The 54,405-nt window shown below is 69.8% G+C and carries 56 protein-coding genes, 1 tRNA gene and 2 pseudogenes (1 of these 59 running past the window's edge); 30 read left to right on the top strand and 29 right to left on the bottom strand.

From position 1 onward, the window contains the following. Nucleotides 1-154, bottom strand: partial view of a response regulator gene (locus ACIRR9_RS04835; protein ID WP_403747567.1) — the beginning only. It extends 545 nt beyond the left edge of the window; only the first 154 of its 699 coding nucleotides appear in the window; the start codon lies at nucleotides 152-154; the stop codon falls past the left edge of the window. Continuing rightward, a complete protein-coding gene (locus ACIRR9_RS04830) occupies nucleotides 151-1,326 on the bottom strand; it encodes a sensor histidine kinase (RefSeq protein ID WP_403747564.1) in 1,176 nt (391 codons plus the stop codon). The genes ACIRR9_RS04835 and ACIRR9_RS04830 overlap by 4 nt, the downstream gene beginning before the upstream one ends. 329 nt (nucleotides 1,327-1,655) lie before the next feature. On the opposite strand from ACIRR9_RS04830, the gene ACIRR9_RS04825 reads away from it, so the two are divergent. Next, nucleotides 1,656-2,354: an SDR family oxidoreductase gene (locus ACIRR9_RS04825; protein WP_403747561.1), complete on the top strand. Its 699-nt coding sequence runs from the start codon at nucleotides 1,656-1,658 to the stop codon at nucleotides 2,352-2,354. 92 nt (nucleotides 2,355-2,446) lie between these two features. On the opposite strand, the gene ACIRR9_RS04820 is transcribed toward ACIRR9_RS04825, so the two are convergent. After that, nucleotides 2,447-4,108, bottom strand: a complete 1,662-nt coding sequence (locus ACIRR9_RS04820; protein WP_403747558.1) for an epoxide hydrolase family protein — start codon at nucleotides 4,106-4,108, stop codon at nucleotides 2,447-2,449. Between the two features lie 777 nt (nucleotides 4,109-4,885). On the opposite strand from ACIRR9_RS04820, the gene ACIRR9_RS04815 reads away from it, so the two are divergent. The 5 genes from ACIRR9_RS04815 to ACIRR9_RS04795 all read left to right on the top strand — a co-directional run bounded on the left by ACIRR9_RS04815 (nucleotide 4,886) and on the right by ACIRR9_RS04795 (nucleotide 8,181). Continuing rightward, nucleotides 4,886-5,758, top strand: coding sequence for a helix-turn-helix transcriptional regulator (locus tag ACIRR9_RS04815; protein WP_403747557.1), 873 nt, complete (start codon nucleotides 4,886-4,888; stop codon nucleotides 5,756-5,758). A 52-nt stretch (nucleotides 5,759-5,810) separates the two neighbouring features. Further along, on the top strand, nucleotides 5,811-5,936 hold the full coding sequence (locus ACIRR9_RS04810; RefSeq protein WP_403748197.1) for a hypothetical protein: 126 nt from the start codon (nucleotides 5,811-5,813) through the stop codon (nucleotides 5,934-5,936). A gap of 381 nt (nucleotides 5,937-6,317) precedes the next feature. Then, entirely contained in the window at nucleotides 6,318-7,019 is a 702-nt protein-coding gene (locus tag ACIRR9_RS04805) for an SDR family oxidoreductase (RefSeq protein ID WP_403747554.1), read from the top strand. 18 nt (nucleotides 7,020-7,037) lie between these two features. After that, complete coding sequence (locus tag ACIRR9_RS04800; protein WP_359206582.1) at nucleotides 7,038-7,409, top strand: DUF1330 domain-containing protein; 372 nt, start codon at nucleotides 7,038-7,040, stop codon at nucleotides 7,407-7,409. 247 nt (nucleotides 7,410-7,656) lie between these two features. Continuing rightward, on the top strand, nucleotides 7,657-8,181 hold the full coding sequence (locus ACIRR9_RS04795; RefSeq protein ID WP_403747551.1) for a TetR/AcrR family transcriptional regulator: 525 nt from the start codon (nucleotides 7,657-7,659) through the stop codon (nucleotides 8,179-8,181). 24 nt (nucleotides 8,182-8,205) lie between these two features. On the opposite strand, the gene ACIRR9_RS04790 is transcribed toward ACIRR9_RS04795, so the two are convergent. The 4 genes from ACIRR9_RS04790 to ACIRR9_RS04775 form a co-directional block, all read right to left on the bottom strand. Next, entirely contained in the window at nucleotides 8,206-8,775 is a 570-nt protein-coding gene (locus ACIRR9_RS04790; RefSeq protein WP_403747549.1) for a TetR/AcrR family transcriptional regulator, read from the bottom strand. 287 nt (nucleotides 8,776-9,062) lie between these two features. Then, nucleotides 9,063-10,193, bottom strand: a complete 1,131-nt coding sequence (locus tag ACIRR9_RS04785) for a 4Fe-4S binding protein (RefSeq protein WP_403747547.1) — start codon at nucleotides 10,191-10,193, stop codon at nucleotides 9,063-9,065. Nucleotides 10,194-10,462: 269 nt separating this feature from the next. Then, nucleotides 10,463-11,032, bottom strand: a complete 570-nt coding sequence (locus ACIRR9_RS04780; protein WP_403747545.1) for a TetR/AcrR family transcriptional regulator — start codon at nucleotides 11,030-11,032, stop codon at nucleotides 10,463-10,465. A 147-nt stretch (nucleotides 11,033-11,179) separates the two neighbouring features. Then, nucleotides 11,180-12,679 carry an MFS transporter gene (locus tag ACIRR9_RS04775; protein WP_403747544.1) on the bottom strand — a complete coding sequence of 500 codons (1,500 nt, stop codon included), beginning with the start codon at nucleotides 12,677-12,679 and terminating at the stop codon, nucleotides 11,180-11,182. Between the two features lie 458 nt (nucleotides 12,680-13,137). Here ACIRR9_RS04775 and ACIRR9_RS04770 point away from each other — a divergent pair, with 458 nt between their 5' ends. The 4 genes from ACIRR9_RS04770 to ACIRR9_RS04755 all read left to right on the top strand — a co-directional run bounded on the left by ACIRR9_RS04770 (nucleotide 13,138) and on the right by ACIRR9_RS04755 (nucleotide 15,806). Then, on the top strand, nucleotides 13,138-14,016 hold the full coding sequence (locus ACIRR9_RS04770) for an alpha/beta fold hydrolase (protein WP_403747541.1): 879 nt from the start codon (nucleotides 13,138-13,140) through the stop codon (nucleotides 14,014-14,016). Between the two features lie 149 nt (nucleotides 14,017-14,165). Next, nucleotides 14,166-14,762, top strand: a complete 597-nt coding sequence (locus ACIRR9_RS04765) for a TetR/AcrR family transcriptional regulator (protein WP_403747539.1) — start codon at nucleotides 14,166-14,168, stop codon at nucleotides 14,760-14,762. A 139-nt stretch (nucleotides 14,763-14,901) separates the two neighbouring features. Further along, nucleotides 14,902-15,636, top strand: a complete 735-nt coding sequence (locus tag ACIRR9_RS04760) for an NADPH-dependent F420 reductase (RefSeq protein WP_403747537.1) — start codon at nucleotides 14,902-14,904, stop codon at nucleotides 15,634-15,636. Nucleotides 15,637-15,656: 20 nt separating this feature from the next. Continuing rightward, nucleotides 15,657-15,806 (top strand): hypothetical protein, encoded by a 150-nt coding sequence (locus ACIRR9_RS04755; protein WP_403748194.1) that lies wholly within the window; start codon nucleotides 15,657-15,659, stop codon nucleotides 15,804-15,806. 54 nt (nucleotides 15,807-15,860) lie between these two features. Here ACIRR9_RS04755 and ACIRR9_RS04750 read toward each other — a convergent pair. Next, a pseudogene (locus ACIRR9_RS04750) lies at nucleotides 15,861-16,199 on the bottom strand (ASCH domain-containing protein); the annotation flags it as partial. Between the two features lie 463 nt (nucleotides 16,200-16,662). Between ACIRR9_RS04750 and ACIRR9_RS04745 the strand changes: the two are divergent. Beyond that, entirely contained in the window at nucleotides 16,663-19,734 is a 3,072-nt protein-coding gene (locus ACIRR9_RS04745; RefSeq protein ID WP_403747536.1) for an FG-GAP-like repeat-containing protein, read from the top strand. A 706-nt stretch (nucleotides 19,735-20,440) separates the two neighbouring features. Here the strand turns inward: ACIRR9_RS04745 and ACIRR9_RS04740 are convergent. The 9 genes from ACIRR9_RS04740 to ACIRR9_RS04700 all read right to left on the bottom strand — a co-directional run bounded on the left by ACIRR9_RS04740 (nucleotide 20,441) and on the right by ACIRR9_RS04700 (nucleotide 25,863). After that, a complete protein-coding gene (locus ACIRR9_RS04740) occupies nucleotides 20,441-20,728 on the bottom strand; it encodes an SCO5918 family protein (RefSeq protein ID WP_403747534.1) in 288 nt (95 codons plus the stop codon). A gap of 80 nt (nucleotides 20,729-20,808) precedes the next feature. Beyond that, nucleotides 20,809-21,147, bottom strand: a complete 339-nt coding sequence (locus ACIRR9_RS04735) for a hypothetical protein (protein ID WP_403748163.1) — start codon at nucleotides 21,145-21,147, stop codon at nucleotides 20,809-20,811. Nucleotides 21,148-21,323: 176 nt separating this feature from the next. Further along, nucleotides 21,324-22,859, bottom strand: a complete 1,536-nt coding sequence (locus ACIRR9_RS04730) for a DEAD/DEAH box helicase (protein ID WP_403747533.1) — start codon at nucleotides 22,857-22,859, stop codon at nucleotides 21,324-21,326. A gap of 264 nt (nucleotides 22,860-23,123) precedes the next feature. Beyond that, entirely contained in the window at nucleotides 23,124-23,330 is a 207-nt protein-coding gene (locus ACIRR9_RS04725; RefSeq protein ID WP_403747531.1) for a cold-shock protein, read from the bottom strand. A gap of 239 nt (nucleotides 23,331-23,569) precedes the next feature. Beyond that, the gene (locus ACIRR9_RS04720) at nucleotides 23,570-23,905 is read right to left on the bottom strand and encodes a MerR family transcriptional regulator (protein WP_403747530.1); all 336 of its coding nucleotides are present in this window, start codon (nucleotides 23,903-23,905) and stop codon (nucleotides 23,570-23,572) included. A gap of 283 nt (nucleotides 23,906-24,188) precedes the next feature. Beyond that, nucleotides 24,189-24,452 carry a hypothetical protein gene (locus ACIRR9_RS04715; RefSeq protein ID WP_403747527.1) on the bottom strand — a complete coding sequence of 88 codons (264 nt, stop codon included), beginning with the start codon at nucleotides 24,450-24,452 and terminating at the stop codon, nucleotides 24,189-24,191. Between the two features lie 123 nt (nucleotides 24,453-24,575). Continuing rightward, complete coding sequence (locus tag ACIRR9_RS04710; protein WP_403747526.1) at nucleotides 24,576-25,004, bottom strand: DUF5994 family protein; 429 nt, start codon at nucleotides 25,002-25,004, stop codon at nucleotides 24,576-24,578. A 171-nt stretch (nucleotides 25,005-25,175) separates the two neighbouring features. Next, nucleotides 25,176-25,502: a hypothetical protein gene (locus ACIRR9_RS04705; RefSeq protein WP_403747523.1), complete on the bottom strand. Its 327-nt coding sequence runs from the start codon at nucleotides 25,500-25,502 to the stop codon at nucleotides 25,176-25,178. Nucleotides 25,503-25,602: 100 nt separating this feature from the next. Beyond that, nucleotides 25,603-25,863: a hypothetical protein gene (locus ACIRR9_RS04700; protein WP_403747520.1), complete on the bottom strand. Its 261-nt coding sequence runs from the start codon at nucleotides 25,861-25,863 to the stop codon at nucleotides 25,603-25,605. Between the two features lie 356 nt (nucleotides 25,864-26,219). Between ACIRR9_RS04700 and ACIRR9_RS04695 the strand changes: the two genes are divergently transcribed. Further along, nucleotides 26,220-26,912, top strand: coding sequence for a hypothetical protein (locus ACIRR9_RS04695; RefSeq protein ID WP_403747519.1), 693 nt, complete (start codon nucleotides 26,220-26,222; stop codon nucleotides 26,910-26,912). A gap of 36 nt (nucleotides 26,913-26,948) precedes the next feature. Here the strand turns inward: ACIRR9_RS04695 and ACIRR9_RS04690 are convergent. The 3 genes and pseudogenes from ACIRR9_RS04690 to ACIRR9_RS04680 form a co-directional block, all read right to left on the bottom strand. Next, a pseudogene (locus tag ACIRR9_RS04690) lies at nucleotides 26,949-27,465 on the bottom strand (PP2C family protein-serine/threonine phosphatase); the annotation flags it as partial. Continuing rightward, nucleotides 27,379-28,083, bottom strand: coding sequence for a PAS domain-containing protein (locus ACIRR9_RS04685; protein WP_403747517.1), 705 nt, complete (start codon nucleotides 28,081-28,083; stop codon nucleotides 27,379-27,381). The pseudogene ACIRR9_RS04690 and the gene ACIRR9_RS04685, both read right to left, overlap by 87 nt. Nucleotides 28,084-28,724: 641 nt before the next feature. Next, a tRNA-Gly gene (locus tag ACIRR9_RS04680) sits at nucleotides 28,725-28,795 on the bottom strand. 525 nt (nucleotides 28,796-29,320) lie between these two features. Here ACIRR9_RS04680 and dcd point away from each other — a divergent pair. The 3 genes from dcd (at nucleotide 29,321) to ACIRR9_RS04665 (ending at nucleotide 30,717) form a co-directional block, all read left to right on the top strand. Then, nucleotides 29,321-29,896 carry a dCTP deaminase gene (gene dcd / locus ACIRR9_RS04675; protein WP_351956638.1) on the top strand — a complete coding sequence of 192 codons (576 nt, stop codon included), beginning with the start codon at nucleotides 29,321-29,323 and terminating at the stop codon, nucleotides 29,894-29,896. Between the two features lie 10 nt (nucleotides 29,897-29,906). After that, nucleotides 29,907-30,425 (top strand): phosphoribosyltransferase, encoded by a 519-nt coding sequence (locus ACIRR9_RS04670; RefSeq protein WP_403747515.1) that lies wholly within the window; start codon nucleotides 29,907-29,909, stop codon nucleotides 30,423-30,425. A 160-nt stretch (nucleotides 30,426-30,585) separates the two neighbouring features. Then, nucleotides 30,586-30,717 carry a hypothetical protein gene (locus ACIRR9_RS04665; RefSeq protein ID WP_403747513.1) on the top strand — a complete coding sequence of 44 codons (132 nt, stop codon included), beginning with the start codon at nucleotides 30,586-30,588 and terminating at the stop codon, nucleotides 30,715-30,717. An 872-nt stretch (nucleotides 30,718-31,589) separates the two neighbouring features. Here ACIRR9_RS04665 and ACIRR9_RS04660 read toward each other — a convergent pair. Further along, complete coding sequence (locus ACIRR9_RS04660) at nucleotides 31,590-32,348, bottom strand: GntR family transcriptional regulator (RefSeq protein WP_362559178.1); 759 nt, start codon at nucleotides 32,346-32,348, stop codon at nucleotides 31,590-31,592. A 189-nt stretch (nucleotides 32,349-32,537) separates the two neighbouring features. On the opposite strand from ACIRR9_RS04660, the gene ACIRR9_RS04655 reads away from it, so the two are divergent. The 12 genes from ACIRR9_RS04655 to ACIRR9_RS04600 all read left to right on the top strand — a co-directional run bounded on the left by ACIRR9_RS04655 (nucleotide 32,538) and on the right by ACIRR9_RS04600 (nucleotide 40,403). Next, complete coding sequence (locus ACIRR9_RS04655; RefSeq protein WP_362559180.1) at nucleotides 32,538-32,873, top strand: hypothetical protein; 336 nt, start codon at nucleotides 32,538-32,540, stop codon at nucleotides 32,871-32,873. Between the two features lie 2 nt (nucleotides 32,874-32,875). Next, nucleotides 32,876-34,213, top strand: a complete 1,338-nt coding sequence (locus ACIRR9_RS04650; protein ID WP_403747510.1) for an FtsK/SpoIIIE domain-containing protein — start codon at nucleotides 32,876-32,878, stop codon at nucleotides 34,211-34,213. Nucleotides 34,214-34,297: 84 nt separating this feature from the next. Continuing rightward, a complete protein-coding gene (locus tag ACIRR9_RS04645) occupies nucleotides 34,298-34,465 on the top strand; it encodes a hypothetical protein (protein WP_403747508.1) in 168 nt (55 codons plus the stop codon). 38 nt (nucleotides 34,466-34,503) lie between these two features. After that, complete coding sequence (locus ACIRR9_RS04640; protein ID WP_403747505.1) at nucleotides 34,504-35,148, top strand: DUF2637 domain-containing protein; 645 nt, start codon at nucleotides 34,504-34,506, stop codon at nucleotides 35,146-35,148. Nucleotides 35,149-35,167: 19 nt separating this feature from the next. Then, the gene (locus ACIRR9_RS04635; RefSeq protein WP_403747503.1) at nucleotides 35,168-35,350 is read left to right on the top strand and encodes a mobile element transfer protein; all 183 of its coding nucleotides are present in this window, start codon (nucleotides 35,168-35,170) and stop codon (nucleotides 35,348-35,350) included. 20 nt (nucleotides 35,351-35,370) lie between these two features. Beyond that, nucleotides 35,371-35,694 carry a SpdD protein gene (locus ACIRR9_RS04630; RefSeq protein WP_403747500.1) on the top strand — a complete coding sequence of 108 codons (324 nt, stop codon included), beginning with the start codon at nucleotides 35,371-35,373 and terminating at the stop codon, nucleotides 35,692-35,694. Nucleotides 35,695-35,785: 91 nt separating this feature from the next. Then, the gene (locus ACIRR9_RS04625) at nucleotides 35,786-35,968 is read left to right on the top strand and encodes a hypothetical protein (RefSeq protein ID WP_393810824.1); all 183 of its coding nucleotides are present in this window, start codon (nucleotides 35,786-35,788) and stop codon (nucleotides 35,966-35,968) included. 5 nt (nucleotides 35,969-35,973) lie between these two features. After that, nucleotides 35,974-36,216 (top strand): hypothetical protein, encoded by a 243-nt coding sequence (locus ACIRR9_RS04620; protein ID WP_403747497.1) that lies wholly within the window; start codon nucleotides 35,974-35,976, stop codon nucleotides 36,214-36,216. Next, nucleotides 36,209-36,400 carry a hypothetical protein gene (locus tag ACIRR9_RS04615; protein WP_403747495.1) on the top strand — a complete coding sequence of 64 codons (192 nt, stop codon included), beginning with the start codon at nucleotides 36,209-36,211 and terminating at the stop codon, nucleotides 36,398-36,400. The genes ACIRR9_RS04620 and ACIRR9_RS04615 overlap by 8 nt, the downstream gene beginning before the upstream one ends. A gap of 5 nt (nucleotides 36,401-36,405) precedes the next feature. Then, nucleotides 36,406-37,461 carry a DNA cytosine methyltransferase gene (locus ACIRR9_RS04610; protein ID WP_403747492.1) on the top strand — a complete coding sequence of 352 codons (1,056 nt, stop codon included), beginning with the start codon at nucleotides 36,406-36,408 and terminating at the stop codon, nucleotides 37,459-37,461. Beyond that, complete coding sequence (repSA, locus tag ACIRR9_RS04605; protein ID WP_403747490.1) at nucleotides 37,458-38,858, top strand: replication initiator protein RepSA; 1,401 nt, start codon at nucleotides 37,458-37,460, stop codon at nucleotides 38,856-38,858. The genes ACIRR9_RS04610 and repSA overlap by 4 nt, the downstream gene beginning before the upstream one ends. 123 nt (nucleotides 38,859-38,981) lie before the next feature. After that, nucleotides 38,982-40,403: a recombinase family protein gene (locus ACIRR9_RS04600; RefSeq protein ID WP_403747487.1), complete on the top strand. Its 1,422-nt coding sequence runs from the start codon at nucleotides 38,982-38,984 to the stop codon at nucleotides 40,401-40,403. 259 nt (nucleotides 40,404-40,662) lie between these two features. Here the strand turns inward: ACIRR9_RS04600 and ACIRR9_RS04595 are convergent, their stop codons facing one another. Further along, nucleotides 40,663-41,610 carry a YIP1 family protein gene (locus ACIRR9_RS04595; protein ID WP_403747484.1) on the bottom strand — a complete coding sequence of 316 codons (948 nt, stop codon included), beginning with the start codon at nucleotides 41,608-41,610 and terminating at the stop codon, nucleotides 40,663-40,665. A 168-nt stretch (nucleotides 41,611-41,778) separates the two neighbouring features. After that, entirely contained in the window at nucleotides 41,779-43,260 is a 1,482-nt protein-coding gene (locus ACIRR9_RS04590) for an FG-GAP and VCBS repeat-containing protein (protein ID WP_403747482.1), read from the bottom strand. A 369-nt stretch (nucleotides 43,261-43,629) separates the two neighbouring features. Between ACIRR9_RS04590 and ACIRR9_RS04585 the strand changes: the two genes are divergently transcribed. Beyond that, the gene (locus tag ACIRR9_RS04585) at nucleotides 43,630-44,586 is read left to right on the top strand and encodes a MerR family transcriptional regulator (RefSeq protein WP_403747480.1); all 957 of its coding nucleotides are present in this window, start codon (nucleotides 43,630-43,632) and stop codon (nucleotides 44,584-44,586) included. Between the two features lie 15 nt (nucleotides 44,587-44,601). Here ACIRR9_RS04585 and ACIRR9_RS04580 read toward each other — a convergent pair whose 3' ends face one another. Together ACIRR9_RS04580 and ACIRR9_RS04575 are read right to left on the bottom strand one after the other, a co-directional pair. Then, on the bottom strand, nucleotides 44,602-45,225 hold the full coding sequence (locus ACIRR9_RS04580; RefSeq protein ID WP_403747478.1) for a histidine phosphatase family protein: 624 nt from the start codon (nucleotides 45,223-45,225) through the stop codon (nucleotides 44,602-44,604). Nucleotides 45,226-45,446: 221 nt separating this feature from the next. After that, nucleotides 45,447-45,953, bottom strand: a complete 507-nt coding sequence (locus ACIRR9_RS04575) for a hypothetical protein (RefSeq protein WP_403747477.1) — start codon at nucleotides 45,951-45,953, stop codon at nucleotides 45,447-45,449. Nucleotides 45,954-46,544: 591 nt separating this feature from the next. Here ACIRR9_RS04575 and ACIRR9_RS04570 point away from each other — a divergent pair. Continuing rightward, nucleotides 46,545-47,960 (top strand): hypothetical protein, encoded by a 1,416-nt coding sequence (locus ACIRR9_RS04570; protein ID WP_403747474.1) that lies wholly within the window; start codon nucleotides 46,545-46,547, stop codon nucleotides 47,958-47,960. Nucleotides 47,961-48,498: 538 nt separating this feature from the next. Next, a complete protein-coding gene (locus tag ACIRR9_RS04565) occupies nucleotides 48,499-48,819 on the top strand; it encodes an antibiotic biosynthesis monooxygenase family protein (RefSeq protein ID WP_403747471.1) in 321 nt (106 codons plus the stop codon). Between the two features lie 48 nt (nucleotides 48,820-48,867). Here ACIRR9_RS04565 and ACIRR9_RS04560 read toward each other — a convergent pair whose 3' ends face one another. The 4 genes from ACIRR9_RS04560 to ACIRR9_RS04545 all read right to left on the bottom strand — a co-directional run bounded on the left by ACIRR9_RS04560 (nucleotide 48,868) and on the right by ACIRR9_RS04545 (nucleotide 54,341). Continuing rightward, nucleotides 48,868-49,332 (bottom strand): DUF1877 family protein, encoded by a 465-nt coding sequence (locus ACIRR9_RS04560; protein WP_403747469.1) that lies wholly within the window; start codon nucleotides 49,330-49,332, stop codon nucleotides 48,868-48,870. A gap of 449 nt (nucleotides 49,333-49,781) precedes the next feature. Then, nucleotides 49,782-50,987, bottom strand: coding sequence for an NAD(P)/FAD-dependent oxidoreductase (locus tag ACIRR9_RS04555; protein ID WP_403747466.1), 1,206 nt, complete (start codon nucleotides 50,985-50,987; stop codon nucleotides 49,782-49,784). Between the two features lie 102 nt (nucleotides 50,988-51,089). After that, on the bottom strand, nucleotides 51,090-52,034 hold the full coding sequence (gene sigJ, locus ACIRR9_RS04550; protein ID WP_403747463.1) for an RNA polymerase sigma factor SigJ: 945 nt from the start codon (nucleotides 52,032-52,034) through the stop codon (nucleotides 51,090-51,092). 54 nt (nucleotides 52,035-52,088) lie between these two features. Further along, complete coding sequence (locus ACIRR9_RS04545; RefSeq protein ID WP_403747460.1) at nucleotides 52,089-54,341, bottom strand: tetratricopeptide repeat protein; 2,253 nt, start codon at nucleotides 54,339-54,341, stop codon at nucleotides 52,089-52,091. Nucleotides 54,342-54,405 lie beyond the last annotated feature (64 nt).

Here is a 54,405-nt window from a genome sequence, read left to right as displayed (position 1 = left end):
GCTCCTGCGCGCTGCGGATCGCCGCTCGGCCGTCCACGGCCTCCCCCACGACCTCCATGTCGGGCTGGGCGGAGAGGATCGTGACGAAACCGGCGCGTACGAGGGCCTGGTCCTCGCAGACCAGCACCCTGATCGCAGCGGGCGGAACACTCACGCGGCACCTCCCGAGGGGATCCGTGCGTGTACGCGGAAACCGCCCTGCGGGCGGGGCCCCGCCGCGAACTCGCCTCCCAGCATCTCCACCCGTTCCCGCAGCCCGGCAAGGCCCCGGCCTCCCGAGACGTACGGGCCGCCACCCGGCAGGGCGGCGGACACGAGAGCGCCGTCGGCCGTCCCGGCGGTGGTGACCTCCACGTCCGTCCAGCCGGGGGTGTGCGCAAGCCGTACCAGCGTCGGCCGGCCCGCGGCATACTTCACGGCGTTCGTCAGGGATTCCTGCACGACGCGATAAGCCGTGAGCTGGGCACCTACGGCCATGGCCGACTGCTCTCCGTCCTCGACCAGCTCGACCGGCTGGCCGCCCGCTCGTGTCTGCTCCACCAGATCAGGCACCCTGCCCGGCAACGGCGTCCGCTCCCGGGGCGCGGAATCACCGGTCGCCTCCAGCACACCGAGCAGGAACCGGAGCTCGGCCAGCGCGTGGCGGCCGGTGCCGTTGATGGCGTCGAGGGCCTCGTGGAGGCGGTCCGGCGACTCGGCGAGGTACTGTGCCGCGCCCGCCTGCACCACCATCGCGGTCACATGGTGGGTCACCACGTCGTGCAACTCCCGCGCCAGGCGGCTGCGTTCCGCCCCGATGGCCACCTGCGCGGACAGGCGCCGTCGCTCGGCCTCCTGCTCCCGCCGCCCGCGGACCAGGACTCCCAGGCCCCACACCACCGCGAGGACCAGGTAGTAGAGCAGGCAGTCGGTCAGGTCCTCGGGCGAATCCAGCGCGTACAGGGCGACGCCGAAGACCACGTACCCGCCCGTCGCCGCCAGCGGTACGACATGTCGGAAGCGGTCCTGGTGGGCACCCGCGGAGTACAGCGCGATGTACAGCCCCAGGCTGCCGAAGGTCGGCGGCAGACCCAGGCACTCGTACACCGCGAACGAGGCCCCCGTCACCGCGAGGCAGGCGGCCGGCCACCGGGTGCGCACGGCGAGCGGCAGGGTCTGCCCCAGGGTCAGCAGCACACTCGCGACGGAGGTGCCATGGGTGGGAAGACCGCCGAACTGCGCCCCGATCCGCGACAGCGGCGCCACGAACGACAGCACCGTGAAGACGAGCGCGAACTCGCGGTCCCTGGCGGCGGCAGGGCGTGATCCCCACCAGCGCGTCAGCACGCGGAGCCGAGCGGCTGCGGCGGCCCCCGGGTTCACTCGTGGGGAGACGTTCCTGCCCCGCGCACGCGCCGTCGGCACGGGGAATGCCGGGCCCGCTGGTTCACGCGCTGCCTGGTCTTCCGTCATCGTCATCCACGATCCCGTAGGTCCGGCGCTGAGCGGCATGAGGACCCAGCCGCGGTCCACAGCCCGTCCACCCGCTCGGTGCGACTTGTCCGGCATCTGCACCACACGGTACCGCGCAGTCGGGCAGCGGTGGATCAGCCGCCGTCCGAGGCCTAGCGTCAGAAGAAAGCAGTCCTCCTCATCCGCAGGCAAGGAGGGTGATCATGGACATCAAGGGTTCGGTAGCCCTTGTCACCGGAGCCAACCGTGGCATCGGGTCGGCCTTCGCCCAGGCGCTGCTCGCTCACGGCGCCGCCAAGGTCTACGCCGGTGTCCGGGAACCGGAGACCATCAGGGGTCCGGGGCTTGTTCCGCTGCGGCTGGACGTCACCGACGAGGAGCAGGTCGCTGCAGCAGCACGTGCCGCCGACGATGTCAGCATTGTCATCAACAACGCCGGGGTCACTGGTGGCCCGTCCCTGCTCGAGGGACCATTCGACGGTGCCAGGCGCGAGATGGAGGTCAACTACTTCGGCACCTGGGCTGTCTCGCGTGCGTTCGCGCCCGTACTGGCCGCCAATGGTGGCGGAGCGCTGGTCAATATGCTGTCCGTGGCGTCGTGGGTGGCCAACAGGCGATTTCCGAGCTACGCGGCCTCCAAGTCCGCTCAGTGGTCGCTGACGAATGCCTTCCGACTGGCGCTGCGGGAGCAGGGCACGCTGGTGGTCGGCGTGCATGCCGGCTATGTCGACACCGACTTGGCGGCGGATATCGACTCCCCGAAGATCCTTGCTTCCGAGGTGGCCGAAAAGACGATGGCGGCGCTGCTTGACGACGAACCCGAAGTGCTCGTCGACGAAGCCACCCGCACCGTACGTGCCGCGCTCTCGGGGGAACTGGAGGCGCTGTACGCCAGTCGGTGACGGCCCGAGCCCGCCGTCGCCAGTGCAGAGCGGGAGAGTGCTCGGATCGACTCGCCGGAGCCGTTCTGCGCCCCCGCATGTCCCCGCCCCCCTCACACAGCCCCGCCGGCTCGCGTGTGTGAGGGGGCGGAGGCCGGTTCTTGTTCGGCCCAGATGACCTTGCGGCCGGGTACCGTGCGGGAGCCCCATCTGCGGGAGAGCCGGGTGACCAGTCCACTGACGATCAGTTCTGTGGCGCCCGGGAGGCAGAAGAGCGTGCCGGTGTCGGTCACGGACACAAGCCACCGGACTGTGCCGCCCTGCCCCCACAGCGTCGAGATCCGCAGGTCGAAGTTGAGCATGCGGCCGTCTCCGTCGCCGGCGTTTCCCCGGAGGATGGCAGTACGAATGCAGCAGACCGGCCCACGTCGGTGCTGGTCATCGAGCTGTTGTCCGCACGTGGGCCGGGGAAGGAACGGTACGGGGTGCGTGTAGCCAGGGGGCTGAGCGCCTCGGAGTCGAGCCGCTCGGCCCCCATCAACGCGAGGCCGTGTGCTGACGGCCGGACACGTTCTTCTAGCGAAGTGACCGGAAGCCTGCACGAACCTCCTGGACGAGGAGCTCCGGCTGCTCCCAGGCTGCGAAGTGCCCGCCCTTGTCGAGCCTGTTGTAGTGGATGAGGTTCGGGTACGCCTGCTCCGACCAGCTCTTGGGGGCCTGGTAGAGCTCGTCGGGGAAGACGCTGACGGCGACCGGGAGCTTGACGCCCTTCGAACCGAAGAACGGCGTCTTGTTCTCCGCGTAGAGGCGGCCGCGGAGATCGCCGTGTTCGTCAGCCAGAAGAGCGTGATGTTGTCCAGTACGTCGTCCCGCGTCAGGCCCTCACTCACTCCGTTGAAGGACCTGGTGATCAGCTCCAGGCTGGCCTTGTCGTGGTCGAGCAGGAAGGCCGCCAGGCCCACCGGGGAGTCCGCGAGCGCGGTCAGCGACTGCGGGCGTGAACCCATCATGTAGGCGTAGTAGACGTGCCGGTACACGAAGTCGAGCTGCTCGACGGCGCGCTTCTCCTCGTCGTTGGCGAGGACGACGTCGGACGGCAGGGGGCTGCCGGCGATGATGGCCTGCTCGATGGCGGGCGGGATCACCTTGGGCATGTTGGTGTGGATGCCGACCAGGCCCTCGGGCTCCTGCACGCCCATGAGGTCGGTGACGACCGCGCCCCAGTCGCCGCCCTGCGCGACGTACTTGGTGTAGCCCAGGCGCTTCATCAGCTCGCCCCAGGCGCCGGCGATGTGCTCGGGGTCCCAGCCCTTGGAGGTCGGCTTGCCGGAGAAGCCGTACCCGGGCATCGACGGGATCACCACGTGGAAGGCGTCCGAGGCCTCGCCGCCGTGGGCGGTCGGGTTCGTGAGCGGCTCGATGATCTTCAGCTGTTCCACGACCGAGCCGGGCCAGCCGTGCGTGACGATCACGGGCAGAGCATTCTCGTGCTGCGAGCGGACGTGGATGAAGTGGATGTCCAACCCGTCGATTTCGGTGATGAACTGCGGGTAGGCGTTCAGCCGCGCCTCGACCTTGCGCCAGTCGTACTCCGTCGCCCAGTAGCGCGCCAGTTCCTTGATGGTGGCGAGTTGGGTGCCCTGAGACTGGTCGTCGACGGTCTCCTTCTCGGGGAAGCGGGTCGCCTTGATACGCGCACGCAGGTCCTCGAGTTCCGCCTCGGGGAAGTCGGACGTGAACGGACGGATGGCGGGCGTTCCGGAAGTGACAGGCATGTAGTTTCCTCGCTGTCTGAGCTCGTTCTTATCGGCTTGGTCTGCGATGCCCGCCAGAACTGCGTGTCCTGTGGGTGCCGCGCTGACCTGCAATTCCAGAGAACCAGCCGGAAAGGCGTGTCGGAGCGGTCCAGCAGGCCTCACTCGGTCAAGGCCCACTGGTCCAGGTACTGGCAGGTCCCCTCTCGTACCGATCCAAGGCGCGGAGTCGCGGCCATAGCGCCTGAGGTCGTACCGGTCGGCGCACGCCGGTCAAACAAAGGCCGATAACGCCTTTTGGTATCCACCAGCTCTGGACATGAAAGGGGCGCGTTGATTGTCCGTCACAATCCGAACATCGCAAGCCATTAGCTGCACCTTCAGCCCGGCCGCCAACGAGGCCATGCGCACCCGCTACCGAGCCCTGAACGGAGGCAGTCTGCGGTCAGACGGGAGTGGCAGTAGATATCGTAAAAGAATTAACCGGAATGCATGCCGGTGCCGATCGCATGGGGGCACCTGCTCCTCTGAAGAAGTTTTCGGCGGCCTTTCCCCACAACGTGTCGGGTTATTCAGACTCCCGTGAATCCACCTTTATGACCTCCCGGATCACAGCCAGAAAGACAGCTTCACTCGACGTGTGCACTGGACTGACGGCAGACGGGGGGCGGCATCTTTCTTTTTGCGCGGCAGCTGCTCCAGCACACCGCTTCTCACCGATAGGCGAATATTCCATGCGGACGCACTCTCGCACTGTCCGCCTTGCCGGGACGAGGCATCGAAGACTAGCCTTGCCATATGGCCAAGGCGCGCTCCGATTCAGGAGGCAACAAAGAGCTGAGTGATTTTCTGCGTTCGCGACGCGCCCGGGTGAAACCTGAGCAGGCCGGGATCACGGCCGGGGCGAGTCGCCGTGTTCCAGGACTCCGTCGTGAGGAAGTTGCGCTCTCGGCCGGGTTGAGCGTGGACTACTACATCCGTCTGGAACGCGGACGGGTGGCCAATGCCTCAGAAGCGGTGCTGGAGGCGGTGTCCCGAGCCCTGCGGCTGGACGACACCGAGCGTGCACATCTGTTCAACCTCGCCAGGCCGCAGTCCGTGGTCAGGTCGAGCAAGCCGGCCGTTCCGCGGCGCCTCCGTCCGGGCGTGTATGCACTGCTCGAGGTTCTCCGGGACACGCCTGCCATGATCGTGGACGGCCACATGGACGTCCTTGCCGCCAATCGGATGGCCTGCGCATTGTTCATCGATTTCGAGGCAATGCCGGCTCGCGAACGCAACTTGGCGCGATTTACATTTCTCGACCCGGCTGCACGTGAACTATTTATTGACTGGGACGCGGCGGCCCGCATGATCGTAACGGGGTTGCACCTGTATGCAGGGCGGCATCCGAACGATCCACAACTGGCCGAGCTCATTGATCAGCTGTCAGCCGCAGACGATGATTTTCGCCGATGGTGGGCCGCACAGGATGTGGAAAAATTCGCACACGGCACCAGACGCTACCGGCACCCCCTGCTCGGCGAAGTCACTCTCGCCCATGAGACTCTCATCTTTCCCGGTGAACCGGAGCAGTGGCTGATCGTGAATACAGCTGAACCTGGCTCCCCGTCTTCCCAGGCTTTGCAGGTCCTTGCCGGCCGGAACGCACCCTGGCAACGACGCGTCTGACCACCTGCATGCGCGCCCGCCCAATCCTTCGCCGACTTCTGCGGCGCTCACGGTGCAGGCCTGGGTCAAGCCGCAGGACCGGTACGACCTGATCAAGACCCGCCAGGGCATCGCCCCGGACACCCCGGACGAGGAGATCACCTCCGACATCCGGGGCCTGCCAGCCGCATCTACGTGAACTACCTATTCACATACGCGACTTCACGGGTGCGGCACGGATCGGTGGCACAGGTCCCAGAGAATTCATCTCGCCATTCGAGACGATCCGAGGCCGCTGTCGCCGGGGTGGCGACCCAGGACCCCTACGGCGTCCACCAAGCGGCGGCTTGGGGCACACAGAGGGCACGAGACCCCGAATTGGACTAGACAACAAACAAACCCCAGGCCGCCGACCTGGGGTTTCAATCTGGAGCGGGTGCCCTGGAGGTGCCCCAGGTCACCCCGACCCGAGCTGACCTTTCGACGCAGCGGGGACCGGGGGACGCATGAGCTTGCACCGCGAAACCGATCGGTTTACTCTTCTTGAAACCGATCGGTTTCACGTCTTCTGGAGGTAGTCATGACGGCTCTGAAGGGCGCCAACGTCTTCGTCACCGGCGGCAGCCGCGGCATCGGGAAGGCCCTGGTGGAGGAGCTGTACGCGCGCGGCGCCGGCAAGGTCTACGCCACCGCCCGCGACCCGCGCACCGTGACGCACCCCGACGCGGTCCCGGTGGCGCTGGAGGTCACCGACCCGGCCTCGGTCGCCTCGGCCGCCGCACAGGCGGGGGACGTCACCGTGCTGATCAACAACGCCGGCGCCTCGGTCGGCGCATCCTTCCTCGACTCCCCGGTCGACGACGTACGCCGGGAGTTCGAGACCAACTTCTACGGCCCGCTCCTCGTCGCCCGGGCCTTCGTGCCGGTCATCGAGCGCAACGGCGGCGGCCACCTCCTCAACGTGCACTCCGTGCTCTCCTGGATCGCGCTCGGCGGCTCCTACAGCGCCTCCAAGGCCGCCCTGTGGTCACAGACCAACTCCCTGCGCCTGGAGCTGCAGCCGCGCGGCATCGCCGTCACCGGACTGCACGTCGGCTACGTCGACACCGACCTGACGACAGGCGTCGACGCCCCCAAGTCCGACCCCCGTGACGTGGCGGCACTCGCCCTCGACGGCATCGAGGCCGGCGCCCACGAGGTCCTCGCCGACGACATCTCGCGGCAGGTCAAGGCGGGCCTGGCCGGTGACCTGGCCGGGCTGTACCCCCAGCTCGCCCGGTAGACGGAGAGGGTATTGGCAATGAGTGCGAATTCAGAGAAGAAGAAGTTTTACGCCCTGAATATGTTCGACGTGGTCGACCTGGAGAAATACCTGGCGTATTTCAGCCGCTTGCCGGAAGCGGCTCCGCAGTACGGTGGTCGCATGGTGGCGTTTGGTCGCTTCCGGGACAATGTGGCCGGCGACCTCACGCCACGGCAGGTTCTGTTCCTCGTTGAATGGGAGTCCGAAGAAGCGTTCAACAGCTTCCGGGACGATCCGGACCTGGCCGACTTGCATCCGTTGCGGGAGAGCGGGACAGCGTCCTATATCTGGCAGACATTCGATGGTTCCGACATGAGTGACCCCGCCGACGTTTCGCTCGACGATGTGCTGGCGGTGCTCAAGCCCTAGCCTCGATCTTTCGTGAGGGTCCGCCGACGGAGTCGGGGGACCCTTTCGCTTTTTGGAGCTGGTGGTGGACAGATCGGCGGCCGGTGGAGGTTGCCGAAAAGCGCGGGCAGCGCCGTGCGTCAGCCGGCCGGCCGGTTCATCTTGCGGATCTGCGTCGGTCGACGGTCTGTCGCTGCTTCGCGGGCACGCCATGTAGGACTGGGGCGGGAACCCGAGCACGGACTTGATTCAAACAGGGAGTGGGGTCATGGGCGGAGTCAGTGCGCGCGAGCGGCGCGCGAACGTCATTCGCGCGGCGATCGCCGAGTTCGCGATCGCCGGCTACCGCGGCACCACCACGGCTGCGATCGCCGAGCGGGTCGGCGTCTCACAGCCGTATCTCTTCCGGCTTTTCCCGGACAAGAGGGCGATCTTCGTCGCCGCTCTGGTGCGGAGCACGGAAGACACTCGCCTGGCTTTCGAAAGGGCGGCCGACGGGGTGGAGGGAAGCGAGCGAGCCCGGCAGGTGATGGCGGACGCCTATGCGCGGCTGATCTCGACGCGGCCCGAAACACTCCTGATGCAGATGCAGGGATACCTCGCCGTGGCGGCCGCCGAGGCGCAGGGCGACGACCTGATCGGTGAGGTCGTCCGGGCCGGCTGGATGAGTGTCTGGGAAGCCGTGCACGTGGCGCTGGGTGCCGATGGCGAGAAGACCGCAAGTTTCTTCGCCTGCGGCATGCTCGGCAACACGCTCACGGCCATCGGGCTTCCCGCGAACGCCGGGAGGTGAGGGGGTCTTCCGAACAGGGATGCGTCAGTGCACGCCTGCCGCGTCGAGCAGGGTGGTCACGGTGGGTGCGACGAGCCCGGTCAGGTTGTCGGCCTGAATTCCCGCGCGGGCGCTCGCGCCGTCGAAGACCAGGCTGAGCTGCCGGGCCAGCAGATCGGGATCACCCGCCCCGCCCTGCTCGGCCTCGGCACGGAAGAAGGCCGTCAGATTCGCCTTGACCTGGTGAGCCACGCGGCTCGCCGGGTGACTCTGGTCCTTGAGCTCGACCTGCACCGCCAGATACCGGCAGCCCCGGAACTCGGGCACCCCCGCCTGCGATTCCACCTGCTCGAAGACGTGCAGGATCCGCTCGCGGGGCGACCGGCCGTCGTCCGCCGCAGGGAGGAGAGTTGCCGCGTAGGCGGAGGCACGCTCCTTCAGGCTCACCGCCAGGAGCTCGTCCTTGCTCTCGAACAGCTGATACATGGAGCGCTTCGAAACCCCCGCCGCCTTGCACAGCGCCTCGACTCCGATGCTGACGCCGTCTCGGTAGGTGAGCGTGGCCGCCGCCTCCAGCAGGCGCTCCCTGGGGCTCAGTTTCACTTCGGTGCTCATACCGTGAGGTTAACCCGGAGCGGACGAAATGAAAACCGATCGGTTTCCAAAGTCTCCGGCGGAGCTCCCGGCAGGGGGCTTGGCGACGGCCTGGGGGAAGGACCGTCGCCGAGCCATGATGGTGTGCGCCGCCCTGCCGTCCCCGTTAGGGCGACGCACACCAGGGCCACTCCGAGTAATGGCCCGTCCTGGGTGACCTGCCGTCATGCCCGTGCGGCGGCCTTCTCCGGCTTCGCCTCCGCCGGGATGCGGTGCGGTCCCCTGCGGTCGTAAAAGGGGACTGCAGCTCATGACGTACGCGGCTCCCGGTCGGTGGAGGCTGAACGCCTCGCAGGGGGGTGCCAGCCGCCGGTGACCTCCTTGGCGGGCTTGTGGGGGAAGCGGCGCCGGGCGTACTCCTGCGCGTGGGAGCCCGGCAGGACGTACAGGGTTTCCTTCTTCTCCTGGAGCGGCCGCAGCACGGTGTCCATGAACGTCTTGCGGTCGTCCAGGTAGGGGCCCAGAACGTCCTCGCCGGCGGGGCAGACGGCGAGGCAGTAGCCGGACTTGTAGCCGGGAGGCGAGGACAGGCTCTGCCACATCGATGCGCTCTCGGAATCGCTGACCCGGGAGCGGTAGTCGGCGGCGTCCTCGCTGTCGGCCACGGTCTGCGCCCAGTCGGTGAACCCGCTCATGAACTCGCGGTAGTTGTGCGTGGTGCAGGCCAGCGCGTCGAAGGCGCCGTCCTTGGCGATGGCGCCGACCGGGCAGGCGGCGACGCACAACTTGCAGTCGATGCACGGGTTGTAGTCCAGCGCCTGCCCGTACTCGCTCACCTCGGCGTCCACCAGGACGGTGACCAGCAGGACGAAGCTGCCGAACTTCGGGTGGATGACGTTGCGGTGCAGGCCCATCACGCCGAGCCCGGCGGCCACCGCGACCGTCTTGTGCGCCACCACCCAGATCCGCTCCTTGGGGAAACGGTCCATCTCCTGGGGGAAGCCGACAGAGGGATTGAGCGCGCGGTAACCGGCGTCCTGGAGTGCCCGGGTGACACTGCGGGCGGCATGGTTGGCCTGTTCGTCGGTCTGGTGGAACTCCTGGTTGGCCACGCTGCGGGCGGGGGAGCGGCAGTTGTCGCGGTTCATCCGGACCGCCATCGAGATGAGGGTGCGGGTGCCGGGCAGCGCGGACCGCGCGTACTCGCGCTCGCCGGCCAGGTCGGGGTGATCCAGACTGACCGCGGCCGCATCGTCCGCACCGGCGGCCAGACACATTTCACGCAGCCAGGTCGCGTCTATCACCGCCGGCGGGCTGACCGCATCACTGGTCCTGCGCCGGTCGAGTACGGCCTGTACGGAGGGGTGGGCAGCGAGCTTCGCCGGAAGCCTGGGGGGCTGGGCCGTCGGTTGCCCCTCGGCGTTGCGTGCGGCAGTCATCCGTACTCCTCGGGATTCGGGGCACCGGCTCTCCCGCACAGCGAGAAACCGATCGGTTTCACCACCGTAAACCGATCGGTTTCTGTGCGCAACCCCGCACGGTGAGCACCTCCTTCGGGCCGGCGATCGAGCCCCTCCCAGACGTCGGCGTTCAATCACCAGGCGATCAGACCGAGACCCCCGCGGTCGCCGGACTCCCCTCAACCGGAACAGGGCGGGGGCGCCATGGGGGTTGGCCGGTCGCCGGAGGTCGGGTGTCACGCGAGGCGTCAGCGCATGTCCGCCGCATCGAGCAGGGCGGTCACGGTGGGTGCGACGAGCCCGCCGCGCGTCTCGGCTTTGATTCCCGCACGGGCACTGGCGCCGTCGAAGACCAGGATCAGCTGACGGGCCAGCAGGTCCGGGTCGCTCGCCCCGCCCTGTTCGGCCTCGGCGCGGAAGAAGGCCGTCAGGTTGTCCTTGACCCGATGGGCCACCTGGCTCGCGGGGTGGCTCGGGTCCTTGAGCTCGATCTGTACGACGAGGTACCGGCAGCCCTGGAAGTCGGGTGTACCCGCCTGCGCCTCCGCCCGTTCGAAGACGTGCAGGATCCGCTCGCGGGGTGGACGGTTGTCGTCAGCCTCGGGGAGGAGTGCCGCCATATAGGCGGAGGCGCGTTCCTCCAGGCTTGCCGCCAGCAGGTCGCCTTTGCTCTCGAACAGCTTGTACATGGAGCGCTTGGACACCCCCGCCGCCTTGCACAGCGCATCGACGCCGATATTGACGCCGTCTCGGTAGGTGAGTGTGGCCGCTGCCTCCAGCAGGCGCTCTCGGGAGCCTGGCATTGCTTCGGTGGTCATATTGCGAGGTTAACTCGATTCCGACCTAATGGAAACCGATCGGTTTACGGGTGGGTGCCGGGAGGAAGCGACAGAAGCCGGGCGGCGCCTTGCCCTTCTGGGCCGCGCTCGGTGCGCCCGGCGTCTCCCGCCACGCCGGGTTCAGGCTCAGTGGGCGATCACTGGTTCGCCCTCCGACGGCGCCAGGGCCCGATTCGGCATCAGGAACGCCATGAGCACCGCGCCGGCCACGAAGATCCCGGCGCCCCACGCCAGGGTGGCCGTGTAGCTCTCGACCCCGGCCTGGGCCATGGTCAGTGCGCTGGGCTTGTGCGAGGACAGGTAGTCGGTCGCGGCCGATGAGGCGACGGTGGTCAGCAGTGCCGTGCTGATCGAGCCGCCCACCTGCTGGCTGGTGTTGATCAGTGCCGAGGCGACGCCCGCGTCCTCGTGGTGCACGCCCGCGGTCGCGCCCTGGAACGCGGTGGTCATCACCGCACCGATGCCGAGGCCCAGCAGGATCATGCCCGGCATGATGTCGGCGACGTAGGCGCTGTTCAGCGTGAGCTGCGTCAGCAGGGCCATGCCGGACGCGGAGACCAGGAAGCCTGCGGTGATCACGATCTTCGGGCCGACCCTGGGCAGCAGCAGGGACGGCACCGTGGTCGACGAGGCGACGATACCGCCGACCATCGGCAGGAAGGACAGGCCGGCCTCGATCGGCGAGTAGCCGATGCTGGCCTCCAGGTAGTAGGTCAGGAACAGGAAGATCGAGAACATCCCCATGCCCAGGACGAACACGGTCAGGAACGAACCGCCACGGGTCCGGTCCAGCACGAGTCGCAGCGGCAGCAGTGGATGCGCGGCCCTGGACTCCAGCCAGGCGAACACCGCGAGCAGCACCACGCCGCTGATCATGGAGCCGAGGGCGACCGGGTCGGTCCAGCTGGTGGATTCGACGTGCGCGAAACCGTAGACGATGCCGAACAGGGCGGCGCTCACCACGACGGTGCCAGGAATGTCGATCCTGGGTCGCTCGGTGACCACGGGCTTGGCCAGCAACAGCAGCGCACCGGCCAAGGCGACGCTCGCGAAAACGACGTTCACGTACATCACCCAGCGCCAGGACGCCCATTCGGTGAGCATGCCGCCGAGCAGGAGTCCGACCGCGGCGCCCGCACCGGACAACGCACTGAAGATGCCGAACGCCTTCGGCCTCTCGGCCGGGTCGGTGAAGGTCACGCTGAGCAGCGAGAGCGCCGCGGGCGCGAGCAGTGCGGCGAAGAGGCCCTGGGCCACGCGTGCCGCGACGAGTATGTGGAAGCTGGTGGCCGCGCCGCCGACGACGGATGCGGCCGCGAAACCGACCAGGCCGGTCACGAAGGTCGTACGCCGGCCGAACAGGTCTCCGAGGCGGCCCCCGAGCAGCAGCAGGCTGCCGAACGCCAGGGCGTACCCCGTGATGACCCACTGCCGGCTGCCGTCACTGAAACCGAGGGCGTGCTGCGCTTCGGGCAGCGCGATGTTCACGACGGTCGCGTCGAGCGTGACCATGAGCTGCGCCGTGCCCAGCACGACCAGCACCCACCAGCGCACGGCATGTGAGCCGCGGCGGCCCGAGTCTGTTTTCCCGGAGGCGGGCGCCCCGCGGTCGAGGGTGGTACTCACTTTTCCCCTTAATCGCTGGTCATGGGCCGACCATGGGCCGGAAACCGATCTGTTTCCACTTAGGAAAACAGATCGGTTTCCTCGGTGCAAGTGAACGGGTCGGTTCCGACCCGGGGCCGCCGCGCCACTCGGCGGCGTGGTGACCGCGGACACGGCACCCAGGCCCAAGCGGGTACTCAAGTCCTCCGAGGCGGCCGCATCACCGTGTACATCGAGAGCACGAAGGGCACCCGCTCCAACTGGGCTTGACCACGCCGACATCGGCCCGGCCGGACAGACGGGTGGGGAACTCGCCGCCACAGGGATCCACGGGCGCGGAACTCCCCCGCACAGCCGGAGCCGGCCGGACTTGCGCTGCAAAACCGATCGGTTTACCTTGATGGAAACCGATCGGTTTCCCATTCTCCGGAGAGGGTCATGACCGTTTGGTTACTCCCTCACACCAAGGAGCCGGCGAGATGCCCAGCCAGGAGTCACGTCCCACCATTCACATTCCGGGGACCACCAGCCACACCATCGCCCCGCGTGCAGGCCTCGACGGCCGTGAGGGAACCCTGCGCTACCTCAAGGCCGGCACCGGCGCCCCCCTCGTCCTGCTGCACACCGTGCGCACCCAGGCCGAGCACTTCCGCCTCCTCATCCCGCTGATCGCGCAGCGGTACACCGTGTACGCCCTCGACCTGCCGGGGATGGGCTACTCCGAGATCGTGCCCGGGGCGTCGTACGACGAGCCCGCGATGCGTGCGGGCGTCGAGCGGCTGCTGACCGAACTCGACCTGCACGACGTGACGTTGGTCGGTGAGTCCATGGGTGCGGTGCTCGCCCTGACCGCCGCGGCCGAGCTACCGGAGCGGGTACGACGCGTCGTCGCGGTCAACGCCTACGACTTCCGCGACGGAATCGCCCGGTCCGGCCTCCTCGCCCGCGTGGTGGTCGGCGGTGCCCTCGCCCCGGTGGTGGGCCCGGTGATCGCCGGGGTGGAACCCAAGTCCGCCCTCCGCAGGATCCTTCAGGGCGGCCTCGGCGACAAGAGCGCATTGCGCGAGGACTACGTGGACGAACTCCTCCGGGTGGGCAGCCGCCCCGGCTACCCGACCGTCGCCCGAGCCGTGTACCAGGCCCTGCCCAGCCTCATCGCGGCCCGCGCGCACTACCCCGAGATCGAGGCGCCCATCCACCTCGTCTACGGCGAAAAGGACTGGTCCCGCCCGTCGGACCGGGAAGCCAACAAGCAACTGCTTCCGGCCGCCGACTTCACACAGGTCCCCAAGGCAGGCCACTTCATCGCCCTGGAACGGCCCGACGTGCTGGCCGACCTGCTGAACGCGGTGGCCTGACCCGCGCGGTCACTGACCTGAGGTCCCGGATCGTCCTGCCCGTGGTACGCCCGGGTTGACCGGATGCTGCCTCCGTTTTACTGTGGGACCAGTTCGGAGGCAGCCTCCGTTTTATCGGAATCGCAGGATCGCGTGAGTCGGGAGGACGCATGGGTGCCAGTGCACAGCAGGGGCGCAGGCCCCGTGCGGATGTCCAGCGCAACCGTGTCGCCCTGCTGGAAGCGGCGCAGCGGCACTTCCTGACGTACGGGGTCGGTACGTCCCTGGAGGCGGTGGCCAAGGACGCGGGCGTCGGGCCCGGCACCTTGTACCGGCACTTCCCCACCAGGGAGGCGCTGCTCGCGGCCGTGCTGCAGACGCGCTCCGAAGAACTGGTGGCGCGACAGGAAGAGATCGCGCGCCTCGGCGACGCCGACAAGGCGCTGGAGCAGTGGCTGCGCGCGCTGGAGGAGTACTTCAGCGCGTTCAGCGGACTGCCGGAACCGCTCATGGCAGCGGCCAGGGCGCAGGATCCGGACAACCCGCTCACACTCCCCTGCGACACCGTCATCACCGTCACCGAGGAATACGTGCGGGCCGCTCAGCGAACGGGATACGTGCGCGAGTCGGTGAAGGGGTACGACCTGTTCCTCGCGGCCATCTCCGTCGCCTGGCTCAAGGGTGCCGGCGCCGCGGAGGAGGAGTCGCTGGACCGCGTTCGCGCGCTCATCGCCGCCGGTTACCGCGAACGGAACACCGAGGCGTAAGCCCCTGCTGGGCGATCACCGGAGCATCCAGGGCCTCTGGACTTCGGGCGGTCCCGCGCGCCTCCATTCCACCGTCCACAGTTCCACAGTGCTCACTTCGTGCCGCCCTGGGGTGGTACGTCTCTCAGAAGGACAAATCATGAAAATCTCCGTTATCGGCGCCGGAGCAATCGGTGGCAACCTCGCGCGCAAGTTCGGCGCAGCCGGTCACGACGTCCAGGTGGCCGACGCCCGCGGGCCCGAGGCCGTCGCACCCGGCGTACTGGAGACCGGCGCCCGCGCCGTGGCTCTCGACGACGCCGTCAAGGACAGGGACGCCGTCATTCTGGCCATCCCCTTCGGGGCGGCGGGACAGCTGGCCGATCTGTTCGCCTCCGTCCCCGCTGGGACGGTGGTCATCGACACCTCCAACTACTACCCGCACCTCAGCGGACGGGTCGAGGCGGTGGAAGCCGGCGCCATCGAGAGCGTGTACACCTCCGAACTCCTCGGACGCCCCGTGATCAAGGCATGGAACGCGGCCCTGGCCGAAACCCAGCGAACGAAGGGTGTCCCGGCGGGCACTCCGGGCCGGATCGCCATCCCGGTGGCCGGCGATGCCGAGGAAGCGAAGCGGGTGGCCATGCGTCTGGTGGACGACACCGGATTCGACCCCTACGACGCGGGAGCACTGGCCGACTCCTGGCGTCAGCAGCCGATGGGCCCGGCCTACTGCACCGAGCTGACCCTGGACGAGTTGCCGGCAGCCCTGGCCGCGGCCGACCGAGTCAAGGACGCGGCCGTCCGGGAGAGCATGGCGGAGCGCTTCGCCGCCCTCGGTGCCGATCCCACCCTGGAGGACGTCGTCGAGATGAACCGCGCCGCCCACAGGTGACCGCACCTGTCGTCGGCGTCATGACTGCCACCCCGATGTCCGACACCTCCGCCCGGCCTGCATTCCGCGACGCCATGGCCGCCACCGCCTCCCCGGTCGCCGTGGTCACCGCCCTGGACGGCAGGCGCCCGCACGGCACCACGGACGGCGCCTTCGGCTTCTGTCCCTGACGCCCCCGATGGTGCTGGTGTCGCCGGACAACCGGTCGCGGGCCAGAGCAGAGCGATCTCGATGGCGAGGGCACCGAGGGCCTCCTTCTCAGGTGGGGAGATGGCGCGGATGTCGGCCAGTTGCTGGTCGCGGGTGGCGGTCGGGTCGACGTCGGCCGTCCCCTCACCGTCGAGCAGGGCCGCGAAGTCGACGTACTCGGTGACCCGGACGATTCCGACCTCGCAGGTCTCGTCTGTGCCCTTGACACGGAACCGGATGGTGCCGCCTGCGGCGAGGCCGGCGAGGTGCGGGTACATCACGCGCACCTCGGTGGTCTTTGTGCCGGCGGCGACGAGGTCGAAGTACCGGCGACAGAGGTTGAGTTCGCGGACGCGGGCGTGAGTCTCGGTCATGGAGCGGGAACGCTTGTGGGCGCTGGTGCGGTGATCAGGCGGCCGATCTCGGCTGGAGAGTACAAGCGGAAGAAGCGCCGGTCATGACCAGCAGTCGGTCAGCGTATGCGGTGACGCTGCCGGGCCATTGCCGCACGCCGAGCATCCCATCCGCCGCGCCGGTGGCGCGGTGGCGCGGCCTTCGCGGATCAAGGGATCGAGCACCGCATCCGCGCCCTCCTCACCGACCTCGGCACGCAGGCCGGGACCTGACACACCCCACTAGCTGACGTGTGGCCCACTTCCTGCTCTCTCGCCCCGGGTACCCCTGAGGTGTCTGGGCTTGCTGTTATTCTCGTGCCGCTTTGCATGGGGGGCAGCTGGGGGGCTGGGCATTTTCGCAGCGCTGTAGCTGTATGCGCGCGCCTGATCGGCCGCCGCCGTCCCGTCATGCCTTTTCCGCAGAAAGGCCCAGGAGGCGACGATGGCCCGTCGTACCACCGCCCGTGGCGTCGTCGCCGCATTGGCGGTTCTCACCGTAACCGCCGGTCCCGGCCCGTTCGCCGTCACGGCTGATGCGGACAACGGTGTCGGGGGCACCGCCCTCACGGCGGAGAAGGTCTTCCAGGCGGACCGCTACCTACCGCGCAGGGACCGGATCCACAGCGCCGGCCCCAGTGGCTATCTGCATGCCCAGGAGGGTCGTCCGGGCTACCTGTGGACGTCGTACGACACCGGTACGACGACCGAGCTGGGCGACCTGGCCCGACTCGAACTCCCCGCATACCTGGGGTCGTCGTCCGACGTCGTGGCCGATGTCGTCTCGCCCACGCAGAAGGTCGTCCTCAGGGACCTGTCCGTCGGCACCACCACGGACATCGCCATCACCCACGGCTCGTACGAGGCCACCTTCGGCGCCCATGTGCTGACCCAGGCCCGGGACGCCGACGGCAACCGCGCGCTGTGGCTCTACGGCGACGGCGCGCCCGCCAACGGCACCCTCGTTGCCGGATGGCCGACCGGAATCACGGCCAACTTCACTGTGCTGGGCGGTGACAGCGGCACCGCCGTCGTCAGCTATGCGCTGGGAAACGGCGAGCGGCACCTGGCCCTGGTGAACCTGGCCGCCGCGAGAGTCACCGGCGATGTGACCGTGTCCGTCGCTCCCACGGCTGTCGCGCTGAGCGCGGACCGACTGGTCTGGTACCAGTCCGGCAGCCCGGTGGCACACGTCCTGGACCGCACCGACCTCTCCGCCACCGAGACCACCGTGACGCTGCCCGGCACGGAAGGCACCCCGTACGCGGGCATCGCCGGGCGCTGGCTGGTGGTGGCCCGTTCCGTACCGACGGACCCGTACGATCTGGCCGACAGGTCCGGCGAGCGGCTGATGGCCGTACCCCTCACGGGCGGTGACCCCGTCACCCTGCTCCGGCACGCGAACACTTCTCTCGTCACGGCACCGGACGGCACTTTGCTGGCCGTGGGCGGCACCGACGCCGGGCACTGGGCGGTACGCAGGGTCACCGACACGGGGACGGGCACCCCGACGCTGACGGAGCTGACCGCCGTACCGCCGGCGGCCGCGAAGATCAGCCGGCTGTCGTTGCAGAACGGTCTGCTGGCCACCGACGAGGCCGACAGCTCGTTCCTGGGCGCCTACTTCACCCGGCGGATCGCCTCCGACGGATCGCCGGGCGCGCCGACCTGGCAGACCTGGGACAACCGCGGGACGGGCCCGTACGCCACCGGTGACGGAAAGGTGGTGACGTTCACGGCCGAACCCGACCCCAACGGCCCCGGCTCGTCCGTCCAGTCCCTCGACGGCCAGGCGGGCTTCTACCTGCCCTCGGCCTCCGGGGCCGTCCTGGACATCACCGGTCGCTACGCGATCGTCAACGGTTCCTCCCCCGCCAAGCAGTACGTCGGTGACCTGGGCGTCTACTCCGACCTGCGGCCCGTCGTCACCCGCTCCGTCACGGCCGCCTCCGTCTGGGGAACCAGCCTGTGGACACCGGGTTCCGGCACCGGTGTCGTCACCGCCAAGGATCTCAAGACCGGCAAGGTCACCGACACCGTCAGCACCGGCGCCCCGTGCACCCCCAAGGAGCTGCAGGCGGTCGGCCGCTGGATCTACTGGTCCTGCGGCCCGACCGCGACGGCCGGCGTCTGGGACCGCACGGCGAAGAAGAACATTTCCGTCCCGTCCGGCCAAGCAGTGCTCGGCGACGGCTACCTCGTCCGGCACGACACCTCGGCCGGCGCGCTCCTCCTCACCTCCTTCGCCGACGGCACCGCGACCACCCGCAAGATCGGCGACCTCGCGGCGGGCAGCTCCAGCCTGCGCGGGGTGACCTGGACCGTGGACAAGTTCGGCGGACCTGCGGCCTACGTCGACGCGGACCAGCGGATCCACCTGGTACCCAGCGGGGGCGCCACCCAGCGACTCTCCGCCGTCGAGTCCGAGGCGACCGACAACGCGTCGGAGAGCAGCTCGGCCGACAGCCCGTGGTGGCAGTGGCGCGGACTGCTCTCCAAGCCCGCCGCCTCCTGGACGGCCACGCTCACCAGCAAGGCCACCGGCGCCGTGGTCCGCACGCTCACCGGCGGGGAGGTGGACGGCACACTGACCGCACGGTGGAACATGCGGAACACCGCGGGCGGACTCGTCCCCAACGGCATGTACACCTTCAAGCTCACGGCCGCGCCCGCCGACGGTTCAGGGCCGGCGCTGACGGTGACCCAGACGGTGGACGTGTCCGACGGAGCAGCCGTACGCCACGACTTCACCAACAACGCCGGCTGGGCGCCCGACGGTATCGGCGACGCCCTGACCCTCGGCTCCTCCGGCGTCGTCAGCTACCGCCCGGGCAACCGGTCGGGCGGCTTCGACAAGGCCATGTCCGCCTCGGGCTGGCCCTCCTCCGTGACGCTGGTCCCGTTCGGCGACCTGGACGGCGACCGGCGCAACGACATCCTCGTCCGGTTCAGCAGTGGCGAGCTGCGGGTGTACCGGACCATGCGCGGTCAGGCGTTCCTCACGAGTACCCCGCACACCTCGCTGGGCACCGGCTGGAACCAGTACAACCTGCTGACCTCGCCCGGCGACATCACGGGCGACGGCCGCCCCGACCTGATCGCCCGCAAGACGTCCACGGGAGAACTGTTCCTGTACAAGGGCACGAGCACGGGGAAGCTGTCGGCGCGGATCAAGATCGCGGGGAACTGGTCGGGCTACAAGAAGATCGTGGGCGTCGGCGACTTCAACGGCGACGGCCGCGGTGACCTCCTGGCCCAGGACCGTTCCAACACCCTCTGGCGCTACGACGGCAACGGCTCCGGCGGCTTCAAGTCCCGCGTGAAAGTGGCCTCCGGCTGGGGCTCGTCGTACAACGCCGTCGTGGGCGTGGGCGACATCACCGGCGACGGCAAAGCGGACATCGTCTCCCGCGACACCTCGGGCAACCTGTGGCGCAACACCGGGAACGGCTCGGGCTCGTTCGGGCCCCGCACGAAGATCGCCTCGGGTTGGCAGGTGTACAAAGGCGTGTTCTGACGGCCCGGCCCACGACGACGGCGAGCACCCCTCACTGACGACGCCCCGGCTCCTCGGGAATGAGGCGCAAGTGGCCTGGAGTGGCGCTCGAGAGCCTCTTGGGTGGCTGTTGCGTCTGGGCTCGGGGCACACAGAGGGTATCCACGCTCGAATCGGACTAGCCAAAAGCAAACCCCACGTCGCTGACCTGGGGTTTGATTCTGGAGCGGGTGACGAGAATCGAACTCGCGCTCTCAGCTTGGGACGCGACGCGCTTGGCTGACCGCATCTCCTCTGACCTGCGTGGACTTATCCTGCTGACGCTGTTGCGAGGTCCCGTTCACACCGCTGTTGACCGTGGGAGTCCGCTCTTATGGGCACGCCGTGGGCACGGAGCAGTCGATGGGAGTGGTGCGAGGCGTACGCGGCCCTTCCCGGAGTGCGGTCGGCGGTTCTGGCAGTGCGCAACCCCATGAACGGTTGCGCTCGCACATGTCGGGCGCTGTGGGTACGGCTCGGCCGGGCCACACCGGTTGTCGCCGGTCGCCTCGCGGCGGCAACCGGGCGAAGGGAGCCGTACCGGTCTCGTGCAGCTCACGGCTTCTTGCCGAACCGGCAGCTTCCACAAGAGCGGGTTCATGTGTCCGGCCCGCTCACAGACCGAGTGCCAGATCCTCGGCCTTCAAACCCGTAAGCGGCACTTGAATCGCCGTAGCTCCCGAAACCGTCACCAGCCGAACGCGTCCTCGTCGTCTCGCGTCTCCCGGCGCGGGGCAACCGGGCGCGCTTCGTGGCAGGTGAGGCCGAGCCGGGTCAGCGCCCGGCGCATCTCCTGTGGCGTGAAGTCCCGGCGGTTCTGCCTGGTGATCACTTCCCCGACCTGCATCACGGGGTAGATCTGGCCGTCGATGGTCACGGAAACACCCGTGACGGGTTGGGGAGTGATGCCGCTCATCGACTGCTCGACCCCGCTCTTGGTCAGGTCGAAGGGAAAGCGGGCGATGACACAGCGCATGAACGCCTCCACAGGGATGGGTGAGAACGTCGGGGAACGGCTCTGGAGAGGCCGGACGCGCAACGGCGACCGGACGGCGGTCAGGGTGTGAGAGCGAGGACGCCCAGGGCGTAGCCGTGCTCGTCGACCACGGGGGAAACGTCCAGCGTCCGTACCCGCATGGCGGCTTCCGCCTCGCCGAGTGCGGCCGCCGACGCGGTGAACGGTCCGCGGTCGAGCGGGATGTCCCGCAGCCGGGTCCGGTCGCTGAACCACGAGCCGCCACGGTGTGCGGCGAGCTGGGCCCGAGTGACCAGTCCCGCGCAACGCCCGTCCTCGTCCTGGAGGAGGAGGTGCGGAACACGAGCTCCGATGAGCACGGACAGGGCCACGTCGACCGCCATGTGGTCGTCGACCTGCGGCCCGGGAGCGTGCAGCATGGCGTCGCGGGCGGTCAGACCGGTCCGATGGGCCTGACCGGACCGGTGTGCTCGGGCCGTGATCGGCGTCGTGGGCGGAATCGGCTTCAAGGGCTTCTCCTCTTCGTCGGGGGCGGGCAGGAGGGCGACGTCTCGGCGTGACCGCTGGGAGCGGGGGTGCGTTCCCGGTGCCTGGGCTATGTGGTGGGCCCGGCGGTGGAGCGCCGCGCTCGGGCTGCGGCCCGGCCGTTCCCGCCCCGTCCGGCGGCCCGGCCCCGGCGGTCACGGCCGGCGGATCCCTTGCCCTCGCGTTGTCCGGCGACCGGTGCGGGGATGCTGACGGGCACGCCGGACGGGGTCCGGGCGCCGGTGACGGCATGCAGTTCGGCCGTGCCGGGGCGGATCCGGGCGGTGCGCGGGGTGATGCCGGCGTCGGCCATCAGCCGGTCCACCGCTCGGCGCTGGTGCGGCAGGACGAGGGTGACGACGGTGCCGGACTCGCCTGCGCGGGCGGTACGGCCGCCGCGGTGCAGGTAGTCCTTGTGGTCGCCGGGAGGGTCGACGTTCACGACCATGTCGAGGCGGTCGACGTGGATTCCGCGGGCCGCGACGTTGGTGGCCACCAGCACCGTGACGTGGCCGTCCTTGAACCGGGCGAGCGTCCGGTTGCGCTGCGGCTGGGACTTGCCACCGTGCAGGGCCGAGGCGCGTACGCCCACGGACAGCAGGTGCTCGGTCAGCCGGTCGACCGCGTGCTTGGTGTCCAGGAACATGATCACTCGTCCGTCGCGGGCGGCGATCTCGGTCGCGGTGGTGTCCTTGTCGGCGTCGCGCACGTGCAGCAGGTGGTGCTCCATGGTGGTGACGCTGCCCGCCGGCGGGTCGACCGAGTGCACCACGGGGTCGTGGAGGTAGCGGCGCACCAGGAGGTCGATGTCACCGTCCAGGGTGGCCGAGAACAGCAACCGCTGCCCGCCGGAGGGGACTTGGTCGAGCAGTGTGGTCACCTGCGGCATGAAGCCCATGTCGGCCATCTGGTCGGCCTCGTCGAGGACGGTGACGGCGACCCGGTCCAGCCGGCAGTCTCCCCGTTCGATGAGGTCCTTGAGGCGGCCGGGCGTCGCGACGACGACCTCGGCCGCGCCCCGCAGGGCGCTCGCCTGGCGGCCGATCGGCATGCCGCCCACCACGGTGGCGAGTCGCAGGCCCAGGGCGCGGGCGTAGGGCGCGAGTGCGTCGGTGACCTGCTGGGCCAGTTCCCGGGTGGGGACGAGGACCAGGGCGAGCGGCTGCCGGGGCTGGGCGCGCTGCCCGTCGAGGCGGGCCAGTACCGGCAGGCCGAAGGCGAGCGTCTTTCCTGATCCCGTACGACCCCGGCCCAGGACGTCCCGGCCCGCGAGTGCGTTCGGAAGGGTGGCCGCCTGGATCGGGAAGGGCACGGTCACGCCCTCGGCGCGGAGCGCGGCCAGCAGCCGTACGGGCATGTCCAGTTCGGCGAACGCCTCGACCGCGGGCAGCGGCTCGGTCAGGGTGACGGGCAGTGCGAACTCCTGTCGGCGCGCGGTGGAGTTCGCTCCCTGACGGCTTTTGCGCCCGGTGCCCGGACGAGGACCCTGGTGGCCCGTCTCCTGCTTACGGAATCGACTGCCGCGCGTGGAGCCTGTCGAGTGCAGGGCACTCCCGTTCATGCGGGAGCGACCGGAGGTGCCGTTGGTGCGACGGGTGCGGTTCAAGGGGGAACCTTCCTCGATACGGCATATCAAGGAATTCCGTCCAACGGCGGGCAGCCGTACGGGGAATCACAAGAACGAGCCGAAGAAAAAAGCCAAAAGCCGGGCCTCTGGATATCGAAGGCAGGGCTGTCGATAATGCGGGAGCTCCGCGAGATCTGGGAGGTCCGGAAAATCTGGTAACGCAACGGCCGGGGGCCCGCACCCCAAGAGTGCGGGCCCCTGCCACGTCACGCGAGCCCGTGGCTCACGACGTTCGCGTCGGCGTCAGGCGGCGACGATGTTCTCGGCCTGCAGGCCCCGCTGGCCCTGCGTGACGTCGAAGCTGACCTTCTGGCCTTCCTGAAGCTCGCGGAAACCGCCGTTGCTGATGATGTTCGAGTAGTGGGCGAACACGTCAGCGCCGCCGTCTTCCTGCTCGATGAAGCCGAAGCCCTTTTCCGCGTTGAACCACTTCACGGTGCCAGATGCCATATTGAATCTCCCTTGGGGGGCAGTACCGGACTCCGCACTTTACGGAGCCGAGTCGCCGCGATGATCACCCCTCCGAAAAGATCCGGAAAGCTCTGCAAAGATGAAATCTCTGGCAACCAAAACCGCAACTCGTATAACGCTAACACAGGTCGGAAGGAAGCGACCAGGGCATTTTGTTATTCGCCCGGTAACCCTCATCCCGTCGACGGCCGTATTTCTGTATCGGCGGGACCAGGTATTCACGCCCCTTCGTCCAGCCTCCGTCGCATTTCCCGGTTCATACGGAGAGCGTCTTCGAGCTGGTCCTCGAGAGAGATGATGCGGCACGCGGCCTCGATGGGGGTGCCCTGACCGACCAGCTCCCGGGCGCGGGCGGCGACGCGCAACTGGCGGCGGGAGTACCGGCGGTGACCGCCTTCCGAACGCAGAGGAGTGACAAGTCCGGCTTCACCGACGGCCCTGAGGAAGGCGGGGGTGGCGCCGAGGACATCGGCGGCCCGCCCCATGGTGTAAGCGGGATAGTCGTCGTCGTCGAGGTTGCCGGCAGTAGGGACGGGGGCGTTCTCGGCGGGCATGGCACCTTCGTTTCGGGAGAGGTACGGGGGGACCCAGGCGTGCGTGGCACCCCGTGCCCCGATGGACTCAGCACCGTCTGCCTCGTCCGACAACCCTAACTCCGGCAGGTACGGACAGGTGGCCTCGCCGTGACAGTTTTCCTTCCTTGCCACACCCCGATGTCCCCTCCGCGTACGGCAGGGCTCGCCACCGCACGTCACCGCCCGTCGAGGAAGACCCCGGGCAGGTCACGGCACGCCGTCCCGTCGGCCGTTCGGCCCTCCTCCCAGGCGTCCTGTCCGTTCACTGGGCGGGAAGGCGGCCCAGCAGCCCGGTGCAGCGGAAGACCAGGTCGGTCGTGCGGTTGTCGTGGACGATGCGCAGCCGGCCGTCCCGGACGCGGCAGTCGGACCACGCCTCGCACAGCGGCGGCAGGATGCTGCAGTCGGCGAAGGTCAGCTGCTCAGGTCCACGATGATCAGCGGCCGACCGGACCGGGACCGCGCGGGCCTCGGACAGAGCCCGACCCGGCGGTGCCACGGTCTGCGCGTCCAGGTCACCGTGCACGCGGACGATACGGCGCCCTTCGAAGAGCGCAGACGCCTCGCTCCGACCGGCCGACGGATCGCGCGGTGAGGGGGATCAGGACGGGACGGCATGCCGCAACGGCTTCCACCGGGGCCGCGAACCTCATTCCTTCTCCCCTGCCGCGCCTCCGAGACGACCGGTGCGGACGAGGGCCAGCATCCGCGTGGCGGTCAGCCGGTTCTCGGGGTCGTCGACCGCGGCCAGCAGCCGGGCGGCCGTTCCGGCGGGCTCCTCGGGCGGGACCACCAGAAGCACCCAGCGTCCCACGGTGCCGCAGTCCAGGGTGATGACGTGCGCCTCGCCTCCGGGACCAGTCGCCTCCACGGGGATCGCCCGGCCGGGCGCCATGACCGCGTGCGGGGCGCCGGGCCATTCGTCGGGGTCGACGGCGACCCGTACCTCGGCGTCCGGGTCCGGTTCCAATGCGCCGACGAGCGAGGGCAGTTCGAGTTCCAGGGCGTCGCAGCGCGGCCACCATGCCCCGTCCAGCGGGCCGTGGCTGACATCCCGGGTGAGGGTCAGGCGGGGCATGGGCATGCGATACGTGTGCGCGTCGGCCGCGGACGCGCCTGCGCCCGGCGTTCTGCTGGTTCCCATCGTGCGGTCCCGTCCCAGGCGCCAGGAGAACGGCCGCCTGTTGCGTCACTCGCCGGGAACGGCACCGCCGACCGCGCTGCGCGAAAAGCTCTCGGTGCGGTCAGGCTACTCCTGCTCGTGGAGCTGCGGACGGGGCCGATCTTCCTGCTCCTGTGTCTCTCGCTCCTCTCGCTCCTCCTCCCGTTCCTCCATCAGGCGAATGCCCTCGTGTGTCAGCGAGACGGCGGCCGGGGTCCGGTGCGAGGTCCAGTCCACGTTGATCAGGCCCTCGTCGGCCAGGTAGACGCAGGCGGCGGAGAGGTCCTCGTCGGGCAGGCCCAGCTCGGCGCGGAGCGTCGATCCGCTGACCTCGGGTTGGTTGTGTTCCACGGCCCCGTACAGGGATCGCAGGACCGCCTTCCGGTTGTTCTTGCGTTCGCGGAGTTTCGTCATGTCTGTCGTTCTCCGAGGTGTTGCTCCGAGGTGTTGCTCCGAGGTGTGGGCAGCCGTGTGGGGACGGCCGGGACGACCCTCCTGGACTCACGGACCCGGGTCACACCTCATCGGTGTGTGCCGGCGCCTGCCCCGTCGACTCACTGGTCGCGAGCCACGACCGTGCGGGTTCCGCGGTGCGGGCGGTGTCGAGGGTGAGATGGAGCCTGGTCCCTCCTCCACGTCCGGCGGGGTAGCTGCGCTGCTCGGTCGAGGCGAAGCAGCGACGGAGTACCTCGGCCACACGCCGGGCGACCTCCGGGGTCGAGGCGACGATGCGTACCTCGGCGTGGCTCTCGGAGGGCACGGGCTCGTAGTTCATGCGGACCTCCTGGCGGGCGACAGGCAGGACCGGAGCGCGTCGCTGTCCGACCCGCCGGGAGACGGTGCGGAGGCTGCCGCGGCGCGTTTCCGCGCGGGCCCATCCGAGTTTCCGGACGCCCCCCTTTCTGAAGGGTATGCCGGGGAAGACCGCCCGTGCGTGCCACGGCCGCGCAGCAGTCCGCCCCTCCACGGGTTGCCCACCCCCGGCGACCGCCGGGCCGCCGGGGCGCGTCCGGCCGGGAGTACGGTGGGAGAGACCGAGGGCATGCCGTGCACCGCCTTCGACATCGATGCCGTTCTCGGCGATCGATGACGCCGGGGCGGCCTTCGGTCGTGCCCGGGGCAGGGTTGCTCATGTCCGCGCACGCGTTCCTCCCGACGATCTTGGCCCTCCCCGCGCTCCAACCCGCGCGGGGCAGGCCGCGCACGCTCCTGCCGGACTCGGCGAAGGCGGAGCGCCGCTCCTCGCCCGAGGTGGCGGAACGCGTCCGTCCACTGACCCGTGGTCAGGTCGCAGACCGTCTCCAGGAGCTGGGTGACCTGTACGCGGAGACCTCCGGTGGCGACGCGTGGGCATGGAACCAGGCGCGGGCGGCTTTCCTACGGCGTCTCGCGGCTGACGCACGACGCCCGGGGTTCTCGCTGCTGATCGCGGAGACCACGGTCCTGGCCGGATACGCCTACGGCTTCCGCCCGGCCGACGCAGGTCCGTGGTGGGCCGGGGCCTGCGGACACCTGGGAGGGAGCCTGCTTCGCCGCGGCGCCTCCGGGGGGCTCTTCGTCGTCTCCGGAATCGTGGTGCCGCCTCGCGTGCGCCGGGAGTACAGGGACCAGGTCTGGAACCTCGCCCGGCGCCTGCAGCGGCGACTGCTCGCCGACCACGGTGCCGCGCTCGGCGTCACGCTGGTGGACGCCCGGGATGCCAGGACGGTCGAAACCATGCGGTCCTGGGGCTGGCGGACCGCAGGAGACGACACCCTCCCGGTCATGCCGCCGGCCGTACCGCCCGGCCCCTTCCGCGTTCTGGTACTGGCTCCGGGGACTTGAGCAGCCACCCCGTCATGGATCACGCCTCGGCCCCGGTCAGGGCAGGCGCAGGGCGAGAAGGGCGATGTCGTCGGTGCTGCCGGGCGGCATCCGGGCCGCCAGCTGATCACACACGGTGTCCAGCGGCTCGTGGGCGAGCGTGAGGGCGTGGCGGCGCAGTCGGCCGAGCCCGGTGTCCAAGTCGCTGCCGGGGGACTCGGTCAGGCCGTCGGTGTAGAGCAGGAGCGTGGACCCCGGCGGCAGGGCGTGGACGGCGCTCGGCCGACGGCTGCTGCCGCCCAGGTTGGTTCCGAGGATCAGTCCCTGCCCGGCTTCGAGGTACTGCGCGTTCCCGTCGGGGGTCAGCAGCAGGGGCGGCGGGTGCCCGGCACTGGTCCAACGCAGTGTCCAGGGGCCGGTGTCCGGGCCCTCCACCCGGGCGAGGACGAGGGTGGCCATCGGCACGGTCGTGATGGCGTGCATGGCGTCATCGAGGCGGTCCACGATCGCACCCGGTCGGCCCGGTATGGTCCCAGGCGAGGGAGCGCAGGATGCCGTGCAACTGCGCCATGCCGACCGCGGCGGTCAGATCGCGGCCGACCACGTCGCCGATGACCAGGGCGAGCGTGGCGTCCCTCAGCGTGAACGCGTCGTACCAGTCGCCGCCGACCTGCGAGCCGGCCGGAGCGGGCTGGTACCGGGCCGCCAGCTGGATCCGACCGTGCTCGGGCAGCGGGGCGCCTCCCGGGTCCCGACGGCACAGGTCATGCAGGTCCTGCCCGTTCACCACCGCTGCCGGGCGGCCCAGCAGCCGCTCGGCGGCCGGGTTGACCGCGACGATCCGCCCAGCCGGGTCGATCACGGCAACGGCCGTGCCCAGTTGCTCCACCACCTGCTGCCACAGACCTGGCGCCACCGCCGACAGTCGCCTCTCGTGCTCTCCGCCGGACCTCAAGCCCTCGACCGCGCCGCCGTCCTTGCCGCACAAACCGCACCGCGGCCCGGGACCCCAGGCCGCCGGGCCGCAGAGATGTCGGTGCCCCGATGGTCCCTCGCCGAGTACCCGGCGCACGGCCGACACGACAGCGCCTCCGAGGCAACGCGGTACGGCCACTCCGGCCGGGCCTGTCACTGCCGGTACGGATCGCACCGGCCGTCGCGGTCCGCGCTGCGCGATAGCCGTGTCGGCCATGGCTTTCCCATGGCGGAAGGCCAGATGGCCCTCGGTGGCCGACCACCGGACCGAACGCCAAGGCCCATGTCTCCGACCCTGGCCTACGACGCGGGTCTGCACCACTCAGCCGATCCAAACCCTTCCCCAACGTCTCGGCTGCGCTTGGGCAGGGGCAGACCCCCCTGCCGGCGTGCTCGTCCTGGACCTCGCCGCCATAGTGAACATCGCGCCGCCGACCACGACACCGCCGCGTTCCCTCCCCTTCGACCATCGCGATGTCCGCGCCGTACGACCATTGGCCCGCCGCGAGGCATCCGGGTCCTGCCCGACGACGTGCCACTCCGATGCGGCCATTCACCGGCGAAGTCCCGGCTGCTGCAGGGGACTTCGGTAATCACCGCTCCCCGACGCACCAAGACGCGCTTCAGCAGTACCGAGGGAAGCGCAGGCTGAGGGCTCACAGGTGCGGCCGATGCGATTGGCATATCGAAACCGCAGGTCAGAGGCTACGTTCGATGCCAGTTCCGGTGAGCCTGCCATGGCCATCGAGAACTCGCGCCCTCCGCGTGCCCAATCCTCGTGACCCTCCAGGCCGATCCGGCTGAACATCCCCTCGCAAAAACACAAGCCCCAGGCCAGTGGCCTGGGGCTTCAAGAAGAGCGGGTGACGAGAATCGAACTCGCGCTCTCAGCTTGGGAAGCTGATGTTCTACCATTAAACTACACCCGCGTAAGACGCCGAATTTGTCGGTGTCCGAACGCTCGCTCACTGTACCCCATCGCGGACCTCCGGCGCTCAGAGCCTGGGGTTCGTGTGCGTTTCGGGGGCCGGCAGGGGGTGGGATCCGGCTGCGGGCGGCCGGAGTTGGGGCGTACGGTGGGGGTGTGGGAGAGGGTCCGGGCGGGACGGAGTGCCGCCTGGAGAGCCGTCCCTTTGATCCCGTAATGTGGCTTTCCGTCGTCACGGCAGTAAGCCCGACGCGGCTCCTGGGGAAGGGACTTAAGGGACTTGATGGAACGCACCGTCGTCCGCTGTGCCGAAGGGCACGTGTTCAGCACCGCTTCGTTCCCGATGCAGCAGGCCGAGCGGCTCGGCCCCGGCCGGCTCGTCCGGTGTCCTAAGTGCGCCCGGTTGCGCAGCGCCGTACCGGTCACGCTCGAAAGGCAGTAGCGGCACACGAAGAACTGCAGTAACAGAGGCGCGTGGACTCGTGGTGGTTTTCGCGGGTCCGCGCGCCTTGCGTATCCTCGGGACGTGCTTCTCTCAGACAAGGACATCCGGGCCGAGATCGATGCCGGGCGGGTACGGATCGATCCCTACGACGAAACCATGGTGCAGCCGTCGAGCATCGACGTACGGCTGGACCGGTTCTTCCGGGTGTTCGAGAACCACCGGTACCCGCATATCGACCCCTCCGTCGAGCAGCCGGACCTCACCCGGCTCGTGGAGCCCGAGGGCGACGAGCCCTTCATCCTCCACCCCGGTGAGTTCGTGCTCGCCTCGACGTACGAGGTCATCAGCCTGCCCGACGATCTTGCGTCGCGGCTGGAAGGGAAGTCCTCGCTGGGACGGCTCGGGCTCGTCACCCACTCCACCGCCGGGTTCATCGACCCGGGGTTCAGCGGGCACGTCACCCTGGAGCTGTCCAACCTCGCGACCCTCCCGATCAAGCTGTGGCCGGGCATGAAGATCGGGCAGCTGTGCATGTTCCGGCTCTCCTCCCCCGCCGAGCACTCCTACGGCAGCGAGCGCTACGGCTCCCGCTACCAGGGGCAGCGCGGTCCCACCGCCTCCCGCTCCTACCTCAATTTCCATCGGACACAGGTGTGAGGCGCCGGGTATGAGCAGCGGAAGTGACGCTCGGGAGAACCTCACCTACGAGCGGTTCGGCGTGGCCGTGCGCGAGCTCGCCCAGACCATCGCCGACGACGGGTTCGAGCCCGACATAGTGCTGAGCATCGCCCGCGGCGGGGTCTTCGTCGCCGGCGGACTCGCCTATGCCCTCGACTGCAAGAACCTGCATCTGGTCAACGTCGAGTTCTACACGGGGGTGGGGACGACCCTCGAGATGCCCGTCATGCTCGCCCCCGTCCCCAACGCCATCGACTTCAGCGACAAGAAGGTCCTGATCACGGACGACGTCGCCGACACCGGCAAGACGCTGAAGCTGGTCCGCGACTTCTGCCTCGACACCGTCGCCGAGGTCCGCTCCGCAGTGATCTACGAGAAGTCCCACTCCCTCGTGAAGTGCGAGTACGTGTGGAAGCGGACGGACGACTGGATCAACTTCCCGTGGAGTGTCTTGCCTCCAGTACATAAGTCGGGGGAAGCCGCCAAGGCGAACAGGGAGGCGCTCTAGGTTCGTTCGCCCGTGCGGCACAACATTTGGGGGTGCCCCGGATGTCAGTGCCGACCGATATGCTGACTGCCGTCCACTTCCGGTCCATCCCGAGCTTCGGACCTAAGAGCCGAAGGCCCCTGCACCCCAGGGGTTAGCACGACCGGACTGGAGGTGTGACATGGCAGAACTGCGAAAGCCGGAAGAGCCGGACCGTGATCGGCGCCAAGGCCCCACAAGGGCCGAGATCCTGATCGCGATCCTCACGGCGATAACGGCACTCGCAGGCTGTGTGGAGCAGCTCGCGCGGTAGTACCGCGTAGCGAAGTGGTGCCGGACGACAGGGCCAATGCGAAACGGGCCCGACCGTCTGTTACTCGGCCGGACCCGCTTCGATGACTCCACGCACGAGCCCGGTCCTGGTCTAGGCCGCCAGGGCCGGGCCTCCGTGCTGGAGAACTTGAAAGCTAGGTTGTTTGGCCAACTTCATTTGGCCACATGCGCTTGGCCAACCCAGTTTGCCTTGCCACTATATCTACCCCAACCCGGTCCAGCTCTAGTGGGCCCTAGCGGTTCCGAGCGGAATCTAGCGAAAACTATCGGTCGCCATCTTGGGGATCCTGGACATTTTACCTGGTCAGGCCCCCTGGAGTGCCTCAAGACCGGCTCCATCTACGCGATAGCGTTGAGTGTCAGTGCGTGTACTTTTGGTGACCCCATAGAGCAACGTCACCTCCTCCAGCCACCACCCACCCCAGCTCCCATCCCGTCTGCCGTCGGCCCACACACCGTGGAGCGGGCGTGGTTCATGGCGTCCAGGTGGAGCGCGCCACTGTACGAACGACCTGGACGCCATGGGCCTCGTCTGCTCGGCTCTGCCTGGGTCGATGGCAGGCGGGATGGGAGCACCCCGCGCACGCCACTAACTCGCCGGCACTCGCGAACGGCGCCCCCGCCATCTCGGAGCCTGAGCGCCCCCGCCGGAGGCCGTTCTGACCGTGGCCGCTTCTCTACGGTGATCGACCCATGACCCGGCACGTCCACGTGGGCGCGCGTCGGCGCAGCGCGGGCGGAGCGGGCCGAAGGCAGGAGCGGCGCCCGGAGCGGAGCCGGGAGCGCGCCCGGCGGAGCGGAGCGCAGCCGGCTTGATGAGGTAGAGAAACCTGTAACAAGATCCGCGTCGGCCTACGCGTCGAAGTCGTACTCCAGGATGTAAGAGGCCGCGTCCAAGGTCATCTCGTTGATCTCGACCGGGCGCCCTTCGTCCGCGAATGCGGTCCGGCAGATCAGGATGACGGGCGTACCGGAGGAGATACCCAGCTGCGACGCCTCATCCTTCGAGGGCATGCGCGAGCGGATCTCTTCGCGGAAGTGCACCGGCTTGTAGCCGAGTTCGGCAAGGCGGGCATAGATCCCACCTGCCCCCGGATCCTCGTGCGTGATGGCGGAACCCCCCACCACTGATGTGGGGAGGTAACTCGTCGCCAGCAGTACAGGCTTCCCGTCCAGCACGTACCGCCGCCGGCGGACGCAGACCGTCTCCTCGTCGGCAAGGTCAAGCACGCGCCCGATGTTCTCCGGCGCGGCCTCCTCTGACACCGCCACCTGGTCCACTTCGAGTGTGCGGTTCTCGGTATCGGCCGCCCAGATGGATCGACCGCTACCCCACTGCTCCTCGGAAAGCCGCTGGATGCCCCGGCGCCGTAGAGGCCGGAAGGACCGAACGAAGACGCCGGCGCCCTTACGGGCCTCGGCTACGCCTTCGTCTTTGAGTACACCCAGCGCCTGACGTGCCGTCATGCGGGCCACGCCGTGCGCGGCCATCAGCTCGTTCTCTCCCGGAAGCCGATCACCGGGACCGTATTCGCCCGACTGGATCGCCTCGCGCAGGGAGTCTGCGATCCGCTGGTACTTCGGCCGACGGTCGTCGTCGGTGGTGGCCATTCGGAAGCCCTCCTCTCTTCTCTAGACAGCCTAGGGCATGGGCAGGTCACCCGCTCAGTGCGTGTAACCGCAATCCTTCACTCTCAACCTCTCTAGACATCTCCCTTGACGACCTCTCTAGACATGTGCTTCCATCGAGATGTCTAGAGAGGTCGCGTAAGGCGGCCTCCAAGAACGAGGGATGTGCTCATGCCGTCTTTCAAGGTCGACCTTTCGACCGCTGTGGTGTTCGTGGCGACTGCGCCGGAACCGAAGATGGTCAACAAGCGGACCGGTGAGCGTGCCGTGGACCGGGACAACCCGAACGTCGGCATGTCCACCGTGGGCCTGCTGGTCTCGGACGAGGGGGAGGGCAACCTCTACCAGGTCACCGTCCCGGAGACCGGACTCCCGGAGGGACTCGCGCCGGGCACCATGGTCGCCGTGACCGGCCTCAAGGCCCGCGACTGGGAGAACACGTTCAACGGCGAGAAGCGCCACGGGATCTCGTTCCGCGCGGTCGCGGTCACCCCGCTGGGGGCCTGACCATGACCGACGTCACGCCCTGGCTGGAACTGGGCAGCGTCGCTGCCGGTGCCGGCGGGCTCGGCTACGCGAAGGTCCGCGCCCCGCGCGTGTACTGGTCGCTGGTCGGCCTGCCGGTCACCTGGGGCCGGTTCACCTGGACCTACGGCTCGACCATGGAGGTGTGCGGGCTGACGGTGCAGCCGTCCCGCCTGCGGGCCTTCATGACCCGCACCATCGCCCACTCCGAGGTGCGACCGGTCCCGCCGAAGGTCCGCCGGGTCCGGGGCACCTCGACCGGACTCGTGGTGACCCTGCGGCTCCCGGCCGGTCTGGAACCGGCAGACATCGCCGCGTCCTCGGAGCGGCTCCGGCACGCCTTCGGGGTGCGGTCGGTGACCGTGTCCGAGACCAAGCCCGGTTACGTGGAACTGCGGATGACCGGCTACGACGTCCTCAATCGGGTCCGTATGCCGCGCACAGCCAAGCCCCGTGACCTCATCGTCCCGGTCGCGCTGCGCGAGGACGGTTCGGTGTACGAGCGGGACTACCGCAAGGTCCCGCACGGTCTGATCCTGGGCGCGAACCAGTCCGGGAAGTCCATGCTCCAACGCAACCTGGTCAAGGGGCTGGCTCAGCTCCCGGTCGGGCTGGTCGGTATCGACTGCAAGCGCGGTGTCGAGCAATCCCGCTACGCCCCGCGTCTGTCGGCGCTCGCGACCGATCCGCAGTCCGCCGGCCTGCTGCTCGACGCGCTGGTCCGTGAGATGGAAGAGCGCTTCGACCTGCTCGCCCTGCACGGCGCCTCCGACCTGTGGGACCTCCCGGAGGACGTTCGCCCGGTGCCGCTGGTCGTCCTCATCGACGAGATCGCCGAACTGTTCTTGGTGACCTCGAAGAAGGACGAGGCGGCTCGCGACCGCACCGTCATGCAACTGGTGCGGCTCGGGCAGATGGCGCGTGCGATCGGGATCTACCTGGAGGTCTGCGGGCAGCGCTTCGGCTCCGACCTCGGCAGGGGCGCGACCGCTCTGCGTGCCCAGCTCACCGGCCGCGTGGTCCACCGCGTCAACGACAAGCAGACCGCTGAGATGGGCCTGGGGGACATCGCCCCGGACGCGGTGTCGGCCGTGACCGCGATCCGTGCGGACCGTCCCGGCGTCGCGGTGGCCGGCGACACCTCCGGCGGCTGGTCCCGCGTCCGCACCCCCGAGGTCACCCCCGACGAAGCGGCGGCCGTCTGCCGCGAATTCGCGGACCTGACACCGGAGTTGGCGTTCCTGGACCCGTTCCGGCCCGTCGTCCGCAGCGCGCCGGTGAAGGCTCCCGCGCTGGTGATCCCGGAGCCGGTCACCGACTGATCCCCCCTTCGCACCACGGTCCGCGCGACCGCTTCGCGCCAGGTCCCTACCCGCTCCATGCCCGAAACCGAGAGGAGATCGCTCATGGCCAGGAAGAAGGCCCCGGAGCCGAAACCCGCCGCGTGCGAGGTCTGCAAAGGCACGGGTGAGGTCTCCCGCACGGTCGAGGTCGGCCGCAAGCGCCGCGCGGTCGGCAAACAGACCGGGTTCTGCCTCAACTGCCTCGGCTCCGGCGAAGCACCCACCGACTAGCCCCTGACCTGCTCCAACGCCCTGAAGGAGGTGAAGACATGAAGCTCTCGATCCGACCGGACGCCGTGCTGGTGCAGGCCGTGATTGCCGGGGCGTTGTCCTTCGCCCACCTGCACGACCTCGCCCAAGCCGCCGGGCAGACCGGATGGAAGGCCTGGGCCTACCCCGTCTCCGTCGACCTGCTCCTCGTCGCCGCCTGGCGCCGGCTGCGGGCGCAGCGCTCCCGGCTGGCCTGGTGCTGGTTCCTGGTCGCCCTGGTCGCCTCCCTCGGCGCGAACATCGCCACGGCCGGCTTCCTCGACATGGAACACCCGCCCGCCCTGCTCCGCCTCGGCGTCGCCGGCTGGCCTGCGGTCGCCTTCCTCGGCGGCACCCTCCTCGCCCACCAGCACACCGACCACGCCCCCGACCCGGTACCCGCCCCCGAGCCGGAGCCGCGTGCAGTGGTCGAAGTCGACCGCCCCCAGACGCCCGAACCTGCTCCGGAGATCTCCGAGCCGGAGCCGGTCCCGGCGCTGCCCAAGACCGCTCTCAGCGTGCCTCCGGCGCTGATCGACCACGCCCGGAAGGTCGCCACCGACCACCGCGCCCGCACCGGAGCAGACATCGACGCGGCCACCCTGCGCGCCCGCCTGGGTCTGCCGGAAGACCTCGCACTCGCCATCGTCGCCCAACTCGCCTGACAGCAAAGGAGGTTCCACCGTGCGCCCGAACCGCTTCTACGACGTCATCCGCATCGGGCCGGTCAAGGTCGCCACGTTCAACAACGGCCGTGGCCAAACGAAGCACATCGCCGCCTGCACCGCCCCCAAGTGCGGTTTCTCGACCGAGCACTTCGACCGAGCCGCCGCCGAACTCGCCGCCCGAACCCACACCTGCACCTGACCCCGAAGGGAGATCCACCGATGTTCACCCCGAAGTACCCCACCCCCGACACCGCTCCGACCCCGGCGCCCACCGCGCCCCAGACCACCTCCCCGGCGCCCGTCGTCCCCACGGTTCCCACCCCGGCCCCGGTCACCCAGGTGACCCCGGTCTCGGCCCGGCCGATCGTTCAGCTCACCCCCGGCAGCACGCTCGCCCTCGCGGCCGGCGGTGGCGCCGTGGTCCTGGTCGTCGGCGCGGTCCTGGTCTCCATGCTCCTCGCTGTCGCCATCACCGCCGTCTCGCTGGCCGTGGTCGCGGTCGTCCTCAAGTCGCTGCTGAAGGACCTCAACAACCAGCGCTGAACGGCCCCGGGGCGGCTCTCTCGCCAAAGATCCGCCGCCCCGGCGCCTGCACCCATTCCTGATCCAACGGACCCGAGAGGGAAGCCCCATCATGCCCCGGAACACCCCGAGCCCGCGCCCCTGCCGCGACTGCGACGGCTTCGCCACCGCCGCCATCGCCACCGGCACCCGCAACCCGGACGGCACCCGCACCACCCTCCGCGTCGACTGCCCAGCCTGCCACGGCACCGGCACCACCGCCCCCGCCCCGGCGCTCGCCCGGACCGGGAGGTGACGGCCATGGAGAACCTCACCGTCTCGGCCCACATCGAGCCGGACACCCGTTTCCGCGTCACACCGTTCGCGGACCGCACCCGCCCCTTCGTCAGCCTCCGCATCGGCGGCGACAGCGTCGAGATCGCCCTTCTCGCCGCCCCCGGCACCTCCGAGACGCTGCGCAGCCTCGCCGCCGCCGCGATCGAAGCCGCCGGCGCCCTGGACGCCATGACCGCTGACGCGCCGGAGGTGACCGGCCGTGGCTGACCTCACCCCAACCCCGGACCGCCCCGGCCTGCACGTCCGCAAGCCGTCCCCGGACGCCCCCGCCACCGCATCGGCCGTCTGCCACTGCGGAGCCCGCGCCACCGCCACGGGCGACACCCAGGTCAAGGCACTGGTCGACGGCTACACCGCCCACCACGGCCCCGCCCACCGGAACGGGCGGTGAACGCCATGACCACCCTCGACCTCTTCGCCGGCCCCGGCGGCTGGTCCCAGGGCCTGCGCGCTCTCGGTGTGCGGGAAGTCGGCATCGAGATCGACCCCGTGGTCTGCCAGACCCGCGCGGCTGCCGGGCACGCCACGATCCGCGCCGACGTCGCCGCCTACCCCACCAAGCCCCTGCGCGGGAAGGTGTCCGGGCTGATCGGCTCCGCGCCCTGCCAGACGTTCAGCGCGGCCGGTCTGCGCGCCGGAACCGACGATCTGCCCCTGTGTCACCAGGCGTTGGACGACCTCGCCCGCGGGAGGGACACCCGTGCCACCCTCCGGGCCGCTTGCGTCGACAAACGCTCCCTGCTGGTGGTCGAGCCCCTTCGCTTCGCTCTGGACCTGCACCCCGAGTGGGTCGCGCTGGAGGAAGTCCCGGCGGTGTTGCCGCTGTTCGAGCACACCGCTCGCCTCCTGACGGCCGCCGGCTACTCGACGTGGACCGGTGTCCTCAACGCGGCGGACTTCGGCCTGGCCCAGACCCGCCGCCGCGCCTTCCTGCTCGCCTCCCGCACCCGCCCGGCCCTGCCCCCGGATCCGACCCACGCCGACGGCGGCACCCCCGACGACCTGTTCGGCACCGGCCTGCCGCCCTGGCGGACCATGGGCGACGTCCTGGGCTGCCCGCCCGCCGTGGTCCACACCCGGGGGAACCACACCACCGGCGGCAGCCGCTTCCCGACCACTGGCCCGTCCTGGGCCATCACCGGCCGCGCCCGCTCCTGGCTCCTCAAGGTCGGCAACCGCCCGGCCGCCACCCGCCGCCGCCTCGACCAGCCGGCGCCCACGCTGCTGTTCGCCAAGGCACTCAACGACGTCTCGTGGATCGATGCGGACGGCACGCCGATCCGCCGCCTGGCCGTCGAGGAAGCCGCCGTGCTCCAGGGCTTCCCCGCCCACTACCCGTGGGCGGGCTCCCGCACCAAGCAGTTCCAGCAGATCGGCAACGCCGTTCCCGCGCCACTGGCCACCGCCGTGCTGCGCCCCCTGGTCCCGGCCGTCCTGGAGGTGTTCGCGTGACCGACACCGCCACCCTGGCGGGCCTGGCCCCGGCCACCCTCACCGACGTGCTGAGGCTGGCCGGGTCCGCCGGCTTCGACCGCATCCAAGAGCAGATCCGCCGTACCGGCGGCTGCTCCGACCCGATCCACCTGCAAGGCTCCACCGTCACCCGCGACCGCACCACCGGCCAGGTCCTCCACCGCTACGACACTGACAACGAGCCGGGCGGCCGGCTGCGGATCGCGTGCGGAAACCGTCGCGCGTCCCGCTGCCCCTCCTGCGCCTGGACCTACGCCGGAGACACCTACCACCTCATCCGCGCCGGCCTCGTCGGAGACCCCGCCAAGGGCACACCCGAGACCATCCGGGATCACCCCCGCGTGTTCGCCACCCTGACGGCGCCCTCGTTCGGCCCGGTCCACAACCGGCCCGGCAACCGGCCCTGCCGCTGCGGCACCCGCCACGGCGAGGACGCGCCCGAACTCGGCACCCCGCTCGACCTTGAGACGTACGACTACGCGGGCGCCGTGCTGTGGAACAACCACGCCTCCGACCTGTGGCGGTACTTCACGATCTACCTCCGCCGCGAGATCGCCCGCCGCGTCGGCCTCACCCAGAAAGAGGCCCGCGAGCAATCCCGCGTTGCCTTCGGCAAGGTCGCCGAATACCAGAAGCGCGGAGCCGTCCACTTCCACGCCGTGATCCGCTTCGACGGCCCCGAAGGCCCCGACAGCCCGCCGCCGGCCTGGGCCACCCTCGACGTCCTCACCGACGCCATCCGCGCCGCCGCCGCCCGCGTCGCCGTCGACGTACCGCCCGCAGGAGACCAGCCCGCCCGCCTGCTGCGCTGGGGCACACAGCTCGACGTACAGCCGATCGGCGCCTTCGGCCACGGCGAAGAGATCACCGAACAGGCCGTCGCCTCCTACGTCGCCAAGTACGCCACCAAAGCCGCAGAGACCACCGGCACCGTAGACCGCCGCATCGGCAACAAAGAGGCCCTGGTCCTGCTCGGCGTCCCGGATCACCCCGCCCGGCTCATCACCGCATGCCTCGACCTGCACGCCCTCTACCCGGACCGGAAGCTTCGCGACTGGGCTCACATGCTCGGCTTCCGAGGCCACTTCTCCACCAAGTCCCGCCGCTACTCCACCACCCTGGGCGCCCTGCGACAGGTCCGCGCCGACTACCGCGCGCAGCAGCAACGCCGCTCCCTGGGCTTGCCCGACCTGGACGACGAGACCGAGGCCACCACGCTCACCCTCGCCCACTGGGCCTACGCCGGCCACGGCCACACCCCCGGCGAATCCTGGCTCGCCGCCAACATCCGCCGGGACATCCAGCTCAACCGCGAGACCGCACGTGAAGAACTCGGTGCCCAGGAGGGAGGTGAGCCCGATGGCTCGAACCGCTGACCAGGAACCGCGTAAGCGCGTGATGACGAAAGACGAGTGGATCGAAAAGCACCTCCGCCGCGCTCCGGCAAGGGATGAGGACTGGGTGCGTCGACTCCTCGTGCTTCAAGGCAGGGGTTAGCGATGGCCCCCAAGGTCGCGGTCTATACCCGCATTTCCAGGGACGACGAGGGCGACGGGCTCGGTGTTGCCCGTCAGCGTGAGGACTGCGAGCGGCTGGCTGAGCTGCGCGGCTGGGACGTCGCGAAGGTCTACGAGGACAACGACTTGTCAGCCTTCAAGCGGAACGTCAGGCGTCCCGAGTTCGAGTTGGTGCTGAGCGACCTCGCGGACGGGCTGATCGATGGTGTCGTCGCGTACGACCTCGATCGGCTCGCCCGTCAGCCGAGAGATCTTGAACGACTGATCGACCTCTACGACGAGCGCAAGCGCCGTCTCTTCGCCACGGTCACCAATGACGTGAATCTCTCCTCGGCCGACGGGCGCACCATGGCCCGCGTCATGGTCGCCTTCGCCAACAAGTCGTCCCATGACGCATCACGTCGGATCCAGCGCAAACACCTTGAACTGGCGCGACAGGGCAAGCAGAGCGGTGGGCCGGCGCCTTACGGCTGGCTCAAGGGCGGAATCAAGGTCGACCCGGAAGCGGCCGAGCACATCCGCGCTGCCCAGCGACAGCTCCTGGCAGGCGTACGGATCGGAACCATCCGCACCGACTGGCAGACCAGGGGCCTGGGACATCCGCGGCAAGGAACGACTCGGATGGCTCATCATCAAGTCGAGCACATGCTGACGAACCCCCGGCTGTGCGGCTTCCGTACCTATCGCGGCGAAATCCTCCTCGACGACGACGGCCGACCAGTCATCGGTGAGTGGGAGACGATCAACACCGTTGAGGAGTGGGAAGCGGTCTGTGCGGTCGTTACCGAGCGCAAGAAGAAGGACCCAGGGCGCTCGTTCGCCCGCAAGTACCTGCTGTCCGGTATCGCCCGCTGCGGACTGTGCCATGCCAAGATCCGTGGTCAGGTCAACAATCGCCGCAAGCCCGGTTCCAAAGCCGCGACGTTCACCTATCAGTGCTCCGTGGTGAATGGAGGGTGCGGCCAGGTGGGACGTGTTGGGGAACCCGTCGACGAGTTCGTCATCAGTCTGGTTCTCGCTGAGCAACGGCAAAGGGCTGAGATCGATGAGTTTGAGCCGGTCGAGCAGTGGCCGAACGCTCCAGAGTTGGCCGCTGTCGAGTCGGACATCACAGAGCTGACGCAGGCTGCGAAGGACAAGAAGATCACCGTCTCGACTCTGCTTCAGCTCCTGCCGGATCTTGAGCGACGCCGTGACGAGCTGAAGTTGGAGCGCGGACGGTTCAACAAGGAGCGGCACCAGGCCGAGTCGTTGATCGCTGACGTTGGTGAGGACTTCCGGTCATTGCCCATCGAACGTCAGCAAGCGCTGATCTTGCACAGCCTGTCAGCCGTGCTGATCCATCCCGCGGGGAGGGGCCGGCGGAAGTTCGACCCGAGTCTGATCGAACCTGTCTGGCGCTGACTGATCGCGAAGTTCCTGGGGCCCTCGGCTGAAGTGATGCCGGGGGCCTCATGGCGTTGACCTGCGGAAATATCCAGTTACCGACCACCCTCATTCGGTCAATGAAGCCTGGAGTGTCGAGCAGCCCGTGGTGAAGAGGGCCGGGCAGGTTCTGGACGCGTGAGGTGTGCGGGCGGCGAAGGTCCGTGCTGATCGAGGAAGGGCCCCCGGCTGTCTCGCCGGGGGCCCTTCTCGTACGGACCGTGTGTGCCGGTGGCGGCTAGAACGTGCCCAGCTTCACGATCGACAGCAGTGCGATCAGCTGGATCGCCGACGCGCCCAGGGCCTTCGGCCACGGCAGGTCGTGGGACCTGCTCACCATCAGGGTGAGCAGGGCGCCCGCGCCGACCCAGGTGGCCCAGCCGAGGAGCTGGACGAAGCCCGCGTCGCCGCCGAAGAACATGGCGAACAGGAGGCGGGGGGCGTCGGTGACCGACATGATCAGCATGGAGAGGCCGACCGTCGGCTGCCAGGCGCCGTCGCCGCCCAGCTGGCGGGCCAGGGTGTGGGTCACCACTCCGAGGACGAAGGACATGGCCACCACCGCGACCGCGGTCACCAGGACGATCGGGATCGCGTTGGAGAGTGTGGCGTTTATCGCGTCCGAGCGGGCGCCGTCGAAGCCGAAGACCGCGAGCAGGCCGTAGAGGAAGGTCACGATGAGGGCGGGGGCCCACATCGAGTAGTCCCGCATCTGGAGGAAGGTCTGGTCGGGGGCCAGGACGATGCCCCGCAGCAGGTCCTTCCAGTGCAGACGCGGGCCGATCGGGCCGGACGGCGCCGCCGAACCGGCGTGGTAGGTCGCACCCTGCGTGTACGCACCGGCCTCGTCGACCGAGAAGGCCTGGGTGTGGCCCGGCTGGTTCGCCGCGTACGGGTCGGGCGCGCCGCCGTAGCCGCCGTAGCCGTTGTCGTCGCCGAAGTACTCCGGGCCGTCGCCGCCGGGCTGTGTCCGGCCCTGGTGTCCGCCGCGCGCCTGCGCCTGCGGCCAGCCGGGCCCGCCCCCGTTCTGCGGGTACGGCCGCGGAGCCGACGGGTGTCCGTACGACGGCCCCGGCTGCCCCCCGTAGTTCTGGGGCGGCGCCTGCTGCCCGTACGCGGGTTGTTGCGGTCGCGCTTGCGGGGCACGGTTGTCCCGGGCGCCGCGTCCGATCCTGAATCCAGCCACGTCCTCGAACGTACCCGGTCCGGAAGGACCGCGTGCGGGCTCGGCCGCCCGAGCCCGCCATTGCGGCAGACCTGTGACATCCCCTAAGGGACACCTAAAGGGATACCTAAGGGATGTCCAAGCGGTCCTCGGCGTTCATCCTGGGCGTTCCTGAGCCTTCCCGGGGGCTCAGTCGGCGAAGACCGCGCCGAACTGCGGGATGCCCGTCGTCGGCACGCCCACGTTGCTCGCGCCGATGGCCCGCGAGCCGGCCGTGGTGATCTTCGAGCCGTTGGACGGCAGGTAGGTCACCGCGCCGTCGCCACCGTTCTCGTACGAGCCGACGACCAGGTCGGCCCTGCCGTCGCCGTTGACGTCGTCGAGCTTGACGTCGGCGCCGAAGAGGTCGTTCTTCTCGTCGTCGCCGGGGACACCGGCCGTGCTCTGGGCGAAGGACTGGGCGCCGGAGGCGAGGTTGATCCCGGTCTTCGAGCCGTACAGGACGGTGACCTGGCCGGTGTTGGTCTTGCCGCCGAGGTCCTCGTTGGGCGTGGAGACGACCAGGTCGGCGTAGCCGTCGCCGTTGACGTCCCCGAGGTCGAGGTCCCAGCCGAAGCCGTCGCCCGTCTCCGAGGCGCCGGGGACGTTGGAGGTGTTCTGGTTGAACATGGTGACCTTGGCCGGGCCGGAGGCGCTGCCGTAGGTGACGGCCACCCGGCCGCCCTTGGCGGAGTCCGGGACGGTGGTGCCGTCGGAGGTGTTGTCCCAGTCGGCGCCGCTGACGATGTCGCCGAAGCCGTCGCCGTTGATGTCGCCGATCCCCGTGACGATGCCGCTCTTCAGCGTCTTCACGCCGGTGGCGGTCAGGCCGTTCGCGGTGCCCGGCAGCCAGTAGTTGGTGTTCCACTGGTTGCTGGTCTTCGTCTCGAACCCGTCGACGACCAGGTCGCTGCGGCCGTCGCCGTTGACGTCGCCAGCGGTGAGGTGCAGCGGGCCGTAGGCCGACGAGCTGTTGCCGGCGCGGATCGGCGCCTTGACGGTGTACCGGCCGCCGGGGGTGCCGTTGCTCGCGATGCCGCCCTTGAGCACCCACAGGGTGGCGGAGGAGCTGCCGACGGCCAGGTCGGCCTTGCCGTCGCCGTCGAAGTCACCGGCGGCCAGGGTCAGCCCCCAGTTGTCGTGCGAGGACGGGGACGGGTCCTTGAGATCCACGCCCTTCCCGGTGAGGCCGCTCTTGGAACCCCAGAGCAGCGTGACGGTACCGCCGTCGGTGTCGGTGCCGACCTTGTCGTACGGCGCGGAGACCGCGAGGTCGTCGTAGCCGTCGCCGTTGAAGTCGGCGTACGCCAGGTCGTAGCCGAACTCGTCGCCGGCCGCGGCGGTGCCGGGGACGCCGGTGCTGTTCTGGCTGAGGGTGGTGTGCTTGGCGGCGGTGACACCGGTGGTCTTCGAGCCGTAGAGGGCGACGATCTGGCCGGCGTTCTTGTGGCCGCTGACGTAGGCGGTGGCCGCCGAGGTGGCGATGTCGCCGATGCCGTCGCCGTTGAAGTCGGCGTGCGCGACCTTGACGGAGTCCGCGGCCGACGCCGAAGCGGCCGAGAACGTGAGCAGACCGCCCGTCAGCGCGGCCGCAGTGGCCGTCGCGAGGGCGAGTCGCGGGAACGTGTGCATGCGGGTGGTCTCCTGCGGCATGCGGGGGGCCGTCCGCACCGGGCGGACGTCCGGAGTCGTTGAATGTCCGGCGATCAAGAGACCCGCGCCAACAAGTAAAGGTTGTACGTGAGTTCGATGAAATCACCGGGGCGGGTGGCTGCGACTCGCCGGGGCCTCGGGCGCGGCACCGCCGGTGCAGGGCGGGCCCATGAGAGTGACGGGCCCAGGAGGGTGATGGGCCCAGGAGGGTGATGGGCCCAGGAGGGTGATGGGCTTGCGAGGGTGACGGGCCCATGAACGCCGTGAAGGCCTGTGCAGCGACCGTGCCCGCGGAGCGCTTGACCTTACCCTTGAGGGCAGGGTTTAGCGTTCTTCGAGGTGAGAGGCATGCGGATCGGGGAGCTGGCTCGGCGAGCCGGTGTGACGACCAAGGCGGTGCGCTACTACGAGTCGCTCGGGCTGCTCGCCCCGGCGCGGCTGGGCAACGGCTATCGGGACTACGACGAGCACGACGTACGGCTGACCCAGGAGATCCGGGCGCTGGGCCGCCTCGGCATCCCTGTCGAGGGGACACGGCCGTTCCTGGACTGCCTGGCCCTGGGACACCGGCACGCGGACGACTGCCCGGCCGCGCTGGCCGGGTACCGGGACGCCATCAACGAGCTCACGCAGCGGATCGAGGGCCTCACCGCCCGCCGGGCGGTGCTTGTGGCGCACCTGCACGAGGCCGCCCACCGCAACAGCCGCCGCTCACCGGCCACCGAAGGAGAGGAACCGATGACCGACTACACGAGCCTGCCTGCCGACCTGCCCGTTCCCGAGGACGACGGCGCCGCCGCCCACCTGCCCGGAACCGGAATGCCGCAGCTGGAACTCCGGGCCACCGACGGCGCGACGGTCGGCCTCGACGCGCTGGGTGCAGGTCGCACGGTGCTCTACATCTACCCGCTGACGGGCCGTCCCGGCGTCGATCTGCCCGAGGGCTGGGACGCCATCCCCGGCGCCCGTGGCTACACCCCCGAGACATGCGGCTTCCGCGACCACCACCAGGATCTGCTCGCGGCCGGCGCGGCCCGGGTGTACGGCCTCTCCAGCCAGGACAGCGACTACCAGCGTGAGGTCACCGAGCGGCTCCGCCTGCCGTTCGAGATGCTTTCCGACCCGGCCCGAAGCCTGGCCCGAGCGCTGGAACTGCCCACGTTCACCGTCGGCGGGCTGACGCTGTACAAACGGCTCACACTGATCGTCAGGAACGACGTGATCGAGCACGTGTTCTATCCGATCTTCCCGCCGAACAAGCACGCCGACCAGGTCCTGGCCTGGCTGAGGGACAACGCCCTGTAACCCTGTGAAGCCGCCTCAGACGTGGAGCTCCGGCGGAAAGCCGGTCCAGCGGAGCTCGGTGGGGAGGTGGCCGGTGTCGTTGAAGAGGAGGAGCGCCGGCGGGCGGTCGGGTGCGTAGCGGATGACCGTCAGGGCCGCGTTGGCGTGGTTGATGCCCAGCCATCGCCACTTCGGCGCGGCGAGAGCGGCTCGGACGAGCCAGCCGACGAGGAAGTTGTGGGTGACGACAAGCTCGTGGCGCGGTTCGTCGCCGGCGACGGGTCCGGTGAAATCCGCGAGCGCCGCCGCCGCGAGCCCGGGGCCCTGTTCGCGTTCCTCGGCCGTGAACTGGTCCAGGAACTTGATCCAGGCGTCGGCCGCCTCCGGCGGCAGTTCCTCGTGTGCCGGCAGGTAGGGGAGGTAGTCGCCGGCCGCTTCGGAGCGACGGCGCGGGACGCCGTCGAGCTGTTCACCGATCAGCCGGGCGGTCTGTTCGGCACGGGCGAGGGGCCCGTGGTGGATCGCCGCCAGCGGGACCCCACGGAGCCGCTCCCCCAGCAGGGCGGCCTGGCGGCGGCCCGCAGCGGTCAGTTCGCTCTCGTCCGGCGATGCCTCGGCGTGACGGGCGAGATAGAGATAGCGGGCGGCCGTACCGGTCATGGGCGTGTCCTTCAGTGGAGTCGACCTTGCGGACTCATGGAGGGACGCCGACCCGCGCGGACCGGTTGCGCGAAGGGCGGAGTCGTACGACCACGGTTCGATCGATCCCCGGGTCGGCCACAAGAGGGCGCCCGTTCCTGTCAGCCGACCGGGTCACTCCGTCGAACTCCCCCTTCTCGCCGAGGAATCCCCGGACGATGGCGTTGAAGGGGCAGGTTCGGTCAGCGGTAGAGGTCGATCGTGAAGCGCCGCGTACCCGTGCCGATCGTGACGGCGTGGACCGAGCCACGAGCCCGGTTGAACACCCCGGTGCCGCCGGTGACCGCGTTGTCGAACGAAGGGGGAGGGCCCGGGTTGAGGATGCCGAAGACCATCCCCTGCACGGTGAGTTGGCCGCCCGGGAGGTTGTAGTTCACGACGCACTCCTCCGCTCCGCCGCTGTCGACCCGGGTGGTGGTGCAGGTGCCGCCGGTGTCGCCGACCTTGTTGCCGAGCTGGTCGAAGAGTTCCGAGCGGAAGACGGTCCGATCGCCCTGGGCGGGGCTGCCGCCGGGATTGACGGGGAAGCGTGTCTGCTGCACGAGGTGGCCGATGAGTGTGATGACCTGGTGTCCGCCCTTGGCGTGGGCGAAATCGGTGTCCGTCGCGGCGCCCGCGACAGGGGCGCAGGCGAGAAGGGTGACCAGCGCAGTGGCCGTGCCGAGAAAGGCTGCCCTGATGGGGCGCATCGTGTGGCTCCCGAGGTCGATGTTCATGAACGGTCAGATGCCGCATTCATAACCTCGGCTCTGCCCCCGCCCGGAACGCCCCGGCACGACCCACCGTCAGATCCGACCAGTCGGACCAACCCGGGACGAGAGATGCCCCGACCGACCGCGCACTGCGAAGCTCGCGATCCACGACCGGCACACCAACTGGCCGCTCCCGCCCTCCTGATCACCCTTGTACTCCCTCATAAGTCCCCACAACCCCGCGCAGCGGAGCAGGCCGTTCGCATCGTTGTGCACGGCGGCCGTCCCCTGACGTCGCTGGTGGCGAGCCGACGGGACCCCGCGGGGGATCTGGTGCTTCATGCGGGCTGGGGCCGGTTCCGGAGGAATTGGCGTGGGTGTTTGTCATACCGGTGATCTAAGGTCGTGCCGTTCGTCACCGCCGGAGGCGTGACCGGCTTGCCGGCGTGCAGCTTCAGCAGCTGCGAAGGAGACGGACCGGTGCCTGTGCCCGATCGCCCGGTGGTCGGCGTGGTGCGGACAGGGACTGACGTCCCACCCGGTCCGTTCAGTGAATCCATGCAAGCCTCCTCAAACATAAGGATGTTGATGAGACGCAATTCCCTCACCGGCTTAGCCGCCGTGTTCGCTTCGGCGGCAGGTCTGGCCGCATCGTTGCTGGTCGCGGGTCCGGCCGGTGCTGTTTCCGGCCAGCCGGTGATCACCATGGACGCGCCGACTCCGGCGGCCCTGCCGGCCGCTCCTGCCACGGCAGGCCTGTACTTCGACTTCCACACGAAGACCAAGAACCTCACGGCCTACGATGCCACTCTGACCGTGGACGCCCGGGGTCTGTCGAAGATCGCCAAGGTGGCGTTCTCAAGCAACTGCACCGCCCATGGCCTGGTCGCCACGTGCTCGGAGTCGTTCGAGTCGGGATCCGATCCGAAGACCGGCCTCGGGTCCATGACTCAGCTGACCCTGACCGCGCTCAGAGGCAGCCGGCTGGGCGCCACGGGAACGTACAAGATCACCGGCCGGTCCGCGCACGCGCAGATCGTGGGTGGCACGGGATCGGTCACCGTGGGAGGGCCGTCCTTCGGCCTGAACCGCCTCGCCGATCACACCAACCTGAAGGTCGGCAGCAACCTCACGGAACCGGTCCGGTTCACCAACGTCGGCGACCGTCCCGCCCGCGGTGTGCAGACCGTCCTGGCAGCCTCACCCGGCCTGGACTTCGCCGACCACTACTCGAACTGCCAGTACGGATCCAACGGACCCGTCCACTTCGCCAAGTGCTACCCCAAGGGTGCCATCGACATCGCAGAGACGGCTGCCCTGTCCGCCCCGGTGCGCCTGCACGTGAACTCCACCGCCCTGTTCACCTACCTCGACGTCCTCACCGCACCTCTCGGCCAGCCCGGCTGGCCGGACGGCCAGGGCATCAAGTGGACGTGGGGCAAAGACTCGGCGCCCGCGCTCAAGCTCAAGGTGATCAAGGCAGGCCGACATTCTTCGGCCCCGGCGGGATCCGTTTCACTGCCGCAGACCGGCACCGTCACCGACTACGGGATCGCTTCGCTCAAGGCCCGCAACACAGCCGACTTCGCAGTCTCCGGCGCGAGTGCTCAAGCCGGTGTGGGTACGACCGCGACCCTCGGCTTCAACCTGGCCGCAGGCGGTCCGGCGACCCTGTACGACCGCAGCGGCGGTGACGGAGTACCCACCGCCTGGGTCACGCTCCCGCCCGGCACCACCGCCGTCGGCCACTCGGCCAACTGCGCCCCGTGGCAGGAGGACAACCCGACCGCCAAGGCCAAGGGACCCTACATCTGCGCGCTGCCGGGCTACATCGTGCCCAAGGGACAGGTCACCGACTTCGCCCTGACCCTTCGAGTCGACGACGTCGTCACCCATGCCACAGGCAGCGTCCAACTGGTCTGGGGCCCGGACCCGGCCGACTCCCACCGGCCCGACTTCGATCCGGACAGCCGCAACGACTCCGCCGTCCTCACCGTGAACTGAGCCGCAGCCCACGGGCAAGCACCGGCCCCCTCCGCCCGGTCACGGCCCGACGACCACTCCACCGCTCTCCCCGACGCGCAGGCCGGTGCCGGGCAACCACCTGCTCGGCACCGGCGGGCGAGGCGTCACGGAACCCGAGGCACGCCGATGGCCAACGCGCCGGCGTGGGCGACCGGCCGCATGCCGCTGCCGGCGAGAGGGTGACCGCCGTAGTCCTCGCCGCGCATCGACTGGGTGTCACCGACGGGATGCCCCGCGCCCGAGGGGTGCCGCGGACGTCTCCGCAACCGACCCGGACGGCTCTTCGCCGACGGCGCCACGACTACGGCAAGTACCGCCGACTTGCTGCGGAAACGCGGCATCTGCCGCCTGGTCGACCGACGTTCCGTTGCCCACGGCTCTGACCTCGGCCGCACCCGCTGGGTCATCGCGCGGACCGAACCGCCTGGCTCCGTCGGCCCGAACGACTCCGTGTCCGCTACGAATGATCAGTTGGTCGCTCACGCCCTCCTGATCACCTCTGCGGCAGGATGGGCCCATGAGCGTAGTCAAGATCAACGTACTGACCGTGCCGGCCGAGCAGCGGGAGACGCTGGAGAAGCGGTTCGCGTCCCGGGCCCACGCCGTGGAGAACTCGGACGGGTTCGAGTGGTTCGAGCTGCTGCGGCCCGTCGAGGGGACCGACCAGTACCTGGTGTACACGCGGTGGCGGGACGAGGAGTCCTTCCAGGCGTGGATGGAGGGGCCGATGAAGGCGGCGCACCAGGGCGGGGCCGAGGACGAGCGGCCGAAGCCGGCGGCCTCCGGTTCGACGCTGTGGTCCTTCGAGGTGGTCCAGTCGGCGGGGCCGAAGGGCTGACACCCGGGCGGTCCCGCCGGAGGCTCGGACCGGGCGGGTGAAGGCGGCTCACGGCTCGGACAGGCACTTCACCACCGCGTCGCCGGACTCGGCCGTCTGCGCGTAGAAGGTTCTGAGCTCCTGGTGGGCCGCGGCGAACTCGCCCCAGGTCTCGGGCTCCGCGGGCGTGCCGCCGTAGTGCGGCATCAGGGTGTCGCGGGCGAGATCCCACAGGGCGTCGAAGTCGGCCGCCGTCAGGAACCCGGCCACCTGGCGGGCCTGGGCGGCGGTCAGTACCAGCAGGGGCGGCTTGTGGCGGTCGAGGCGGACCACGGGGCGGCCGCCCAGCAGCACCTGGGTCTCGGGACGGGTTGTGGAACCGAGCGGGCAGGCGCCGGCGTAGATGCGCTCCTGGTCCAGATAGCGCCGGTGCCGGACGGTCTCCGAGTCGCTCTCGAAGAGCCGTTCCAGCCAGGTCGGGCTGTTGCGCAGCGCCGGGGCCGGCACCGCGCGCAGACGGAGGTACTCGTTCATGTCAGAAGGAGCGCACGCGGGTCTCGATCCATCACGCTGCCGGGTGGGAACGGGGCGGATCGGCCGCTGACCTCGTGCGCCGTGCCGCCGTGACGGATCGGCCGGACGCCGCGGCGGATCGGCCGGACGCCGTGACGGATCGGCCGGACGCCGCGGCGGAAGGGCCGGCCGCCCCCGCCGGCTCCGCGCCGTTCACGGGGGGAGACACGAACGGCGTGGAGAGGTCCGGGGAGCGACCGGCTTACTCCCCCAGCGCACGGTCGCCGGGAAGCGTCACCCCGGCCAGGGCCCGCCGGATGCCCGGTACCGGTCAGGCAGGTCACACCGGGGGGCCGGGGAGGCCGGGGGGGGCCGGGGAGGCCGGGGAGGCCGGGGAGGCCGGGGAGGCCGGGGAGGCCGGGGAGGCCGGGGAGGCCGGGGAGGCCGGGGAGGCCGGGGGCAAGTGGCCGTCAGGCCCGCGTGGCGGTCTGTGCGGTTGTCGTCGGGGCCGGCTGCGGTGCGACGACGTGGCGGCGCCTGGCGGGGATGCCGAGCAGCGGGTTGGCGACGCCCCAGGCCGCGCCCTTGCAGACGAGTTCCTTGTAGACGGCGGCGGTCCGGCCGGTCAGGGCCGCCCGTACGGCGCGGTCGTCGGCTGTGACGTACTGGATCAGGCCTTCCCTGCGGCCCAGCGAGATGCACTGGTTGAAGTAGCGGATCGGGGTGTTCGGGAGCTTGCCGCCGGTGAGGCGGGCCGCGATGGTGTCCGCGGCCTGCCAGGCCATGGGGACGCCCGAGGCGCAGGACATCCGGAGCGGCTTGTCGCCGGGGCCCGCCGCGAGGGCCGCGTCACCGATGGCGTAGACGTCGGGGTGCGAGACCGAGCGCATGGTCCCGTCGACGACGATCCGGCCGGTGTCGGTGACCTCCAGGACGGTGGCCCGGGGGATGGGGTGGACGGCGAAGCCGGTGGTCCACAGGGTGACGGCGGCGGGGACCGTGCCGCCCTCGGCGGTGGTGACATGGTCGGCCGTCACCGCGGCGACGGCGGTGTGCTCGTACACGGTGATGCCGAGCCGGTCGACGACCTTCCGCAGGTGCCGGCGCCCCTTGGGCGAGAGCCAGTCGCCGAGGCCGCCGCGGGCGGCGAGGGCGACCCGGAGGTCCGGGCGGGCCTCCGCGATCTCGGTCGCGGCCTCCAGGCCGGTGAGGCCGCCGCCGACCACGACCACGGGCTGCCCGGCGGCGAGACCGGCGAGGCGCTCGCGTAGCCGGAGCGCGCCGGGGCGGCTCGCGATCTGGTGGGCGTGCTCGGCGGCGCCGGGGACGCCCTGGTCGTTCCAGGCACTGCCGAGGGCGTAGATGAGGGTGTCGTACGCGATCTCCTCCGCCGCGCCGGCCGCGTCGACGGTGGTGACCGTCTTCCGGTCGACGTCCACGGCGGTGACCGTCGCGAGCTTCAGGGCGACTCCGGTGCCCGCGAACATCTCGGCGAAGGGCCGGGGCCTGAGCTCCTGGCCGACCGCGAGCTGATGCATCCGGACGCGCTCGACGAAGTCGGGTTCGGCGTTGACGAGGGTGATGGCGACGTCCTCGCGGTGCAGCCGCCGGGCGAGGCGGCCGGCGGCGACGGCTCCGGTGTATCCGGCTCCGAGGACGACGATGCGGTGCTGCATGTCCGTGCTCCTGTCATCCAGCTCTTTGGCGGGTCGCCCCTTGAACCGGGCGGCCCGCCGATTCCTGACAGGAAGGTGATGTGAACCAGCTCACATGGTTGTTCAGAAGAGGCGGAGCAGAGGTTCGCCGTGGTCGCCGGCCGCCCACTGCCTGGTCGCGCGTTCGAGCTTGTCGGGGTTGGCCTGGCTGCGGAACGCGGCGATGCCCTCCGGAGTGATCTCCAGGCACATGATCCCGAAGACCCGGCCGTCGACGACCGCCACGAGGGCGGGGCCGCCGTTGACGGCCGTGAAGTAGAACTCGACCGAGCCGCCGGCCAAAGCCCGCTGGGCCGGGCCCGGTTTGAACAGGCCCCGCATGAGACTCGCGACCGCGAGGGCGCCCTCGAACGCCTTGGCCCGGGCCGGGACCTTCCCGCCGCCGTCGCCCATCGCGACCGCGTCCTGGGTGAGCAGCCGGACGAGCGGCTCGGTACGGCCGCTGGTGGCGGCCGCGAGGAACTCCTCGACGATCCGCCGGGCGGCGGCCTCGTCGACCTCGGTACGGGCCCTGCCCTCGGCGACGTGCTTCCTGGCCCGGTGGAAGATCTGCTGGCTGGCGGCCTCGGTGAGGTCGAGGATCGCGGCGATCTCCCGGTGCGGGTAGTCGAAGGCCTCCCGCAGCACGTACACCGCGCGCTCGCCGGGGGTGAGGCGCTCCAGCAGGGTCAGGACGGCGTACGACACGGACTCGCGCCGTTCGGCGGTGTCGGCGGGGCCGAGCAGCGGATCACCGGCGAGCAGCGGCTCGGGGAGCCACTGGCCGACGTAGGTCTCGCGGCGGGCGCGGGCCGAGGTGAGCTGGTTGAGGCACAGGTTGGTCAGCACCTTGGTCAGCCAGGCCTCGGGGACCTCGATACGGCCGACGTCGGCCGCCTGCCAGCGCAGATACGTCTCCTGTACGACGTCCTCGGCCTCGCTCGCGGAACCGAGGAGCCGGTAGGCGATGGCCCCCAGCCGGGTCCTGGACGCCTCGAACCGGTCCACCTCGCTCGTCGTCAGAGCCATGGCCCGGATCCTAGCCCGCGGCACGCTCCCGGCGGGTGCCGGTGCGCAGGGCTCTCAGTGGTGGTGGCCGTAGCTCGTGTCGGTGGTGCCGGCGCGGGTGGCCGCCTCGGCGGCGCGGATCCGGGCGTGGGCGGCCTCCGGGGCGCGGCCGGCGCTGTCCAGGACCCGGGCGAGGTTGTTCCAGGTCAGGCTGTTGGCGTACCAGTTGTCTGAGTCGTGGCGGATGCGGAGGGACTCCTGCAGGGCGGCGACGGCCGCATCGGTGCGACCCGCCGCGTGCAGGACGCAGCCGAGGCTGTTGAGCGAATCTCCGTGCAGGAAACGGTTGTGGGTCTCGCGGTGCAGAACGCAGGCCCGTTGGAGCACGAGCGCCGCCTCGCCGTGCCGGCCCAGGGCGTCCAGCACCAGACCGAGGTTGTGCCAGGCACGGCCCTCGTGGGAGCGCTCGCCGATGTCACGGAAGCGGTCACGGGCCCGCCGGTGGGTGACGACGGACTCGTGCAGCAGGCCGCATCTGCGCTGGGCGAGACCGAGGTTGTTCCATGCCATGCCCTCGCCGGCCGGATCGCCGAGCCGACGGAACAGGTCCGCCGCGTGGACGAGGGGTTCGATGGCCTCGTCGGACCGCTCGGCACGCAGCAGCGCGTTGCCGAGGTGGTTGCAGACGGTCGCCTCCGCGTGCCGGTTCCCCGACCGGCGCGCCCGTTCCCCGGCCGTGCGGCTGACACTGACCCAGTCCTCGAAGTAGCGCCGTCTGCGCAGGAATTCGGCCAGGTGGAGCGCGAGCGCCACGGTGCAGTCCGGGTCGTGTTCGTCGGGCCACTGGACGGCGGCGACGAGGTTGACGCGCTCGGCCTGGAACCAGGAGAGCGCCTCCGCCCGCCCCTTGAACAGATCGGGCGGCGGGCCGTCGGAGGGCGCCCGCAGCTGACGGTCGGCGGCCGCCGCCTTCGTCCGGTAGTGGTGCCGTATCTCCCGGCGCGCCCGGCGGCCCTCCTCGCCGAGTACGGGGTCGTCGGCGGCGAGCGCACTCGCATAGCCGCGGACCAGGTCGTGGATGCGCCAGCGCTCGGGGAGTTCGTCGCCGCGTCCCTCGCCGGTGATCAGATGGGCACCCACGAGGTCGTCGAGGAGATCCAGTGCCAGGGGCCGGGGCCGTCCGGTGGCCACCACCGCCGTTTCGGTGCTGAAGTCCTGGAAGGGCACCTGGGCCAGCCGGCACAGCGCCCGGGTCCGGTCCGGGGGCAGCCGGCGGAAGGACATGTCGAACACGGGGGCCAGCGCCAGGGCCCGGCCGTATTCGTCGACGCCCCGGCTGGTCAGGACCCGGGTGCGGTCGACGGCCGCTCTCAGCTCCTCGACCAGTGACGCCAGCGGGTTGCGGACATGGCGCCGGTGCAGGAGGGAGGTGGCGATCCGCAGGGCGAGCGGCATACGGTCGCACAGCCGGGTCAGCTCGCGCACCGACTCGGCCTCCTCCGGCGTCCACTCGTCCGCGCCGCCGGCCCGCCGGCGTAACGCCGGGGCGATCAGGCGGACGGAGTCGTCGGGGGTGAGGGGTCCCAGGGGTAACTCGACGGCCGTCAGCGACTCATGGCATTCGCGCGAGGTGATGAGCACGCAGTGCAGACCGCTGGCGGGCAGCAGCGGTGAGATCTGCGCCGAGTCGGAGACGTTGTCGAGCACCAGCAGGACCCGCCGGCCGGCGTCGGCGAGCGCCGCGAGGTGGCTGCGGTAGGCGTCGAGCTGGTGGCCCTCCTCGCCGTAGTGGCCGACCAGGTCGGAGCGGAGGTCGAGGTCGCCGGTGGCGAGGGCGTGCAGCAACGAGGTCACCGCCTGGGTGGGGGTGACGGGGGTGTCGTCGTAGCCCGCGAGGTCGAGGAAGAGGGCTCCTCCGGTGAACCAGCCCTCGTTCCGGGCCCGGTGCGCGGCCTTGAGCGCGAGCGCGGTCTTGCCCATGCCGCCGAGGCCGGTGACGACACAGACGAGCGGCGCGTCCGGGGCCGGGCCGACGGGCGGCCCCAACCGTGCTGCCAGCGCGGCCAGTTCGCCGGCCCGTCCGGTGAAGCCGCGCTGCGCCATCGGCAGCGTGCACGGAGCGGGCCGGTCGGGACGGCGACGGCCGTGGTTCACGATCATCTTTCCGACGACCTGCCCCCGGAAGACACCCTGCCGGAAGTCGACGTGGTCGTCGGCATCGGGGGCCGAGTCGCCGCCGGGGTCCGGCGTCCGGCCGTCACCTGCCTGCACCTGTGGCTCCCCCTCGACCCGCAACCGCCAGGCTCGCACCGCTTTGAGGGGCTTCACGGTAGAGCATCCCCACCATCCGGGGGACGGGTTCGGCCAACCCCACCCGCACCCGTAATTCTCA

Source organism: Streptomyces sp. NPDC101234 (genome assembly GCF_044767525.1).
Classification (GTDB): domain Bacteria; phylum Actinomycetota; class Actinomycetes; order Streptomycetales; family Streptomycetaceae; genus Streptomyces; species Streptomyces sasae.
This window is presented reverse-complemented; position numbering and strand designations above follow the sequence as displayed.

Excerpts from the sequence above, each read along its gene's own strand:
- ACIRR9_RS04755 (WP_403748194.1), top strand. The coding sequence starts at position 15,657 with ATGACTGCCACCCCGATGTCCGACACCTCCGCCCGGCCTGCATTCCGC.
- ACIRR9_RS04660 (WP_362559178.1), bottom strand. The coding sequence starts at position 32,348 with ATGGCCACCACCGACGACGACCGTCGGCCGAAGTACCAGCGGATCGCA.
- ACIRR9_RS04625 (WP_393810824.1), top strand. The coding sequence starts at position 35,786 with ATGCCCCGGAACACCCCGAGCCCGCGCCCCTGCCGCGACTGCGACGGC.
- ACIRR9_RS04555 (WP_403747466.1), bottom strand. The coding sequence starts at position 50,987 with ATGCAGCACCGCATCGTCGTCCTCGGAGCCGGATACACCGGAGCCGTC.
- ACIRR9_RS04700 (WP_403747520.1), bottom strand. The coding sequence starts at position 25,863 with ATGAACTACGAGCCCGTGCCCTCCGAGAGCCACGCCGAGGTACGCATC.
- ACIRR9_RS04765 (WP_403747539.1), top strand. The coding sequence starts at position 14,166 with ATGGGTGCCAGTGCACAGCAGGGGCGCAGGCCCCGTGCGGATGTCCAG.
- ACIRR9_RS04760 (WP_403747537.1), top strand. The coding sequence starts at position 14,902 with ATGAAAATCTCCGTTATCGGCGCCGGAGCAATCGGTGGCAACCTCGCG.
- ACIRR9_RS04600 (WP_403747487.1), top strand. The coding sequence starts at position 38,982 with ATGGCCCCCAAGGTCGCGGTCTATACCCGCATTTCCAGGGACGACGAG.
- ACIRR9_RS04560 (WP_403747469.1), bottom strand. The coding sequence starts at position 49,332 with ATGAACGAGTACCTCCGTCTGCGCGCGGTGCCGGCCCCGGCGCTGCGC.
- ACIRR9_RS04815 (WP_403747557.1), top strand. The coding sequence starts at position 4,886 with ATGGCCAAGGCGCGCTCCGATTCAGGAGGCAACAAAGAGCTGAGTGAT.
- ACIRR9_RS04735 (WP_403748163.1), bottom strand. The coding sequence starts at position 21,147 with ATGCTGCACGCTCCCGGGCCGCAGGTCGACGACCACATGGCGGTCGAC.
- ACIRR9_RS04640 (WP_403747505.1), top strand. The coding sequence starts at position 34,504 with ATGAAGCTCTCGATCCGACCGGACGCCGTGCTGGTGCAGGCCGTGATT.
- ACIRR9_RS04655 (WP_362559180.1), top strand. The coding sequence starts at position 32,538 with ATGCCGTCTTTCAAGGTCGACCTTTCGACCGCTGTGGTGTTCGTGGCG.
- ACIRR9_RS04790 (WP_403747549.1), bottom strand. The coding sequence starts at position 8,775 with ATGAGCACCGAAGTGAAACTGAGCCCCAGGGAGCGCCTGCTGGAGGCG.
- ACIRR9_RS04820 (WP_403747558.1), bottom strand. The coding sequence starts at position 4,108 with ATGCCTGTCACTTCCGGAACGCCCGCCATCCGTCCGTTCACGTCCGAC.
- ACIRR9_RS04685 (WP_403747517.1), bottom strand. The coding sequence starts at position 28,083 with ATGGCCGACACGGCTATCGCGCAGCGCGGACCGCGACGGCCGGTGCGA.
- ACIRR9_RS04770 (WP_403747541.1), top strand. The coding sequence starts at position 13,138 with ATGCCCAGCCAGGAGTCACGTCCCACCATTCACATTCCGGGGACCACC.
- ACIRR9_RS04720 (WP_403747530.1), bottom strand. The coding sequence starts at position 23,905 with ATGCCCGCCGAGAACGCCCCCGTCCCTACTGCCGGCAACCTCGACGAC.
- ACIRR9_RS04650 (WP_403747510.1), top strand. The coding sequence starts at position 32,876 with ATGACCGACGTCACGCCCTGGCTGGAACTGGGCAGCGTCGCTGCCGGT.
- ACIRR9_RS04620 (WP_403747497.1), top strand. The coding sequence starts at position 35,974 with ATGGAGAACCTCACCGTCTCGGCCCACATCGAGCCGGACACCCGTTTC.
- ACIRR9_RS04695 (WP_403747519.1), top strand. The coding sequence starts at position 26,220 with ATGTCCGCGCACGCGTTCCTCCCGACGATCTTGGCCCTCCCCGCGCTC.
- ACIRR9_RS04800 (WP_359206582.1), top strand. The coding sequence starts at position 7,038 with ATGAGTGCGAATTCAGAGAAGAAGAAGTTTTACGCCCTGAATATGTTC.
- ACIRR9_RS04570 (WP_403747474.1), top strand. The coding sequence starts at position 46,545 with ATGAGACGCAATTCCCTCACCGGCTTAGCCGCCGTGTTCGCTTCGGCG.
- ACIRR9_RS04645 (WP_403747508.1), top strand. The coding sequence starts at position 34,298 with ATGGCCAGGAAGAAGGCCCCGGAGCCGAAACCCGCCGCGTGCGAGGTC.
- ACIRR9_RS04585 (WP_403747480.1), top strand. The coding sequence starts at position 43,630 with ATGCGGATCGGGGAGCTGGCTCGGCGAGCCGGTGTGACGACCAAGGCG.
- ACIRR9_RS04590 (WP_403747482.1), bottom strand. The coding sequence starts at position 43,260 with ATGCACACGTTCCCGCGACTCGCCCTCGCGACGGCCACTGCGGCCGCG.
- ACIRR9_RS04665 (WP_403747513.1), top strand. The coding sequence starts at position 30,586 with ATGGCAGAACTGCGAAAGCCGGAAGAGCCGGACCGTGATCGGCGCCAA.
- ACIRR9_RS04795 (WP_403747551.1), top strand. The coding sequence starts at position 7,657 with ATGGGCGGAGTCAGTGCGCGCGAGCGGCGCGCGAACGTCATTCGCGCG.
- ACIRR9_RS04805 (WP_403747554.1), top strand. The coding sequence starts at position 6,318 with ATGACGGCTCTGAAGGGCGCCAACGTCTTCGTCACCGGCGGCAGCCGC.
- sigJ (WP_403747463.1), bottom strand. The coding sequence starts at position 52,034 with ATGGCTCTGACGACGAGCGAGGTGGACCGGTTCGAGGCGTCCAGGACC.
- ACIRR9_RS04630 (WP_403747500.1), top strand. The coding sequence starts at position 35,371 with ATGTTCACCCCGAAGTACCCCACCCCCGACACCGCTCCGACCCCGGCG.
- ACIRR9_RS04780 (WP_403747545.1), bottom strand. The coding sequence starts at position 11,032 with ATGACCACCGAAGCAATGCCAGGCTCCCGAGAGCGCCTGCTGGAGGCA.
- ACIRR9_RS04705 (WP_403747523.1), bottom strand. The coding sequence starts at position 25,502 with ATGACGAAACTCCGCGAACGCAAGAACAACCGGAAGGCGGTCCTGCGA.
- ACIRR9_RS04670 (WP_403747515.1), top strand. The coding sequence starts at position 29,907 with ATGAGCAGCGGAAGTGACGCTCGGGAGAACCTCACCTACGAGCGGTTC.
- ACIRR9_RS04565 (WP_403747471.1), top strand. The coding sequence starts at position 48,499 with ATGAGCGTAGTCAAGATCAACGTACTGACCGTGCCGGCCGAGCAGCGG.
- ACIRR9_RS04785 (WP_403747547.1), bottom strand. The coding sequence starts at position 10,193 with ATGACTGCCGCACGCAACGCCGAGGGGCAACCGACGGCCCAGCCCCCC.
- ACIRR9_RS04580 (WP_403747478.1), bottom strand. The coding sequence starts at position 45,225 with ATGACCGGTACGGCCGCCCGCTATCTCTATCTCGCCCGTCACGCCGAG.
- ACIRR9_RS04745 (WP_403747536.1), top strand. The coding sequence starts at position 16,663 with ATGGCCCGTCGTACCACCGCCCGTGGCGTCGTCGCCGCATTGGCGGTT.
- ACIRR9_RS04610 (WP_403747492.1), top strand. The coding sequence starts at position 36,406 with ATGACCACCCTCGACCTCTTCGCCGGCCCCGGCGGCTGGTCCCAGGGC.
- ACIRR9_RS04725 (WP_403747531.1), bottom strand. The coding sequence starts at position 23,330 with ATGGCATCTGGCACCGTGAAGTGGTTCAACGCGGAAAAGGGCTTCGGC.
- ACIRR9_RS04740 (WP_403747534.1), bottom strand. The coding sequence starts at position 20,728 with ATGCGCTGTGTCATCGCCCGCTTTCCCTTCGACCTGACCAAGAGCGGG.
- ACIRR9_RS04825 (WP_403747561.1), top strand. The coding sequence starts at position 1,656 with ATGGACATCAAGGGTTCGGTAGCCCTTGTCACCGGAGCCAACCGTGGC.
- ACIRR9_RS04710 (WP_403747526.1), bottom strand. The coding sequence starts at position 25,004 with ATGCCCCGCCTGACCCTCACCCGGGATGTCAGCCACGGCCCGCTGGAC.
- ACIRR9_RS04575 (WP_403747477.1), bottom strand. The coding sequence starts at position 45,953 with ATGCGCCCCATCAGGGCAGCCTTTCTCGGCACGGCCACTGCGCTGGTC.